This window comes from Pedobacter planticolens (assembly GCF_014172375.1).
Lineage (GTDB): Bacteria > Bacteroidota > Bacteroidia > Sphingobacteriales > Sphingobacteriaceae > Pedobacter > Pedobacter planticolens.
Map to the genome: position 1 here is coordinate 346,029 of NZ_WNXD01000001.1, position 57,671 is coordinate 403,699.

45 protein-coding genes (2 of these 45 cut by a window edge) are annotated in these 57,671 nt (G+C 34.3%); 26 read left to right on the forward strand and 19 right to left on the reverse strand.

Going from position 1 to position 57,671, the window contains the following annotated elements:
• A protein-coding gene (tyrS, locus tag GM921_RS01480) for a tyrosine--tRNA ligase (protein ID WP_182920841.1) crosses the window boundary here: on the forward strand, positions 1-247 show its end. It extends 1,040 nt beyond the left edge of the window; the window shows 247 of its 1,287 coding nt (coding positions 1,041-1,287); its start codon lies off the left edge, out of view; its stop codon occupies positions 245-247.
• A 54-nt stretch (positions 248-301) separates the two neighbouring features.
• Here tyrS and GM921_RS01485 read toward each other — a convergent pair whose 3' ends face one another.
• The 3 genes from GM921_RS01485 to GM921_RS01495 are packed head-to-tail and all read right to left on the reverse strand — an operon-like array spanning position 302 to position 4,099.
• Positions 302-1,285, reverse strand: a complete 984-nt coding sequence (locus tag GM921_RS01485; RefSeq protein WP_317170953.1) for a LuxE/PaaK family acyltransferase — start codon at positions 1,283-1,285, stop codon at positions 302-304.
• A gap of 27 nt (positions 1,286-1,312) precedes the next feature.
• Positions 1,313-1,663 (reverse strand): hypothetical protein, encoded by a 351-nt coding sequence (locus GM921_RS01490; protein ID WP_182920842.1) that lies wholly within the window; start codon positions 1,661-1,663, stop codon positions 1,313-1,315.
• Positions 1,664-1,666: 3 nt separating this feature from the next.
• On the reverse strand, positions 1,667-4,099 hold the full coding sequence (locus tag GM921_RS01495; protein ID WP_182920843.1) for a penicillin acylase family protein: 2,433 nt from the start codon (positions 4,097-4,099) through the stop codon (positions 1,667-1,669).
• Positions 4,100-4,289: 190 nt separating this feature from the next.
• Here GM921_RS01495 and GM921_RS01500 point away from each other — a divergent pair, with 190 nt between their 5' ends.
• From GM921_RS01500 to GM921_RS01540, 9 genes are all read left to right on the forward strand, one after another.
• The gene (locus GM921_RS01500; protein WP_182920844.1) at positions 4,290-7,217 is read left to right on the forward strand and encodes a TonB-dependent receptor; all 2,928 of its coding nucleotides are present in this window, start codon (positions 4,290-4,292) and stop codon (positions 7,215-7,217) included.
• 131 nt (positions 7,218-7,348) lie between these two features.
• The gene (locus GM921_RS01505; RefSeq protein WP_182920845.1) at positions 7,349-9,190 is read left to right on the forward strand and encodes a glycoside hydrolase family 13 protein; all 1,842 of its coding nucleotides are present in this window, start codon (positions 7,349-7,351) and stop codon (positions 9,188-9,190) included.
• A 1-nt stretch (position 9,191) separates the two neighbouring features.
• A complete protein-coding gene (gene pgmB, locus GM921_RS01510; protein ID WP_182920846.1) occupies positions 9,192-9,842 on the forward strand; it encodes a beta-phosphoglucomutase in 651 nt (216 codons plus the stop codon).
• 2 nt (positions 9,843-9,844) lie between these two features.
• A complete protein-coding gene (locus GM921_RS01515; protein WP_182920847.1) occupies positions 9,845-12,169 on the forward strand; it encodes a glycoside hydrolase family 65 protein in 2,325 nt (774 codons plus the stop codon).
• A complete protein-coding gene (locus GM921_RS01520) occupies positions 12,166-13,989 on the forward strand; it encodes an alpha-amylase family glycosyl hydrolase (protein ID WP_235969758.1) in 1,824 nt (607 codons plus the stop codon). Before GM921_RS01515 ends, GM921_RS01520 begins: the two co-directional genes overlap by 4 nt.
• A gap of 22 nt (positions 13,990-14,011) precedes the next feature.
• Positions 14,012-15,424, forward strand: a complete 1,413-nt coding sequence (locus GM921_RS01525) for an MFS transporter (protein ID WP_182920848.1) — start codon at positions 14,012-14,014, stop codon at positions 15,422-15,424.
• A gap of 26 nt (positions 15,425-15,450) precedes the next feature.
• Complete coding sequence (locus tag GM921_RS01530) at positions 15,451-17,928, forward strand: glycoside hydrolase family 31 protein (RefSeq protein WP_182920849.1); 2,478 nt, start codon at positions 15,451-15,453, stop codon at positions 17,926-17,928.
• 71 nt (positions 17,929-17,999) lie between these two features.
• The gene (gene glgB, locus GM921_RS01535) at positions 18,000-19,985 is read left to right on the forward strand and encodes a 1,4-alpha-glucan branching protein GlgB (RefSeq protein WP_182920850.1); all 1,986 of its coding nucleotides are present in this window, start codon (positions 18,000-18,002) and stop codon (positions 19,983-19,985) included.
• Positions 19,986-19,990: 5 nt separating this feature from the next.
• On the forward strand, positions 19,991-20,344 hold the full coding sequence (locus tag GM921_RS01540) for a DUF6717 family protein (protein WP_182920851.1): 354 nt from the start codon (positions 19,991-19,993) through the stop codon (positions 20,342-20,344).
• A gap of 1 nt (position 20,345) precedes the next feature.
• On the opposite strand, the gene GM921_RS01545 is transcribed toward GM921_RS01540, so the two are convergent.
• The 3 genes from GM921_RS01545 to GM921_RS01555 form a co-directional block, all read right to left on the reverse strand.
• On the reverse strand, positions 20,346-23,039 hold the full coding sequence (locus tag GM921_RS01545) for a CHAT domain-containing protein (protein WP_182920852.1): 2,694 nt from the start codon (positions 23,037-23,039) through the stop codon (positions 20,346-20,348).
• Between the two features lie 194 nt (positions 23,040-23,233).
• On the reverse strand, positions 23,234-25,210 hold the full coding sequence (locus tag GM921_RS01550; RefSeq protein ID WP_449415946.1) for a PKD domain-containing protein: 1,977 nt from the start codon (positions 25,208-25,210) through the stop codon (positions 23,234-23,236).
• A 104-nt stretch (positions 25,211-25,314) separates the two neighbouring features.
• Complete coding sequence (locus tag GM921_RS01555) at positions 25,315-26,280, reverse strand: hypothetical protein (protein ID WP_182920854.1); 966 nt, start codon at positions 26,278-26,280, stop codon at positions 25,315-25,317.
• A 179-nt stretch (positions 26,281-26,459) separates the two neighbouring features.
• Between GM921_RS01555 and GM921_RS01560 the strand changes: the two genes are divergently transcribed.
• From GM921_RS01560 to GM921_RS01585, 6 genes are all read left to right on the forward strand, one after another.
• A complete protein-coding gene (locus GM921_RS01560) occupies positions 26,460-27,020 on the forward strand; it encodes an RNA polymerase sigma factor (RefSeq protein ID WP_182920855.1) in 561 nt (186 codons plus the stop codon).
• Between the two features lie 5 nt (positions 27,021-27,025).
• On the forward strand, positions 27,026-27,754 hold the full coding sequence (locus GM921_RS01565; RefSeq protein ID WP_182920856.1) for a hypothetical protein: 729 nt from the start codon (positions 27,026-27,028) through the stop codon (positions 27,752-27,754).
• A gap of 257 nt (positions 27,755-28,011) precedes the next feature.
• Complete coding sequence (locus tag GM921_RS01570; protein WP_182920857.1) at positions 28,012-30,366, forward strand: PAS domain S-box protein; 2,355 nt, start codon at positions 28,012-28,014, stop codon at positions 30,364-30,366.
• 83 nt (positions 30,367-30,449) lie between these two features.
• The gene (locus GM921_RS01575; RefSeq protein ID WP_182920858.1) at positions 30,450-31,562 is read left to right on the forward strand and encodes a PAS domain-containing sensor histidine kinase; all 1,113 of its coding nucleotides are present in this window, start codon (positions 30,450-30,452) and stop codon (positions 31,560-31,562) included.
• A 352-nt stretch (positions 31,563-31,914) separates the two neighbouring features.
• Positions 31,915-32,277, forward strand: coding sequence for a response regulator (locus GM921_RS01580; protein ID WP_182920859.1), 363 nt, complete (start codon positions 31,915-31,917; stop codon positions 32,275-32,277).
• Between the two features lie 136 nt (positions 32,278-32,413).
• The gene (locus GM921_RS01585; protein WP_182920860.1) at positions 32,414-32,851 is read left to right on the forward strand and encodes a VOC family protein; all 438 of its coding nucleotides are present in this window, start codon (positions 32,414-32,416) and stop codon (positions 32,849-32,851) included.
• 61 nt (positions 32,852-32,912) lie between these two features.
• On the opposite strand, the gene GM921_RS01590 is transcribed toward GM921_RS01585, so the two are convergent.
• The gene (locus GM921_RS01590) at positions 32,913-33,746 is read right to left on the reverse strand and encodes an alpha/beta fold hydrolase (RefSeq protein WP_182920861.1); all 834 of its coding nucleotides are present in this window, start codon (positions 33,744-33,746) and stop codon (positions 32,913-32,915) included.
• Positions 33,747-33,919: 173 nt separating this feature from the next.
• On the opposite strand from GM921_RS01590, the gene GM921_RS01595 reads away from it, so the two are divergent.
• On the forward strand, positions 33,920-34,540 hold the full coding sequence (locus GM921_RS01595; RefSeq protein WP_182920862.1) for a HEPN domain-containing protein: 621 nt from the start codon (positions 33,920-33,922) through the stop codon (positions 34,538-34,540).
• A gap of 1,212 nt (positions 34,541-35,752) precedes the next feature.
• Here the strand turns inward: GM921_RS01595 and gap are convergent.
• From gap to pfkA, 3 genes are read right to left on the reverse strand one after another with little or no spacing between them, the layout of a single operon-like run.
• Positions 35,753-36,754 (reverse strand): type I glyceraldehyde-3-phosphate dehydrogenase, encoded by a 1,002-nt coding sequence (gene gap, locus GM921_RS01600; protein ID WP_182920863.1) that lies wholly within the window; start codon positions 36,752-36,754, stop codon positions 35,753-35,755.
• A gap of 5 nt (positions 36,755-36,759) precedes the next feature.
• Entirely contained in the window at positions 36,760-37,602 is an 843-nt protein-coding gene (locus GM921_RS01605; protein ID WP_182920864.1) for a hypothetical protein, read from the reverse strand.
• A 9-nt stretch (positions 37,603-37,611) separates the two neighbouring features.
• Positions 37,612-38,598: a 6-phosphofructokinase gene (gene pfkA / locus GM921_RS01610; protein ID WP_182920865.1), complete on the reverse strand. Its 987-nt coding sequence runs from the start codon at positions 38,596-38,598 to the stop codon at positions 37,612-37,614.
• A gap of 124 nt (positions 38,599-38,722) precedes the next feature.
• Between pfkA and GM921_RS01615 the strand changes: the two genes are divergently transcribed.
• Both GM921_RS01615 and GM921_RS01620 read left to right on the forward strand, forming a co-directional pair.
• The gene (locus GM921_RS01615; RefSeq protein ID WP_182920866.1) at positions 38,723-39,412 is read left to right on the forward strand and encodes an NUDIX hydrolase; all 690 of its coding nucleotides are present in this window, start codon (positions 38,723-38,725) and stop codon (positions 39,410-39,412) included.
• 139 nt (positions 39,413-39,551) lie between these two features.
• Positions 39,552-40,016 (forward strand): T9SS type A sorting domain-containing protein, encoded by a 465-nt coding sequence (locus GM921_RS01620; RefSeq protein ID WP_182920867.1) that lies wholly within the window; start codon positions 39,552-39,554, stop codon positions 40,014-40,016.
• Positions 40,017-40,182: 166 nt separating this feature from the next.
• On the opposite strand, the gene GM921_RS01625 is transcribed toward GM921_RS01620, so the two are convergent.
• The 7 genes from GM921_RS01625 to GM921_RS01655 all read right to left on the reverse strand — a co-directional run bounded on the left by GM921_RS01625 (position 40,183) and on the right by GM921_RS01655 (position 50,323).
• Complete coding sequence (locus GM921_RS01625; protein ID WP_182920868.1) at positions 40,183-41,034, reverse strand: N-acetylglucosamine kinase; 852 nt, start codon at positions 41,032-41,034, stop codon at positions 40,183-40,185.
• Between the two features lie 273 nt (positions 41,035-41,307).
• Positions 41,308-43,089, reverse strand: coding sequence for a SusF/SusE family outer membrane protein (locus tag GM921_RS01630; protein WP_182920869.1), 1,782 nt, complete (start codon positions 43,087-43,089; stop codon positions 41,308-41,310).
• A gap of 8 nt (positions 43,090-43,097) precedes the next feature.
• On the reverse strand, positions 43,098-43,868 hold the full coding sequence (locus GM921_RS01635) for a hypothetical protein (RefSeq protein WP_182920870.1): 771 nt from the start codon (positions 43,866-43,868) through the stop codon (positions 43,098-43,100).
• Between the two features lie 19 nt (positions 43,869-43,887).
• Entirely contained in the window at positions 43,888-44,385 is a 498-nt protein-coding gene (locus GM921_RS01640) for a DUF5004 domain-containing protein (RefSeq protein ID WP_182920871.1), read from the reverse strand.
• 14 nt (positions 44,386-44,399) lie between these two features.
• Entirely contained in the window at positions 44,400-45,773 is a 1,374-nt protein-coding gene (locus tag GM921_RS01645; protein ID WP_182920872.1) for a RagB/SusD family nutrient uptake outer membrane protein, read from the reverse strand.
• A 22-nt stretch (positions 45,774-45,795) separates the two neighbouring features.
• On the reverse strand, positions 45,796-48,864 hold the full coding sequence (locus tag GM921_RS01650) for a SusC/RagA family TonB-linked outer membrane protein (RefSeq protein ID WP_182920873.1): 3,069 nt from the start codon (positions 48,862-48,864) through the stop codon (positions 45,796-45,798).
• 445 nt (positions 48,865-49,309) lie between these two features.
• Complete coding sequence (locus GM921_RS01655; RefSeq protein WP_182920874.1) at positions 49,310-50,323, reverse strand: LacI family DNA-binding transcriptional regulator; 1,014 nt, start codon at positions 50,321-50,323, stop codon at positions 49,310-49,312.
• Between the two features lie 152 nt (positions 50,324-50,475).
• On the opposite strand from GM921_RS01655, the gene GM921_RS01660 reads away from it, so the two are divergent.
• The 6 genes from GM921_RS01660 to GM921_RS01685 all read left to right on the forward strand — a co-directional run bounded on the left by GM921_RS01660 (position 50,476) and on the right by GM921_RS01685 (position 55,889).
• Entirely contained in the window at positions 50,476-51,612 is a 1,137-nt protein-coding gene (locus GM921_RS01660) for an alpha/beta hydrolase-fold protein (protein WP_182920875.1), read from the forward strand.
• A 70-nt stretch (positions 51,613-51,682) separates the two neighbouring features.
• Positions 51,683-52,087 (forward strand): GxxExxY protein, encoded by a 405-nt coding sequence (locus GM921_RS01665; RefSeq protein ID WP_182920876.1) that lies wholly within the window; start codon positions 51,683-51,685, stop codon positions 52,085-52,087.
• A 46-nt stretch (positions 52,088-52,133) separates the two neighbouring features.
• Positions 52,134-53,159 carry a threonine aldolase family protein gene (locus GM921_RS01670; RefSeq protein ID WP_182920877.1) on the forward strand — a complete coding sequence of 342 codons (1,026 nt, stop codon included), beginning with the start codon at positions 52,134-52,136 and terminating at the stop codon, positions 53,157-53,159.
• A gap of 5 nt (positions 53,160-53,164) precedes the next feature.
• Positions 53,165-54,658 (forward strand): acetyl-CoA carboxylase biotin carboxylase subunit, encoded by a 1,494-nt coding sequence (gene accC, locus GM921_RS01675; protein ID WP_182920878.1) that lies wholly within the window; start codon positions 53,165-53,167, stop codon positions 54,656-54,658.
• Positions 54,659-55,246 carry a riboflavin synthase gene (locus tag GM921_RS01680; RefSeq protein WP_182920879.1) on the forward strand — a complete coding sequence of 196 codons (588 nt, stop codon included), beginning with the start codon at positions 54,659-54,661 and terminating at the stop codon, positions 55,244-55,246.
• A gap of 181 nt (positions 55,247-55,427) precedes the next feature.
• On the forward strand, positions 55,428-55,889 hold the full coding sequence (locus GM921_RS01685; protein WP_182920880.1) for a DUF4268 domain-containing protein: 462 nt from the start codon (positions 55,428-55,430) through the stop codon (positions 55,887-55,889).
• Here the strand turns inward: GM921_RS01685 and GM921_RS01690 are convergent.
• On the reverse strand, positions 55,879-57,027 hold the full coding sequence (locus tag GM921_RS01690; RefSeq protein ID WP_182920881.1) for a tetratricopeptide repeat protein: 1,149 nt from the start codon (positions 57,025-57,027) through the stop codon (positions 55,879-55,881). The genes GM921_RS01685 and GM921_RS01690 overlap by 11 nt on opposite strands.
• A gap of 134 nt (positions 57,028-57,161) precedes the next feature.
• On the opposite strand from GM921_RS01690, the gene GM921_RS01695 reads away from it, so the two are divergent.
• Positions 57,162-57,461: a hypothetical protein gene (locus tag GM921_RS01695; protein WP_182920882.1), complete on the forward strand. Its 300-nt coding sequence runs from the start codon at positions 57,162-57,164 to the stop codon at positions 57,459-57,461.
• Between the two features lie 39 nt (positions 57,462-57,500).
• Here the strand turns inward: GM921_RS01695 and GM921_RS01700 are convergent, their stop codons facing one another.
• On the reverse strand, positions 57,501-57,671 hold the 3' portion of the coding sequence (locus GM921_RS01700) for a sensor histidine kinase (protein WP_182920883.1). Its footprint extends 1,590 nt past the window's final position; the window shows 171 of its 1,761 coding nt (coding positions 1,591-1,761); its start codon lies off the right edge, out of view; it ends in the stop codon at positions 57,501-57,503.

The window sequence follows — 57,671 nt, forward strand, 5'->3', positions numbered from 1 at the left end:
ACAATTTACGATTTCAAAAACAGAACTTGCAAATGGAATTGATATTGCTACACTTTTAGCAGAGAAAACTACAGTTTTTCCATCAAAAGGAGAGGTTAAAAAAACTATTCAAGGTGGTGGATTAAGTGTAAATAAAACTAAAGTTACTGATGTTACAGCAACTTATTCAACAACAGATTTAATTAACGATCAATTTATTATTGTTCAAAAAGGAAAGAAGAATTATTTCTTGTTAATCGCAGGATAATTTAATTATAAGATACTAAAGCCCATGCTTAAAAGTATGGGCTTTTTTGTGGATTTACTGCACTAAAAGATTACAACCTCTAATATCTGCATTATCAAATCTGCCCAACACTTCAAAACTTCCATCTGAATGAAACTTTCCTAAATCTTGCGTAGCAATAAAGGAACAAGAATTGATATTTGCTAAATCGATTACATTAATACCTCCACTTTGTTTGTTTTGAACTAAACTTAACGGATCTGAGGTATCTCTCAATAAAATTTTCATCCAAGGCGGACAATTGAAAATTCCTTGACCATAAGAATAAGCTTGAGAAAGTAATTCTGTCATTCCGTATTCGCTATGAATGTGATTTACACCAAAACCTGCATATAAAACTTCATGCAATTCTTCACGAACCATTTCTTTACGTTTACCTTTCATTCCACCAGTTTCCATTACAATTAACTCAGGAAAATCAATTTTAAACTGTTCTACAAAATCTAATAATGCATAAGTTACGCCAATTAAAATAGTTTTTTGACCAGTTTTTTTTAAATCTAGTAGGGTGGTATAAAGTTGATCAAGGTTATGAAGGAAATATCCACTTTGTGGATGCTTGCTTTGTTTTAATAAATCGTCAACCATGTAAATTAAAGAAGAACCTTCTCGCTCTAAATAGGATGGAAGCAATGCTAAAATGCAAATCTCTTTTGGGCTACCGTAAAATTGTTCGAAAGCTTTGTTAAAACTTTGCTCGTAAATAGTTACATCGCTAACTAAATGTTTACTAGTAATTTGACCAGTAGTGCCAGAGCTACTAAAAACAATTTCGGGTTTTAATTTTGAGCTTAAAACTTCGTGAGTTTTAAAAAAACTAATAGGCAGGAAAGGAATTTTTCTATAATTATTTACGGAAGCTAAATCAATTTTTAGGTGATGAATGTAATCATGGTATACTTCGCAATTTTTTTCTTGATGCTGAAATATAGCTAAAGCCACTTCATTAAAAGCGATTTCATTATCAATAGAAAAAATTTGTTCAGGAGCTATATTCACTGCACAAAAATACGAAGAAATATAGATTTAGGCAGGCGTTTTTAAGCTAATTACTGCCTTTCTAAAATGGTGACCACAATAACCACTAATACCAGCCACTAAACCACCCAATAGAATGGTAATTAATAAAACTAAAGGCCAAAGTTTAACGCTTAACATTTCGGCAACTCGAGTGGCTAAAATATTATGATTTGGCAAACTTTTAAATAAAGCCATTCCTAACCAAAGTACAAAAATTGCTAAAAAAGGTTGCCAAAAAGAGATTTTTCCAGTTTTACCAATTAGACCACAGGTGGCGAAAGAGATGATGATAATTACCCACCAAGGCAAAACTAGTTGTAGTAAAAAAGAAGCTATAATGATGACTAAAAAAACCATATTTTATTTTTTTGAAATTTTGTAATGAGAAATTATTTTGCCCGATTTATCATCTGGAGATTGCATAAAGAATAAGTCGTACAATTTACCTTCAGCCCAAGTATCAATCATATTATCATAAAATGGACTACCTGGATTACCAGATTGACCGCCGGGATAAACGCCATGTCCTTTAGGTGTTTTACCCAATTCAATTACCATTCGCCACGATGGTCCGTTGCTTTCGCTTAGTGCATTAACAGTACTTTTTCCTCCACCAATTAACAGCTTTTTAGAACCAAAACCTGGTATTTTAGCTAAATGTGGCACATTGGTGTTTTTAACTTTTCCCCAATTCCAGTTTTTGCCGATAGCACCATATTTTCTTTCTAAACTATCACATGTAAATTTAAATGATTCATTCACTAAATCTTTTAAAGTTTCTTTTTGACTTGTTTTTACATTATCAAACCATTTAGAGTTTGGATCTTTTTGAATTAATTCTATCGTACGATCTCTTGATGGATAACGCATTGGAATGTTTGCAATAGTAAACTCATCATCCCAAATATCATAGTTTAAACGCTTGTTCCATAAATCGAAAATACTGGCAGCAACTTCTTTGGCTTCGAAAAATTTATTCCACTTTGTGGTGAGATGTAATGCTTCTTTTTGCGTTGCATTTAACTGTGTAGAATCAACCAATGGTAAAATATAAGGCAATAAATTTTCTGCAATTATGCTATACGAATCGCTCTGCAAATTTCGCATGCTATCAACATTTGCTTTAGTCATTGTAGTAAGCCTATCGTTAATTCTCTTTCCGCGTTCATAAGGCGAAAATTCCCAATTAATGTAATAAGGATAAGTTGTATCTGTAGAAGATTGATTAGCAGAGCTCACAAAATTACGAGGTGGGTTTTTAACTGTCGGATTTTGCGATGCAGGAATCCATCCATGCCAATCATTTCCAGGATCAGAACCATCCAATATAAATTTACCTTGATCTTTCCATTTCAATGGGAATTTACCATTTGGCGTAATTGCGATATCATTATCAGCACTGGCAAAAACAAAATTTTGTGCTGGCGCTGTATAAAAAGTTAGTGCTTTTCTATAATCAGTATAATTTTTACCTCTATTTAAATAATAGAAAGTCATTAATTCGTTCGATTTATCATGCGCAATCCATCGTAAAGCATTTCCTACAGGAACATTACTTGCCTTGCTATAATTAGGTTTTTGAAAATAGACTACAGGACCTTGATGCGTATAATAAACGGTATCGATTTCGTCTGCTGAACCTCTAATTTTAATTTTTTCTAATCGCTGACTGGTATTTTTCCATTCGTTATTGTACCAATAATTTTTATGCGTGTTGTCTTTAAATTTAATTTGATAAAAATCCAGCACATCTGCAGCAACATTGGTTACACCCCAAGCTATATTTTGGTTAAATCCAATAATAATTCCGGGAGCACCAGGTAAAGAAACCCCATAAGAATTTAAACCAGGTGCATGTAATTGAATTTGATACCAAATAGAGGGTAATGTTAAATCTAAGTGTGGATCATTTGCTAATATCGGATATCCTGAAGCTGTTTTTGCGCCAGAAACTGCCCAATTGTTACTACCAATTCCTTCAATTTTTTGCTTTGTTTGTACATTGCCAGTCAACATTTCTGTATATCCTTTTGGTATTGGCGGAATTGGAAGTGGTGTAAAATCCCATTTTGTGCCTACCGGGATAATAGGGTCTTCTTTAAAAGGATAATCTGGAAAAAGATCTTTAGTAATTTCTGGCCCAAACTTTTTAAGGATGTTGGTCATGTAAAATTCATCAGAACCCATAGCCAAAACCGCAGACATTTGTTTAAGTAATAAAGCACATTTGATTGGTGTCCAATCTTCTGGTTTAAAATCCAATAACTTATACTCTAACGGTAAATTTGCCCTAGATAATGAATGGATATAATCATTAATTCCGGCTGTATAAGCCAAAATCATTTCTTTTGCTTTTGGATCTTCCATCATTCCTTTTAGCGAATTTTCGGCGCCATATACCATACCCATTCTACGCTGATATCGATCTACCTCAATGGCCTTTTTTCCAACAACTTCAGAAATTCTACCTGCAGCAAATCTAGTTTGAAAATCCATTTGCCAAAGGCGATGCATGGCTGTTACATAGCCTTGTGCATAATACACATCATGATCGTTTTGTGCAAAAACATGGGGTATCATTCTATCATCAAAAAGAATATCAATCTTATCATACGCACCTTTAAGAGCGATTTTCTTGTTAGCAGTAATCATATTACTCTCGGCATTTTGCCAAAAACCGGTAAACGGATTTAAAAATTTAAGTATTGGCGGGGTATCTCCAAACTTAGTATTTAACATATAAGCTAATAAAATAGGTGTTATAATGCAGATGAGGGCTTTTGCTCTATTCATTAGGGTAATTTAAGTTATTTGGTTGATTCTGTTTTAATTGCCGAAACATACTTCTGCAATTTACTATAAAATTAAATTCAATTATAATCAAATTAGATTTTGCTATATAAATTTTATGCAGAATAGAATTTGTTAGTAACAAAATTTGTATTAAGTTTATAGTAAATAAACAAATATAAACTACTTAAGTATGAAGAAAATTTTTACAAAAGTCATTTTTATGCTTTTGATGTTGCTCACAACTGGAGTTGTAGCACATGCTCAAAGCATTGTGGTTAGCGGTACCGTTACCGATAAGCTAACTAAAGAGCCTATTCCTGGCGTAAGCGTAACCGTAAAAGGGAAAACCATTGGGTCATCTACAGATTTAAAAGGTCAATTCTCTTTTAGCACAACAGAAAAGGCACCTTTTACGTTAATGGTTTCTTATATAGGCTTTACAACTGTAGAAAGAGAAGTTAGTGGTAACACAGCTAATTTAACATTCGAACTAGAAAGTGGTACTATCTTAGGACAAGAAGTAGTTGTTTCTGCATCAAGAACACCGGAGCGTATTTTAGAATCTCCTGTTTCTATAGAGCGTATTAGTTCTGCTGCTTTAAAAGAACTTCCTGCGCCATCATTTTATGATGCTTTAAACAACCTAAAAGGTGTAGAAATGAGCACTCAAAGTATGACTTTTAGATCAGTTAATACACGTGGTTTTAATGCTAATGGTAACGTTCGTTTTAATCAATATATTGATGGAATGGATAATCAAGCTCCAGGTTTAAATTTTTCAGTAGGTAATATTGTAGGTTTAACAGAGTTAGATGTTGATAATGTAGAGTTGTTGCCAGGTGCGGCATCTGCGTTATATGGTGCTGGTGGTATTAATGGTACGTTATTAATGACATCAAAAAATCCTTACCAATACCAAGGAGCTAGTTTCCAATACAAAACTGGTATTAACCATGTTAGTGACGACAAAACAAGTCAAGGCGTACAAGAATTTAAAGAATTAAATGTTCGTTTAGCAAAATCATGGAATAATAAATTTGGATTTAAAACCTCATTTGGCTTTTTACAAGCTAAAGATTGGGCTGCTACAGATACAAGAAACTTTGATAGAACTGCTCGTCAGTTGAAAAGTGGAGATAGAAACAGTGACCCAAACTATGATGGTATAAATGTGTATGGCGATGAGATTAGTCAGAATATGGTAAATGTTGCTCAAAGTGTAAATGCAGCTAATATTGCAGGTATTAATACAGCAACAGCTGGAGCAATACCTAACATCCAAACACAATTGAATGGTATTTTTAACTTATTAAGTGTTCCAGCAAATGGGCTTCCTACCGCAGCACAGCAAGCCACAGCTTTAGGTTTTTTACCAGCAGCTTTAAGACCTACTGTTCAAGCCTACTTACCATTTTATATAGGATTAAGAAGTATGCAGCCAGGTCAACCTGTACAGTTACTAAGTAATCAATTTGTATCAAGAACTGGTTATAATGAAACTGATTTGGTAGATTATGATACTAAATCTTTAAAAACATCAACTTCATTACACTATAAATTTAATAATACTGTTGAGGCAATTGCTCAAGCTAATTGGGGTACTGGTACATCAGTTTATACTGGTACAGACCGTTATTCATTAAGAAACTTTAAAATTGGCCAGTATAAATTAGAACTAAAAGGACAAGATTTCTTTTTAAGAGGATATACAACTCAAGAACGTTCTGGGGAAGCTTATAATGCTACTATCTTAGGTACATTTATCAATGAAGCTTGGAAACCATCTACTACTTGGTTCCCTCAATATATTGGAAATTATATTGGTGCAAGAGGTGCTGGTCAGTCTGATGCAGCTGCACAAGCATTTGCAAGATCACAAGCAGATATTGGTCGTTTAATACCTGGTTCAGCTGGTTATGAAACTGCTAAAAGCACAATCGCATCTAAAACTATTGGTCCAGCAAATGGAGCTAAGTTTAACGATAAAACCAATTTATATCATTACGAAGGTATGTACAACTTCTCTAACGCATTTAATAATGTAGTAGAGTTAATCGTTGGCGCATCTTATCGTGATTACTTCTTACATTCTGATGGTACAATATTCGATGATGCTAATCGTGATATTGTAATTAATGAATATGGAGCTTACGCACAGTTAGGTAAGAAATTTGGTGACAAATTTAAAATGACTGTTGCTGGTCGTTATGATAAAAGCAAAAACTTTGAAGGTAGACTTACTCCTCGTATAACGGGTGTATGGACAGTTGCTCCTAACAATAATATTAGAGCATCATTCCAAACAGGTTACCGTAACCCAACTACGCAAGATCAGTATATTGATTTAGCTGTAGGTGGTGGTTCTACTCGCTTAATTGGTGGTTTACCAGAGTCAATTAATAAATACAATTTAAACACAAATAAAGGTGTTACTTCTGCAAGCTATAAAGCATTCTTAGCTTCAGCTGCTGCTGGTGCTCCAAACCCTGCATTATTACAACAATATACTTTTGATGCTGGCGGACTTCGTCCAGAAAGTGTTAAATCTTTTGAGGTAGGTTACAAAGGCTTAGCTACTAGAAGTTTATTAATTGATGCTTATGCTTATTATAATATCTATGAAGACTTTATTGGTGGTGTAGAATTGTATCAAAACCCTACTACAGCTGCTGTTAAATTTAGTGTTCCTGTAAATATTGCAACAAAAGTTAAATCTTATGGTGCTGCTTTTGGCTTAGATTATCAAGTTGGCAAGTTTAATTTTAATGGAAATACTTCTTATAATAAATTGAGTGATATTCCTGCAGGTTTCGATAACAACTTTAACACTCCAGAATGGAGATTTAACGCTGGTGTTGGTAGCAAAGAAATCGTTAAAAACTTTGGTTTCAATGTTCAATATCGTTGGCAAGATGAGTTCTATTGGAATTCTACTTTTGCTACTGGAACAGTTCCAGCATACTCAACATTTGATGCACAGGTTAACCTAAAAATACCTTCGGTTAAATCTGTAGTTAAATTAGGAGGTTCAAATGTTTTAAATAAATACTATAGCACTTCATTTGGTAACCCAGAAGTTGGTGCACTTTATTATTTATCATTCACATTTAATCCATAATAGATTTTATATTTGATTAAAAAGCTTCCCGATTTTCGGGGAGCTTTTTTGTTTATGATTATATTTTAAAAAATCTTTGCGTTTTAACTTAAAAATTAACACTTTCGTTAGTTATATCAACCAAATATAAAATGATCAAGAAATTAATTTTCTTAACGGTGCTCTTATCGACCCAATTTCAGCTACTAAAAGCTCAAATGCCTAAGCTCGAAAGAATTGAACCTATGAATTGGTGGGTGGGCTTTAAAGATCAGTCACTTCAATTATTGGTACGAGGAAATCGCATTGCTGATAAAACAGTTACGCTCTATTATCCTGGAGTGAAGCTCGTAAGTGTTCAAAAAGTAGAAAACCCTAATTATCTATTTGTAAACTTAAAAATTTCTTCAGCTACAAAATCGGGAACGTTCCCAATTTCATTTACTAAAAAAGGAGAAAAGGTAATTAAGTATACTTATGAGTTAAAATCTAGAACAAACCATACTGAAGGTGTAACCAATAAAGACCTTATTTATTTAATTATGCCAGATCGTTTTTCAAATGGCGATATAAGTAATGACAAAATAAGCGGGATGAAAGATATGACATTGAATCGCGATTCGATGTATTATAGGCATGGTGGAGATATTCAAGGAATTATTAACAATTTACCATATCTGCAAGAACTCGGTGTAACTACACTTTGGCTAAATCCAGTATTAGAAAACGATGAGTACAAAACATCCTACCATGGTTATGCCAACACAGAAAATTACCAAATAGATCGTCGTTTTGGGACGAATGCACTGTATAAAAAACTAGTAGATGAATGCCACAAACGTGGGATGAAAATGATTAAAGACTTGGTGCATAATCATATTGGCGATCAGCATTTTTTGTTTCTAGATCCGCCAGCAAAAGATTGGTTTCATCAATGGCCAAAATATACGGGCACAACCTATAAAGACCAGGTTTTATTTGATCCGTATGCTGCCAATTCTGATAAAAAATTGATGTCTGATGGCTGGTTTGATCATCACATGCCCGATGTAAATCAACAAAATCCGTTAGTAAAAAAATACATTATGCAAAGCCATATTTGGTGGATAGAATATGCCGGATTGGATGGATTTAGATTAGATACATATGCCTATAATGATTTGAAATTTATGGCAGAATGGGCAAAAGCAATTACTAGAGAATTTCCAAAGTTTACTTATTTTGGAGAAACTTGGGTTCATGGAACTGCAAATCAAGTTTTTTTTACTGAAGGAAGTACGGTTAATCAACACTTTGATACTGGACTACAAGGCGTAACAGATTTTCAAACTTATTTCGCTATAAATGAAACATTAAACGGAAAATTTGGTTGGACAGAAGGTGTAAATAAATTATATACCGTTTTGGCAAGCGATTATCAATATAAAGACCCAACCAGAAATGTATTGTTTTTGGATAATCATGATACAGATCGGTTTTTATCTAAAGTTGGCGAAGATTTCGATAAATATAAATCGGGTATTATCTTATTGCTTTCACTCCGTGGAATTCCAGAAATGTATTATGGCACAGAGATTTTGATGAAAAATCTTGCAAATCCAGATGGTAAAGTACGTGATGATTTCCCGGGAGGATGGACAGGAGATAAAACAAATAAATTTATCACCTCTGGTAGGAATGAAAAGGAGAATGAAGCATTTAATTTTGTTAAAAAACTAGCCAATTACCGTAAAAATAATTCTGTTTTACAAACAGGTAAGTTAATGCAATATGTGCCAGAAAATGGTATTTATGTGTACTTCAGGTATACTAATGAAAAAACAGTAATGGTGGTAATGAATACAAATGAGCAAGCTGAAGTATTAGAAACAAGTCGTTTTTCAGAAAGAATTGGTAAATATCAAACCTTGTTGAATATCATAACGGACCAGAAAATACCAATTGATAACATAAAATTGCCAGCTAAAACATCATATATCTTTGAATTACAATAATATGTCTAACCTAAAAGCGTGTATTTTTGATCTTGACGGCGTTATAGTTGATACGGCAGTGTATCATTATAAAGCATGGAGAAGATTAGCCAATCAAATCGGATTTGATTTTACCGAAGAACAAAATGAAGAACTGAAGGGCATTAGCAGAATAGAGTCGTTGAAAATTATATTAAATTGGGGTGGAGTAAGCAAATCGGAAGAAGAAATGCAGGAATTGGCGACCTTAAAAAATACATGGTACGTTGATATGATTACTAAAATGACACCTAATGAAATTTTGCCAGGTGCAAAAGAATTTTTGGAGTCGGTAAGGGAAAATAACTATTTAACGGCATTGGGTTCGGCTAGTAAAAATTCGGAAACTATACTAAATCAAATTGGCTTAATGTATCTATTTGATGCCTTGGTAGATGGAAATAAAGTAACCAAATCAAAACCAAATCCTGAGGTTTTTTTAGTTGGGGCGCAAGAATTAGGCGTTAAGCCAGAAGAATGCGTTGTTTTTGAAGATGCGATTGCAGGCGTTGAAGCTGCGAAAAGAGGAAATATGAAAACGGTAGGTATTGGTAAAGCCGATGTATTAACCGAAGCAGATATAGTGGTAGCGGGATTATTTGAAATGACTATTGAAAAATTGGAGAGTTTATAAGAATGAAGAATTATATCAAATATAACGAGTGGCAGATTATTGAAGAGGGATTTGATCCGCATTTGAACAAAATCTCTGAAAGTATATTTAGCCTAGGTAATGGCAGAATGGGCCAACGAGCCAATTTTGAAGAGCAATATACTGGAGAAACTTTGCAAGGCAATTATGTGGCTGGTGTTTATTATCCTGATAAAACTCGCGTAGGATGGTGGAAAAATGGGTATCCTGAATATTTTGCCAAAGTATTAAATGCAACTAATTGGATTGGAATTAATATTGTTGTTAACGATGAAGTTCTCGATTTAAATACCTGTAAAGTTTTAGATTTTAGTCGTGTGCTAGATATGCAATTGGGTACATTAACTAGAAGATTTAGTGTGGAACTAAAAAACGGGAACGTTCTCGATGTAGAAACAATTCGTTTTTGTAGTTTAGTTGATGATGAAGCTGGAGCAATTAAATACACGATTACTCCGCATAATTTTGATGGAAAAATTTCGATTGAATCTAGTTTAGATGGAGATGTAAAAAACCAAGATTCAAACTATGATGAGAAATTTTGGACTGAAATAAGCGCTAAGCAACAAGATGATTTTGCATTGCTAACTATGGAAACCAAAAAAACAGCTTTTTGGGTAAGTTCTGGTATATACACGGCAATTCATCAAGATGGTATAGCGTTAAATGTAAAACCTAAATTTTCTACTAAAGAAAAGTATGTAGCACAGCAATTTACGGTTGATGTTAAAAAAGATCAAGCAACTACAATTTATAAATATGCAGTTAATCTTTCATCAGAAAATCACGATAAAACTGAACTAGAAAATGCTGCTGTTGAAGTTTTAAAAACAGTTGTTGCCAAAGGATTTGATCAAATGCTTAAGGAACAAGCAGCTGCTTGGACTACTAAATGGCAAAATGGCGATGTAATAATTGAAGGCGATGTTGCAGCACAACAAGCAATTCGTTTTAATATTTTTCAACTGCACCAAACCTATACAGGTGAAGATGCTCGCTTAAATATTGGTCCAAAAGGATTTACTGGTGAAAAATACGGAGGTTCAACTTATTGGGATACAGAAGCGTATTGTTTGCCTTTTTACTTGGCAACTGCACCTCAACAAGTCTCAGAAAACCTATTAATTTATCGTTACAATCATTTAGAAAAAGCAATTGAAAATGCAGAAAAATTAGGTTTTAAAGATGGGGCTGCATTATATCCAATGGTTACTATAAATGGCGAAGAATGCCATAATGAATGGGAAATTACCTTTGAAGAAATTCATAGAAATGGCGCCATTGCTTTTGCAATTTTTAATTATATCCGTTACACGGGAGAGCAAAAATATTTAGCAGAATACGGTTTAGAAGTATTAATTGGTATTGCTCGTTTTTGGGCACAACGCATTAATTGGAGCATCGAAAAAGAGAAATATGTAATGCTCGGCATAACTGGCCCGAATGAGTATGAAAATAACGTGAATAACAATTGGTATACGAGCACAATTGCAACATGGTGTTTAAAATATACAATCGAAGCAATTGATTTAGTAAAAGCCGATAATCCTCAAGAACTAAATCAAATTTTAGCCAAAACAAAGTTTGATACAGTTAAAGAAATCACCCATTGGCAAGATATTATTACTAAAATGTTTTATCCTGAAGATGAAAAACTAGGAATTTTCTTGCAACAAGATGGATATTTAGATAAAGAACAAGTTTTAGTTAAGGATTTACCAGCAGTTGATCGGCCATTAAACCAAAAATGGAGTTGGGATAGAATTTTAAGATCATGCTTTATTAAACAAGCTGATGTTTTACAAGGAATTTACTTTTTTGAGGAAGATTACGATATAGAAACCATTCGCAGAAATTATGATTTTTATGAGCCACGAACTGTTCATGAAAGTTCATTATCGCCCTGCGTACACGCAATTATTGCCGCAAAACTTGGCGATTTAGATAGGGCTTATGAATTTTATTTGCGTACATCTCGTTTAGATTTAGACGATTACAATAACGATACAGAAGATGGCTTGCACATTACTTCAATGGCTGGAACGTGGTTAAGCGTGGTTGAGGGTTTTGGCGGAATGCGCATTAAAAATAATCAATTACATCTTCATCCAGTATTACCAAAAAAATGGAAATCTTATGCGTTTAAAATTGGTTTCAGACAAGCGATAATTACAGTTAAAGTAGATGAGCAAAAAGTGAGTTTAAAAAATGAAAGCGAGAAAGCTTTAACTTTAAACATTTTTGGCGAAGATCACACTTTGCAAGCTAATGGAGTTTTAGAATTGAACTCACAAATCATAGCTCATTGAAAAACGGTATCAAAATAGCGGTATTAATGGTCATTATTTGTGGCTTATCTGCTTGCGGACGAAAAAATAATTTGCAAATGTTAGATCCAAATCAAACAACCAAAGAGAAAATCGAAAATAAAAAGTTGGTGATTTATCAAGCACTTGTCCGTTATTTCGGCAATAAAAATACCACCAACAAATATTACGGTTCACTAGAAGAAAACGGGAGCGGAAAGTTCAATGATATTAATGAGAAGGCATTATCTGAGTTAAAAAAGTTGGGTGTAAATTATGTTTGGTACACGGGTGTAATTGAACATGCAACGATGACAGATTATACGTCGGCTGGAATTAAGGTTGATGATCCAGATATTGTGAAAGGAAGGGCGGGTTCACCGTATGCGATTAAAGATTATTACGATGTTGATCCTGATTTAGCGATTGATGTTAAAAATCGCATGGTCGAATATGAAGACTTGATAAAACGTACGCACAATCAGGGATTAAAAGTACTAATGGATTTTATTCCAAATCACGTGGCCAGAACTTATCATTCTGATGCTAAACCAGCAAACGTAATTGATTTAGGTGCTAATGATGATGTAAGCAAAAGCTTCGATCCCAACAATGATTTCTATTATATTCCAAACGAAAAATTTGTTGTTCCATCGGGTTATAATCCAGGGGGAAATGAATATCATAGTCCTTTAAAAGATGGAAAATTCGAAGAAAATCCTGCTGAGGCAACAGGAAATAATGTGTTTAGCAATGCTCCAAAATTAGATGATTGGTTCGAAACCATTAAATTAAACTATGGTTTTGATGTTCAAAATAACAATACAAAACATTTTGTGCCACAACCTCCTGTATGGGGAAAGATGCGAGATATTTTGGCTTTTTGGGCATCAAAAGGAGTGGATGGCTTTAGATGTGATGTAGCAGAAATGGTGCCTGTAGAATTTTGGCATTGGGTAATTACAGATTTGAAAAAGAAATATCCAAACTTAATTTTCATTGGCGAAGCATACGATAGAAATCAATACAAAGACTTTTTAGTGAACGGAAAATTCGATTTCCTATACGATAAAGTTGGGTTATACGATGGATTAAAACGTTTAATAACCGATGACAATAAAGCGACGGTAAAAGACATCAGTTTTGTTTGGCAAAAAGAAAGTAATGGGTTTTCTCAGCACATGTTACGGTTTTTAGAAAACCACGATGAAGCTCGAATTGCTTCGAATGCATTTGCTGGAAATGCATGGTATGGCGTACCAGGAATGGTAATTACTGCAACATTATCTTCAGGCCCAGTTATGATTTACAATGGACAAGAAGTTGGCGAACCTGCACATGGTATAGAAGGTTTTGGCGGAGAGGATGGTAGAACTTCCATTTTTGATTATTGGGGAACACCGCAACACCAAAAATGGATGAATAATGGCGCATTTGATGGTGGTAAATTAAATAATGACGAGAAAAAGCTTCGCCTGTTTTATAGCAAATTACTTAATCTAGCTATCACAAACGAAGCAATTTCTAGTGGTAATTTTTATGAGCTTTTGCAAGCAAATAAAACTTCAACGGGTTTTAACAATAAAATCTACGCATATTTAAGGTATACTGAAAACAAACGAGTTTTAGTAGTAGCAAATTTCAATAGAAATGAAGTTAAGTTAACTATGAATTTGCCAAAAGATGTAATAGAAGCATTTAATTTAAAAGACAAAACTACTTTTACAGATTTACTATCAGGTACTAAATTTAAAACTGAAAATATAACTAACGGATTGAATATTACAATGGCTGCTACGAGTGCTGTCATTTTAGAGTTTTAAGCCGACTAAACCAACCATAACCATGACCGATTTTTCACGTAAACCAAAACTTTCATTTTGGAGCATTTTTAACATGAGCTTCGGCTTTTTGGGTATTCAATTCGGCTTTGCCTTACAAGGCGGTTTTATGTCTCGAATTTTTCAAACCTTAGGCGCAAGCCAAGATAGTATACCTGCTTTGTGGGTTGCAGCACCATTAACGGGTTTATTAGTACAACCGATAATTGGTTATTTAAGTGATAGAACGTGGAATCCAAGATGGGGAAGAAGAAAACCATTCTTTTTAATTGGAGCAGTATTGAGTACTGTTGTCTTGTTTTTCTTGCCAAATTCTCCAGTTTTATGGATGGCTGCAGGATGTTTATGGGTTTTAGATGCGTCTATCAACATTACAATGGAACCTTTTAGGGCTTTGGTTGCCGATAAATTACCCGATTCCCAACGTTCGTATGGTTTCGTAATGCAAACCTTAATTATTGGTGTAGGTACATGGATTGCCAGTAATTTACCGTGGTTGGTTAATAAATTAGGAGTTTCTAATGAAGCCTTGCCAGGAATTGTTCCATTATCGGTAAAAATTGCGTTTGCTATTGGTGGAGTTGTTTTTTTAGGTTCAGTTTTATACACCATTTTCACCACTTCAGAATATCCGCCAGATGATTTAGAAGAATTTAAAAAAGAAAATGAGCAGAGCAAAGGCTTTTTAAACGGATTTAAAGAAATATTTTCTAGCATCGGCCAAATGCCTAAAACAATGAAATTGCTGGGTGTAATACAATTTTTTAGCTGGTTTGCATTCTTTGCCATGTGGAGTTTAGCTACGCCAGCATTAACTACACATGTTTTTCATGCGCCAGCACCCATAGAAAGTGCTTTTAATATGGCCGATGAAAGCTCAAAAGCATTATTTATGTCGGCAAGTAAAGCATATAATGATGCGGCCGATTTAGTGGGTTCTTACATGGGTATGTACGGATTATCATCCATGGCATTTGCGCTTTTACTTACTTTTTATGCCGCTAAAAAAAGTATCAACAGAAAATATATTCATATGTTTAGTTTAATTGCTGGCGGATTAGGTTTCATTTCTATGTACTTTATTCAAGAGCCACAGCAGTTAATTTATTCATTTATTCTAATAGGAATTTCATGGGGAAGTATACTCTCTATGCCTTACGCTATGTTGTCGAGTGCTATAAATCCTAAAAAAATGGGGATTTATATGGGGATTTTTAATATGTTTATTGTAATTCCGCAAATTATCGCTGCAACGGGTGGTTTAAACTATTTATACCATCTAATTTTTGGTTCGGCGGTAATTAATGCAATGCTATTAGCAGGCACTTCTTTGATTATTGGAGGCTTAGCTAATTTCTTAATTACCGATAAAAAGGTAATTACGCATCAAGCGGAAGATACAGAAGTATTAAGTTAAGCATATTGACAGAGAGTTAAATTTTTATGGAAGAAGGAAAAAACCAAGACGAAAAGGAAGAAATTATAGCTGCAGCAGCATCAGATCATATAGAAGACGATATAATTCAACATCTTAACAATCCTGTAACTAGTTTAAAACCAATAGTTAAACAGTATTTAACAGAAGTAAAAGGAGTTAAAAAAGAAAAGAACAAGTTTTATTTTTCTGATGGAAATGCTCGGGTAGAAGTAAGAGTTGTTAGTGATGAAATTATTAGAGTACGGTTAGCGCCACATGGCGTTTTCTTAGATGATTTTTCATATGCGGTTCCACTAGTAGATCAAAAAGTAACCACTTTTAAGTTAGAAGAAAGTGACGAATATTATTCGATTTCTACCAATACTGTAACGTGTAAAGTTAAAAAAGAAAACTTCTTAATCTCTTTTGTCGACAATACAAGTGGCACGATTATGAGCCAAGATACTTCTCCAATGCATTGGGAAGAAAATGTAGAATTTGGTGGTTATTATGTTTACGCAACAAAAGAATGCTTGCCAGAAGAAAACTTCTTCGGTTTAGGAGATAAATCGGGTAACATGAATTTGCGGGGCAGAAAATTCCAAAATTGGAATACAGATGCCTATTCATTTGGTTGGGATCAAGATCCTTTGTACCGCACAATTCCGTTTTATATAGGTATACATCAAGGTGCCGGATATGGAATTTTCTTCGATAATACATTCCGTTCTTATTTTGATTTCGCTAACGAAAACGGTACTAAAACAAGTTTTTGGGCAGATGGAGGCGAGTTACAATATTATTACATTCATGGGCCACACATGATGGATGTGGTTAAGCGTTACCAAACCTTAACAGGAACACATCAATTGCCACCAAAATGGGCTTTAGGTTTTCATCAATGTCGTTGGAGTTATTATCCAGAAAAGAAAGTTAGAGAAATTGCTGAAAGTTTTAGGTCACATCAAATTCCTTGCGATGCGATTTACCTCGATATCGATTACATGGATGGCTATCGTTGTTTTACTTGGAACAAGAAATACTTTCCAGATCCTAAAAAGATGATCAAAGATTTATTGAACATCGGTATGAAAACCGTTGTAATGATAGATCCAGGAATTAAAGTAGACGATAATTATTGGGTATTTAAAGAAGGAAAAGAATACAATTACTTCTGTCGCCGAAGCGATGATTACTTTATGGAAGGGCATGTTTGGCCGGGTAGATGCCAATTTCCAGATTTTACCAATCCAACCGTAAGAGAATGGTTTGGCGGATTATATAAAGAACTAGTAGATTTAGGTGTTGCAGGTTTCTGGAACGACATGAACGAACCAGCAGTTTTTGGCGCAGGTACTTTCCCTAATGATGTAAGGCATAATTACGATGGTTATCGTGGTTCGCACCGTAAAGCACATAATGTGTATGGTATGCAAATGGTACGTTCTACTTATGATGGTTTGAAGAAATTAATGCGTAATAAACGTCCTTTTACTATAACCAGAGCAGGCTATTCTGGTGTGCAACGTTACGCCTGCGTATGGACGGGAGATAACGTAGCCACTTGGGAACATTTAAAAATCGGCAATATACAATGTCAACGAATGTCTATTTCTGGTGTTCCATTTGTAGGAACAGATATTGGTGGTTTTAGTGGTGAGCCAGATGGCGAATTATTTACCCGCTGGATACAATTAGGTACTTTTTCTCCATTTATGAGAGCACATTCTGCTGGTGATACTGCTGAACGCGAACCTTGGAGTTTTGGAGAACCTTTTACGAGCATTAACCGTAAGTTTATAGAATTAAGATATCGGTTAATGCCGTATATATATTCGGTTTTTTGGGAACATCACCGTTATGGTTTCCCAATTTTAAGACCGTTGGTAATGTTGGAACAAGATAAAGTGAGCAATCATTACCGTCAGGATGAATTTACATTTGGAGATAAAATTTTAGTTTGCCCTGTGTTAGAACAAGGTGCAGTTTCTAGAATTGTGTATTTACCAAAAGGACAATGGTACAACTTCTGGACGCACGAATTGTTAAACGGAGAAAATGAATACACCATTGCTGCTCCGTTAGAGGATATGCCTTTGTTTGTACGAGCAGGATCGGTAATTCCAGAATATCCAGTAATGCAATATGTTGGCGAGAAACCGATAGACGAAGTTTGGTTAAACGTATATTATGCAGATTACGAAGTAAATTCATTCTTATTTGAAGATCATGGAGATACATTTGCTTATGAACAAGACATTTATTTAGAGAAGAAATTTAACGTAAAAGGTGATGGTAAAAACTTATTTATCAGACAAGATACGGAAGGTTTGTATACACCAAACTATGAATTGTACGACTATAACGTAATTGGTTTGCCATTTAAAGTAAGCAAGATTTTTGTCGATGATAAAGAAGTAACAGATTTTAACATCGATGAACGCAGTAGATTAAGATTTAAATCGAATAAAAACTTTATACACATTAAGATTATAGGGGCGTAATATTGGGTTAATTGTTTAAATAGTAGAGTTGCTTTATTGTTAAAAATATAACTGATTAATCGAAAACGAAAATGACCAACACAAAAAAAAGTACTCCTGCTAAAGAAGCAAAAGCAATAACAAAGGAAAATCCATTTACAGATTTTGCTAAAAGTGTTTGGGTTCACAGTTTATTTACCGATTTCGATGTTTCTTTATTCGTATCAGGAAAGCATTTCCGTTTGTACGAAAAAATGGGTGCGCACCTTTGTACAGTCAATAAAATTAACGGAACTTATTTTGCCGTTTGGGCGCCCAATGCACAACAAGTAGCGGTTATAGCCAACTTTAACGGATGGAACAGAGAAAGTCATCCACTAAATAAACGTTGGGATGCATCAGGTATTTGGGAAGGATTTATTCCACATGTTGGCAAAGGCGAGGTGTACAAATATTATATCAAAGGGTTTGATGGGAGTGATATAGAAAAAGGAGATCCATATGCGTTGCGTTGGGAACATCCCCCACAAAAGGCTTCTATAGTTTGGGATACAGATTATACATGGAAAGATAAATCGTGGTTAACTAAACGCCCAAAACTCAATGCACTAGACCAGCCAATGTCTGTTTACGAACTACATTTAGGTTCATGGCAACGCGATCCTAGCGATCCAGAAAGAGTGTTAAGCTATGGCGAAATTGCTAAAAGCTTAGTTCCTTACATTTTGGAAATGGGTTTTACGCATGTAGAACTGATGCCGATTATGGAGTATCCGTATTACCCATCTTGGGGATATCAGATTACTGGATATTTCGCCGCAAGTTCCAGACATGGCGCTCCGCAAGATCTAATGCACTTAATAGAAGAACTGCACAAAAATAATATCGCAGTAATATTAGATTGGGTTCCATCACATTTTCCAGGCGATGCGAATGGCTTATTTAATTTTGATGGTACCCATTTATTTGAACATGCCGATATGCGCAAGGGTTTTCATCCCGATTGGAAATCTTACATCTTTAATTACGATAGAAATGAAGTTCGCTCATTCTTAATCAGCAATGCGATGTTTTGGATAGATAAATATCATGCCGATGGTTTACGTGTAGATGCTGTTGCTTCTATGTTATATTTCGATTTCTCGAGAACTGCAGAAGAGGCGGGAACAAATGAATACGGAGGGAGTGAAAATTTAGGTGCTATCCAGTTTCTGAAAGATTTAAACGAAGCAATTTACGGACAGTATAAAGGTGTACAAACTATAGCAGAAGAAAGTAGCACTTTTGATGGTGTTACGCGACCAGTTTATGCAGGCGGTTTAGGTTTTGGTATGAAATGGATGATGGGATGGATGAACGATACCTTGAAATATTTCAAAAACGATCCTATCAATAGAAAGTTCCATCATCATCAGTTAACCTTTAGCATGACGTATGCCTTTACAGAAAACTTTATGTTGCCTTTTTCGCATGATGAAGTAGTGCATGGCAAATCATCTATGATTTATAAAATGCCAGGAGATGAATGGCAAAAATTCGCTAACCTGCGTACACTTTATGCATATATGTTTACGCATCCCGGCACGAAATTGTTATTTATGGGCAATGAATTTGCGCAAACAAACGAATGGAATTTTACTGAATCGTTAAGTTGGGATTTATTGCAACATGCACCACACGCAGGTATGCAACAATTCGTGAAGGCTTTAAATCTGTTATATAGAAAAGAACCAGCCTTATACAAATACAATTTTTCTTACGAAGGCTTTGAATGGATTAACGCAGACGATGCAGATAATTCGGTGTTTATTTATGCAAGAAAATCTGATAAAGCAAAAGATACGTTAGTTATCGTACTTAATTTGACGCCAGTTTACCGAGAAAATTTCAGAATTGGTATCCCGATGAAGGGTAAATGGAAAGAAATTTTTAATACCGATGCGGAAGCGTTTTATGGTAGCGGAAAATTAAATACTGAAACATTGCCGGCAGAAAATATTTCTTTCAATAATCAGAAACAATCCATTGCAATTAATATTCCACCATTGGGTGTTGTTATTTTTAAAAAAGGAGTTTAATATAAATGGTAAAAAGAGACTTCGAATTTTATAAGAATGAAAAGAACGAATGGTATCTGAACTTGCCAGAATGGAATGGAGATCCGGAAGATTTACAAATGGTAGAAGGAGCCGATAAATGGTTAGATTTAGTCAGCAACAATGCCTCAACTGTAAAACTCACATTATCCGACGAACAATTTGACGGTGCCGAAGTCCTTACGCTTTTGCGTATACGTGAAGATAATTTAGGCGGTGGTGGTATTTATTTTTTAGAAAGCTATCAGGATAAAAAAGTAGCACTTAAGCTTTGGCTATGTGAAGTAACCAAATTTGTTTTTAAAGCAATTCCGCAGAAAATTTATTTTATTGTTTTCTAACCTAGTCGTCATTGCGAGGAGCATAGCGACGTGGAAATCTCTTCTTTCTCCAGAAAACCACTAGCGCTAAACATAAGCAAATCCCAACACCAATTCCCATCCATAATCTCCAACTTATAGCTGGCTGCATAGCTATTTGCTGATCTGTGCCCATATAAATTAAACTATCCCAATAATAAGGCAAATAAAGTGCATCAGTAGTTTGATTAGCATTTAGCCAATCTAATTTTGCCGAATGTAATGCCTCTCCATTACTTTTATGCGCTAACAAATGCTTGTAAAAATTACCAGTAATTACTGAAGCAGTAACATCATTCACATTCCATAAACCAGCAATTGTGGCTGGCGTACCAATGGCATTAAATCCTCTAGATAAACTGATAATGCCTTCGCCGTTGGCTAATAAACCATCCGCTGTGCGACAAGCACTTAACACAGCTAAAGATGGTGCACTTTTCTTTGCGGCAAGTTCAAATAGAAAGATTTTCTCTTTCCCAAAATCTAACGTAGGTTCTTGGCTTTTGCCAGATAAATAAGCATGCGTGCCAATATGTAAAATTTTACTTTCTTCAAAGGCGTTGATGAACGTTTTGGAGTTTACTTCATCGTTAAATAGAAACTTTCCACGTATTAATTTTTTGATGCCATCTGCCTCATCTTGCACCGCTTTTAGTGGTTTATTGCTGTTTTTTTGATGCGTAATAAACAATCCTGCAAAATCTTTATGGTTAACTTCAGTTTTATTAGCGGTTAATGTTTTAAGCGAAAATGCATAGGTAATGGTATTGTTTTTTATGAGAAATGGCCAGCTCGAAATGTTGGGTGTGTATTGATTAGTGGTGATTAATCCATCAAAAGAAATGTAACCTAAAACTTCATCAGGTACTATAATGACAGGTTCATTTTTAGTTAATTTAATATCTTTTAAAATGGATTGATAGATTTTATTGGATGCTAAAAAGAATTCTTTAGGCGCATTTAACATCGCATTTGGCCCATGCTGAAAATAAGTATTTGAATATGTTTTTATTAATGATTCTATGTTAGAAGCATTCTCTATTTTTATTACATCATCTATTTTTCTATCCTTAATATCGATTAGATAAATAGCATTTCTACCTACAAAATACTCCAATATTTTTTTGTTTGGCAAGGCAGATAATAGACTGGAAACCTTAACTTCATTATCAAAATTGAATTGTTTATATTTTTGTTTAATCTGTTTGTTAATTAACGCGAGATCATATTTTAAAGAAGCTATAGTTTTTGCATTTTCATTCTCTTTTGCCTCTAAGGCTTGTTTCTCATTATAAATAACTGCTCGCTCTAAAGCTTGTTTCTTTATAAAAAGAGAATCCTTTTTGTTGGCTGCATTTAATAACTGATTTCTATTAATCTGATCTAAAAGTGTTCTTGCTTTATTTTGTTCAGCCAAATCTAAAATGCCAGTTAATAGACTTTTATCTTTTGTTTGTTGATACAGATTAAAACTAATTTCTATTCCTCTTTCAGCTATAATTTTAAGATCAGCTTGTAAACGTTCTTTTGTTTCATCATCTGCAAACTCGCTTCTAATTTTATCAGCAGAAAGCAACCCCAGTTTTATATGTTGAAAAGCTTCGGTAGGTTTTTTAAGTAGGAGATAAGCATTTGCCATTTGCTCAAAAACTTCTACCAATTTATTATCGCCATATATTTTGCTGATAATAAGCGAATTATTTTTGTCAACGATTTTTAAAGTAGTAAGCGTTTTATTAAAGAACTGTAATGCTACTAATGGTTGATTTTGCAGCAATTTTATTCGGCCAAGTTGAGTTAAAATGTTAGCTTTTTCTCGAAATCGACTATTCGCATTATAGGTGTTAAGTACGTTTAAGGCTTTATTAAAATATTCATCGGCTTTTTGAGTTTTGCTTAATGCTAAATAAATATTACCAGCTGTTGTGTAAGTGCTCATTAACCAATAGGCATTCTCTGATTTTATATTTTTTTGCTTATTGATATTTGTTTCAATCAGTTTTGCCGCTTTTATATATTCTTTTTGGTCGAAAAATATATCGGCCAAAATATTGTTTAAAATGATATCGACTTGTGTACCTGGCTTTACCAATGCTAATCCAGCTTTTATGCTTTTTTCAGCATCGCTAAAGTTTCCCATAGAACGATAAGAAATAGCCATGTTACTATAAACCGCAGCTATGTTTTCGGGTTTATCTTTTGTTTGGATAAGAAAGTTAACCGCTTTTTGCTGTAAGAATAAAGCTCTTTCATAATCACCTAAACGTGTATAATTGTTGCTTAATGGTTTTAAAGTATACTCGACAATATCATAGCTGGCAACTTTGTTTTTTTTGTAATAGACAAATGCCGCTTCATAACTATCAATAGCTGATAATATATTTCCAGCTAACAATTGATAATATCCTTGTGTATTTAAAAGATCGAGATAAGCGTAATATTCATCTTGAGTTTTTGGTTGACGCCAAAGCTTTTTCTGAGTTTCGAGTAAAAACAACAATCGCTGCTGCGGATTTAAGCTCACGTAATCTAACCTTTCATACAGCCATTCATTCAAATTGTTTTTTGTTTGAAGAGAGTCTAGTTTACGTTTTACGGCATCACCCTGTGCAAAAACATAGCTATTTACGCAAAGAAATATGAAAATAAGAGTGTAACGTAAAAGGGCTGAACGCATAAATAGGATTGCATTTCAGCTAATTTATTAAATAGATTTCTATAAACGGTCGTCACCCTGAATTTTTCAATAGCTTTCATTGATTTTTGTCTTCAAGAAAGCTTCGCTGTTTATTTCAGGGCCTTTATAACAGGAAAGATGCTTCGACTACGCTCAGCATGACGGGTATGACGAGCATGACGGGATATCTATTCTTATAACTTCCAAGTTAGATACGTACCCATGCGGCTATTGTTAGTTTTTGGATCGTATAAATACCTGAAGCCAATAGATGGGCCTACATGAACTAAACCCAATTGTACATCTGCAAAAAAGGAAGCATTGATATCTGAAAAACGCTTGGTCAAATCATTTGCAATTACATTTAAGTTTACTTGTGTGCCTTGCGCCGGAATTAATCTATATCGCAATTCATCTGTAGATTTATCGTATAAATTAACAGAAACCAATGTGCCTGCACCTGCACCAATATATTTATTCAGGTTGTACCTAAATTGTAAGGGCACAGCATTAATGGTCATAATTTTAGTAGTTCTGTAATTATCTTTTCTATCAATCCGATACGGAATTTTATTAACTATGGTATCTCTAGATATCCCAACATCTGTATTCACCAAGAAAGTGTTTTCCTTAAACGTGTTTAAATAAACTTCTACTTGCCAATATGAACGATGCGGTGCATAAGGTGCTAAACTTGCACCAATTACAAAGTTTTTATCGTTCAAATAGTTCTTGTTATCTGTTTGGAAAGGGAAACCATAGCCTATGATTAACGCAGGAGATAAACCCATTTTAAATCGGCCAACAGCTCTGTTGGTGTAAATAGGTTCGTTTTTGTCAAATACAATTGCCGCTCCACTTTTTATGGGTAGCTTTTTAGGTTTCTCTTTAAATCTGATTTTATATTCTACAAAACCCATAGTAGAGTCTGCATCGTTTACACCTTTTTGCTGTAATCCCGGTAGGTAAATATTACTAAACACAAAGTGAACACTATCTGTTCCTTTAATGGTTTTAATACAGCTTTGTCCGGTATAAGCCGAATCGCAATTCACTACCTCGGGTTTTGTTTTGGTAACTCTTAGTGTAGTCATGCTAAATACTTCAGAAATGTTTGCGGCAACATCAATCTTTTTTGCTGGACCTTCTCCTGTATTCTGAAAACGAATTTTATAAGTTAACTCTCTGTTTTTTCCTGTAAAACGATAATTCATTCTGCTTTTTCTGAGCACCATTTTATTTGGATCGTGAGAAGCAACAATTTGCAATTCCATGTTAAAGAACTCAGTTTCTAGTAAAGGATTATCAGGAATAAAAACAGCGGAAATTCTCACCACTGCATTCGTATCCTTCACCATTTCTGGTGTAGTTTTAAAATGCATGAAAAGAAAACGTTCTTCACCTTGTTGTAAGTTTTCAAATCTCCAGCTTTCACTGCTTTTAAAATCCTTTGCTTTATCTTTTAACAACACTTTCTCATCAAATGCGGTTGTACTTGGCATTTCATTGGTTAAAGAAGCATAATAAACAGGAGCATTTTTTTTGCTGGGTACGTATGCAGTGGTTAACATCGATTTTAAATCACCTTTTTTCTCGTTGTTGTACGTTCTAGTTTCAGCCAATACAAAATTGTTATTCGCAAATTCTCTATCATTATATAAAATAGCAACAGTACCATTCACATTTTGTTGACCATTTGTTGCTTTGTTTCTATAACCAAAAACCAACATCATATCGTCGCCAGGTTTGGGCATACAATTACTTTTTAGTTCTATGTTTCCGCCCATTTTAAATAATCCAGAAGGATCATTAGACGCTAGCATTGGTTTAGGGGTAAGTGGTTTTATTGGTCGTGGTTTAGTAGGTGGGCGTTTGCCGTCATCGTAATTATTAGTCGCAAAAAGCCTCACTTTTACCGAGTCTGTTTTTTTATACTGATGAATAGGATCTTTCTCAAAGCTAAATCCACCGTCGCCAAACTCCCAAAAATAAGTATAGAATGGGGCAGGAGCTCCCGCTATTTGACGCAATGGTCTAAGTTCCGAATCGAATTTAGTAGCGCCATTTTCCGTGGTGTATTTAATAATGGCAGGTACCGTATCGGTTGGTAAAACCTGAGCATGTAGTATAGTTATACTCATGCAGCATAAAATTAAGAGTAGCGTTTTCATCACTAATAAATTTATATAATTTTATTTGTAATAAAGAAATGACTAAAAAAGATGAAACCCATAACGGGCTCCATCTTTCAGTTAAAAATTAGGGAATTTTTATCTTAGTAACCATCTAAACTATTAATGGCGAGTTGAACTTGTGCTTCGGTAGTTTCAACCAATGTTAATGTAATGCTTTGACTAGCAACAATGGTTGTTTCCTGCTCAGCATAATAATATTTTCCATCTTTTATACAGAACGATAAATATTTACCTTGTACACCAATTGGCATCATATCATCGTAACTTTTTACTTTGTTAGCACCATCTGGAGTGTATAATTGAGCAGCTACATTACTTCCTTTTGCACAGAAGAACACAAAAGTTTCTCCGCTAAATGCTCTAAATGAAGCCATGGTACCTGGGTTGTTTACCAACGTTACTCTAGTGGTAGTTTTCGGATTGGTATAGCTATAAAACACATCACAGTTAATCCATCCTAAATTTCCCATATCAAATGTGAAATTACCGCCAATTGCTTCCGAATCTCTTTTAATACCTACACCATTTGCTGCTTGTGCAGGTGCTTGCCATGCCATCTGATTATCTGCACCTACTTTTTCTACACCTTCCCAAATTTGCGTAACGCCAGCTCTTTTTGCAGGGATTGAAATTTTAATAGCAGCACTTAACGCTTGATCTACTTTTACACCGTTTACACTTGCATTTAAGTAAATAAAACCATCAGATGCTAAAGGAGCGCCACTAATATGGTTAGTGTTTGTGCCGCTAAATAAAACTGAACTTCTATTTAATACTTCAATTGCACTATAGGTTACATCGCCAGTTATGGCAACGCCACCAATTTTCAACGCACCAGCTGGAATAGTGATTTTTGTTCCGCCTTTTAAGGTAAAGGTATGTTCTACGGTGTTGTTCATTTTTAAGGTTTGAACTTCTGGTCCGTATAGTTCTGCAAATTCTTTAGCCGATTTTGCAACACCTTTAGTGTTTGAATCTTTTTTACATGCTGCCGAACATAAAATGATAAGGGCAACGATTACATAGGTTAAGTTAAATTTTTTCATGATTTCTAGTTTTTACAGTTTTGCTTACTCTTTAAAGGCTTTTCAGCAGCCGCCATTTTATAGGGTTTGATGTTATATAAGTCGTATCCAAAATTTGTTACCCCTTATTTTTAATTTTTTTTTCGCAATGCGGAAGAAACATTAAATTAGAGCACAAAATCCCTCAAAATCACTTGTCAATGGCTAAAGCAGTACATCCCGATCAGCGTTATTTAACAGCGTTGATAACTAATGATACCGGGGTAGTTAACGAGATTTATAAAAAGTGCGCAGGCAAAGTGAAATCTTTTATCGTTTTTAATAACGGAACAACTAGCGATGCCGAGGATATTTTTCAGGAAGCTTTAGTAGATATCTATAATCAGGCTAAATACAAAAATTTACAACTCACTTGTCCGTTTGAACCTTTTCTTTTATTGGTGTGTAAACGTAAATGGTTAAATGAATTGAAAAAAAGATCCATTTTACCGGTAACAAAAAACGAGGACGACTTATTACATATCGGCGAGGATACATTTGAACAAGCTGAACTATTGGAACAACAACAAGAACAGTCTACTTTGTTTTTAAAAGCTTTTGAGAAATTGGGCGAGCGTTGCAAAGAAATCATTAGATGGAGTATGCAGGGCGATGCACAAGAAAAAGTAGCAGAAGCATTGGGCGTTACGTATGGCTATTTAAGAAAAAAGAAATCGGAATGTATGGCGAGCCTTATTAAATTGGTTCAGGTAAATAAATAGAAAAGATGACTGAGGATAAAATTTTACTAACTGCCCGTTATGCTGAGGGAGATTTGAATGAGGATGAAAGTGCTGCATTTGAAACGCGTATGCAAAGCGATGAAGAGTTGCAGCAACACTTAAAAGATTACCAGCACATTCATCAAAGTTTAAAAATGCAATTGGCAAATGATGCAAACGATGAACGATTTAAGAATACTTTAAAAGGATTAAACAAGCAATACTTTAGAGATGAACCGAAAGTTATTTCCTTTAAACCTGCGCTTAAATGGTTAACTGGAGTTGCTGCGGTTTTAATTGTTGGACTTTTAGTTTGGGCACCTTGGAGAAGTAATTTATATGAAAAATATGCTAACAACGGACAAATGTTAGTTACAGAAAGGGGAGCAGAAGCTACAACAGATTTAGACAAAGCTGCAGCATTGTACAATGAGAAAAATTATTCGGCAGCTAAAACTATACTCGAAAAGTTATATGTTAAGGAGCCAGCAAATGCAATGCTTGGTTATTATTACGGTTTAACTTTATTAGAAACAACACAATTAGATAGCGGTAGAAAAGTGTTAACTCAAATTTATACTGGTGAATCTGTATTTAAATATGATTCTGCTTATGGCATTGCATTAAGCTATTTAAAAGAAGATAAAAAAGCGGAGTGTAAAACATGGTTGCAAAAAATCCCTAAAGGCACTACGCATTATCAGCAAGCAATAGAGTTGATAGAGAAGTTGTAAGTTTTTTACCATCCTTCTCGTCTTTGCCTCACTGCTCGTCATTCCCGTGAAAACGGGAATCCTAAAGCGATAAAAAGGTTTGCTATAGCATTACGATTCCCAATCGAGTTGGGAATGACGAGTAGGTACTTATGTGGTTTACTATAATTTTTATTTGTTGCCACACCATTTAACCAATTTTAGTATATTAGCGTAGTTAACACGCCCTCATCAAATTGGTTCATGCTAGTACTAACCTCAAGCTTCTTTAAATAGCCATGGAGAAGAAACCACGTAAGCTATCGGCTTGGTTTTTATCAAGACCTAGAACATCAGGGTTTATATTCTTTCTATTTCTACTTAGTCTTATCGGTTTAATTGTTAGTCAGCGTTACCAACTTTTTCAAGAAAATAAAGAACGAGAAATTTCTAATATTCTAGATGGCGTAGAGCAGAACATAGAGCAAACGTTAAAAAACCATTATACCGTTGCACTCACGTTAGCACTTACGGTAGATAATAATGGCGTTCCACAAAATTTCGATGAAGTTGCTAAACAACTAATTGCCTCAAACCCAGATTTACAAGCAGTGCAACTCGTACCAAATGGTGTAGTAAAATATATCTATCCCCTAAAAGGAAATGAAGCCGTACTTAATTTAAACCTTTATAAAAGTCCTCCGCGAACTATACTCGAAGCCGAAAAAGCAATTAAGAGTAGAAAAATGTATTACCAAGGCCCGGTTAAACTTACCCAAGGTGGGGTAGGTGTAATAGGCAGATTACCGTTGTTTATCAATAATAAATTTTGGGGTTTTTCGGCTGTAGTCATTAAACTCGAAAAACTATTCGAAGCAGCAGGAATTGATAATAAAAAGTACGAAGATTACCAATTTCAATTCTCTAAAGTAAACGACATAACCCATAAAGAAGAGTTCTTTCTTCCTTCTACACAGGATTTTACCGGGCAACAAGCTAAAGCCATCAATTTCCCCGATGGCGATTGGAAACTATACGTAGTTAACGTAAACCCTTACAGTAGCTGGCTTCAATTAATAAGTGCCGTATTATTTGGTATAGGTTTAACAGGCTTATCTAGTTATTTATTAACCAGATTACTTAAAAAACAAGCGCTATTGCAAGGAACAGTTTCTCATCAAGCATCGCAATTAATAGATACCGAAAGCAAGTTTAAAAACATTTTTGATCATGCTGCCATCGGCATTGCCAGAATAAGTTCACTAACAGGTCAAATTTTAGAAGTTAACCAACATCTGTGTAATTTTTTAGGTTATACCGAAGAAGAGTTAATGAGTAAAAAAATTAAATCGGTTATTTACCCCGATGATTTAGCAGAAGATAGAGACCTCTTTAAACAGATTTTAAGTGGAAACATTAGGCAGTATAACAACGAGAAAAGATATTTAACAAAGGAGGGTAAGGTAATTTGGGGCAATGTAATTATAACTCCCCTGTGGAATGTAGGCGAAGAACCCACCAACCATATTGTAATTGTAGAAGATGTAACCAAACGTAAACGAGAAGAACAAATTTTAATCGCCTCTCAACAACGTATCGAATCGCTTATTAACACAGTAGATGGTATTGTGTGGGAAGGAAATCCGGAAGATAGTACCTACACATTTACCAGTAAAAAAGTGCAGGATATTTTAGGGTATACACCTAAACAGTTTATGAATATCCCAAGGTTTTGGTTTGATCATTTACACCCAGAAGACAAAGAGAGAGTAGAAACCTATATCTCTAAAAGTACCAAAGAAGAAAAACAGCGTGATTTTGAATACCGGATGATTGCAAAAGATAAATCCATAGTTTGGATTAGAGATATTGTAACCATTATTAAAGAAGTTGGACAACCTGTAAAATTAAGAGGGATTATGATTGATATTACCAATCAGAAACATGCAGAAGCCACTTTAAATAAATCATATCAGTTGGTAACCGAGCAAAATAAACGCTTACTTAATTTCTCTTACATCGTTTCGCACAATTTACGTTCGCATTCTAGCAATATACAAGGCATTTCTGCCTTAATAGAAAGTGCAAAAACAGAAGACGATAGAAACGAAATGATACAGCTATTAAAAACGGTAGCCAATAATTTAAACGAAACCTTGTTTAACCTAAACAATGTTATCAATATTCAAACCAGCATAGATATTATTGTAGAACCATTAAATCTGTACGATTACATTATAAAAACATTAACCACACAAAATGCTCAGATTTTAAGTAGACAAGCAACAATTTTAAACAAAGTTGATCCACATATAGAGATTACGTACAACAGATCGTATCTAGAAAGTATTTTGCTCAACCTAATTTCTAATGCATTGCGTTACAGTCATCCCGATAGGAAACCAGTTATTTCTATAACCTGTTTTGAAGAAAACGGACAATTAGTGTTAAGAATGTCTGATAATGGCATTGGTATAGACTTAAAAAAATACGGCGATAAAATGTTTGGGATCTATCAAACGTTTAATGGCAACGCCGATGCCAGAGGATTTGGTTTATTTATTTCTAAAAACCAAGTAGAAGCCATGGGTGGCAAAATAGAAGTAGAAAGCGATTTAAACAAAGGCACCACATTTAAAATTTATTTTAAATAAAGGCAGGTTTAAATCAAATGATTCTTTAATATTGAAATCATTAATAGCAGCTAAATCTACGTACAGCTCACCACTCACTACCTATGGAGCAAATAGACAATTCAGACTTTTTAAATATCTCGAAAGATAAATACGATGAATATCTGCTGCTAAGCAATTTCTTTATGATTTCTGCAGATTTATTGTGCATTGCAGGTTTCGATGGGTATTTTAAAAGAATAAATCCTGCAGTAGTTAAATTGTTAGGCTATACAGAAGAAGAATTGATGGCCAAGCCTATTAATGATTTCGTGTATAGCGATGATAAAAATATAACTAATAATTCTCGTAAAACGGTGTATGATGGAATCCTGTTAAGCAATTTCGAAAACCGTTACGTGACCAAAAGTGGCGAAATTGTTTGGCTCGCTTGGACATCTATGCCTTCGGTAGAAAAGAAATTAGTATTTGCTATTGCTAAAGATGTAACACTTAAAAAACGACAAGAAGAAGAACGTAATTTGCTGATTGCCAACTTGAGTAAAATTAACAAAGACCTACAAAGTTTTACTCAAATGACTTCTCATGATATGAGATCTCCGGTAAATAATATCTTAGCCATTTCTAGGTTATTAGATCATGCTAAAATAGAAGATCCAAAGACCGCAGAATTAGTAGAAATATTAAAATCTACCAGCGAACGCCTACATCATACCATTAATAACTTTGTTGATGTGATGATTAAAAACGACAAAGTGAATGTGCAATTGGAAGAATTAAATCTCAACGCTGTTGTAAACACGGTTACTAAATCTATTGGCTCACTTATCATCAATGCGAATGCGCAACTAGTGAGCGATTTTTCTGCTTATGATACCATTCAGTTTAATAAAGTGTATTTAGAAAGTATTTTTCTGAATTTATTTACAAATGCAATTAAATACGCTAAACCCAATACAGCACCACTAATTAAAGTTACCGCTGTCATAACAAATGGGGTACATCAATTAATCATTTCAGATAATGGTTTGGGCTTTGATATAGCTAAAGTAAAAGATAAAATCTTCGGACTATATCAAGTCTTTCATCAACATGAAGATAGTAAAGGGCTGGGCTTACATTTAGTGCATCAACATATTACTTCTTTAGGTGGTAAAATAGAAGTAGAAAGTCGCTTAAATGAAGGGACAACGTTTACCATTTCTTTTAAATCTTAACTTTTACCTTTTACCTCCCTGCTTCGTCTTTGCGAGGAGCGCAGCGAACCACGATTGCTCAGCGAAGCTAAATTTTAAGTTTCAAAGATTTCTCCATTCCGCTACACTCCAGTCCAAAGGACGATGCTTAACCATATTCCTCATTCCCTTCCTACTCCGTCATTCCCGTGAAAACGGGAATCGTAAAGCGGAAAAAAAGGTCTACTATAGCATTACGGTTCCCAATCGAGTTGGGAATGACGGGACTACCGAACTAAAAAACTCAATTAAATAAAACTTAAAACAATTCACATCAAAAAACTATTGTCTTAGTAATACGTTGATGATCAATGTGTATAAAAGATAAGTGGAAATGAAAAAAATATTGATTGTGGATGACAGTACAGATATACTGGAAGCACTTGCCCTGTTATTAAATTTAGAAGGTTACAACGTTAAAACTGTTGATAATGGTTACTTTTTAACCAATGCCGTTAAACTATTTAAACCAGATGTTATTTTGCTAGATGTGATGCTGGGCTTATTAGATGGAAGAAAACTATGTGATGAATTAAAACATATGTCGGAAACAGCTCATATCCCTATTATTATGATTTCTGCAACACATGATCTTAGCTCACTAACTACCGGAAGTTGTGGTGCAAATGATTTTTTACCAAAACCATTTAACATAGACCAGCTGTTAGAAAAGGTAAGTTTTCAATTGGCTAGTTAGTTTACAGTCTTCCTATTTGCCTTTTCTTATTCACAAAGCTGAATAAATATTTACTCGAAATTCATTTTTAAGTAGCGGTATTTATAATAACTTTATAATTGAAAACAAAACAATAAACAACTAAAACAGAAGAACAATGGCACAAGTAAATCCTTATTTAACCTTTGGCGGTAATTGCGAAGAGGCTTTTAATTTTTATAAATCAGTATTTGGTGGAGAATTCCCTTATATAGGCAGATTTAATGAGATGCCACCTATGGAAGGCTGCCCTGAAATGCCAGCATCTGAAGGCGAAAAAATAATGCACGTTTCTTTACCAATTAGCAAAGAAACTACCTTAATGGGTAGCGACAGTTCTGAAGCATTTGGACAAGCGAACGTAGTAGGCAATAATTTTTCTATTTCTATTAATGCTGATAGTCATGAAGAAGCGGATAAATTATTTAATGGCTTATCTGCTGGCGGAACAGTAACCATGCCGATGGATAAAACCTTTTGGGGTGCTTACTTTGGTATGTTTACAGATAAGTTTGGCATCAATTGGATGGTTAACCACGATGAAGTTCAGAAATAAAAAGTATTAAATAATAAAAGAAGCAGGGCTGATGATTTTCAGTTCTGCTTTTTTGTTTGATTTATTTTCCTGCCAAAAATTCATTTAACACCGCAACAAAGTATTGTAAGGTTTCAAGGTTTGGATTGCTCGTCATAATCTCTCCCATATAACTTCCATGCGAACCAGGTAAAATTGCTAAACGACCATTTTCGAAAAGACGATACATTTCAACAGCATGTTCTGGCGTTGGTAAATCACGATCGCCAATTAACACCAATACCGGCACTTTAATTTTTTGTAAATCTTCTGCTTTCCAATCTTTAAACGTTTGCATCCGTTGCGAATCTTTAGTAAACATATTCATCAGCGCTGCGGGATTATTATTTATTTTAAGAAACTTATCTTTGTACACCTGTGGCATATCGCTAAACTTTGCATGAGCCATGCCTTCCCAAAAGCCAGCAGGGGCACCAGCTTTTGTATAAAATGCAGAAGCAACAATTAATTTATTCACACTATTTGGATGACGCATGCCAATTTCCATAGCAGTTTGGCCGCCATTACTAAACCCAAAAATAGCAGCTTTGCTAATGTTTAAGTATTTTAATAAGGCTGCCACATCATCTGCATCTTGCTGAAAAGTTTCTGGTGCATCTCTATCTCCCGAATGACCATGTGCTTGTAATTCTACCGCAATAACTTGATGTGTTTTTGCTAAGTAAGGGATGATCCTGCCAAAGGTAGTTTGAAGTGTTGAACCTCCGCCATGGATTAAAACCAATGGGCTACCTGTACCATGAATTTCATAATACATTTTTAAACCGTTTACGGTTGCATATTTTCCTGTAGTTTGTGCTTGTGATACATTCATGGTGATGATAGTGATTAGGAAGAGTAATTTAATGATTTTCATGGTATTTGGTTTATACAAATTTGAAAAGGATATTTTGAAAATCAAAATGTGTTTGGGGTGGTTACAGAGATGAGTTTAAAGATTATGTAATGAGTAATTGGGGATGTCTCTATTGGTTATGTTTAATTCTTATTATATTTAATTGCTGAATATTAAGACACAAACAGATAATAATGCTAGATGACATAATGTTTATTTACGATAAGAATTATGGGCGAACTATTAGCCTAATAAACTTATATACAAGTCAAACTTCAGTAAGAAGAGGTAGACGAACTACCGAACAACTGGATTTACTAAGAGTAACTGTAGTATTGCTCCATGCCACAATGGAGGATTTTCTTAGAAACTTAATGAACTGGAAACTTCCATTATCGAGCAAAGAGAAAATTAATAAAGTACCTTTATTTACAAATTCTTACGAGCCAAGAAGGACAAAATTTGAACTTGGAGAATTACTAGAACATTCCGACAAAACTGTTGAGGAAATTATTGAACTTTCCGTGAGAGAATATCTAAACTCGATCAGTTTTAATAATACATCAGATATCGTTAAAAATCTTGGCGATATTCAATATATTATGAATAGCAATATGAGATTGCATTTTGCTAAGTTAGATGAAATGATTAAACGCCGGCATAATATTGTACATCAGGCAGATAGGGATTTCGTAGTAGGAGAGGGGATACACAAGATAAAATCAATAAACCTTGAGCTTGTTCAAGGTTGGCAAAATGCAGTTGATAGATTTGTGTTAGAAATCGTTAGATTTACATACAATAATGAAGGATAGTAAATATTATGATAAATCTTAATGATTTTCAATTGAAAACCTCTTTAAAAAAGAAAGGAGATTATCCATCCAGACTAATCTCCTTTTCTAACCAAATATAAACCTGTATGAACGGGTTATCTTTTAATTTCCTTCTAACCAAGAGAGGAAATGTTTTATCTCTTTTTTTATCAACCGTTGTTTGTCAACGAATGATGATGCAAATATAGAAATAATTTCCAATAGTGTAAAAAGTACACTAAGAAAAGCTTCAATTTTATTACTTTTCTGTTATTAAAATGACAAAAGCCCCTTGGCATTGTCAATTCATACTTTCTATAACGCAAAAATAGGTCCAATCTTTTGTGTAATTGCGCAAAAGATGTTAAACTTATGTTAAATAATTTGGTGGGAAGAGAGAGAGGGTTGTAAAAAAGAAGGGTAGTAACACAATCGTCATTGCGACCCCGATTTTCTCTCTGCTCGTCATTCCCGTGAAAACTGGAACCACGATTGCTCAGCGCAGCTAATCCTAAAGCGGTTAAAAGGATTGTTATAGCATAGATTATTAAGTATTTGCTAGTTTTTACTATTCAATTTGCAGTCTACACAGCACAATTTTTAATGAACAATGCAACGTTTTTAACCTACAATGAACTTTTGCAGTCTGCATAGAACAATTTTTAATGAACAATGGAGCGTTTTTAACGGACAATGAACCTTTGCAGTCTGCATAGCTCAATTTTTAATGAACAATGGAGCGTTTTTAACGGACAATGAACCTTTGCAGTCTGCATAGAACAATTTTTAATGAACAATGAAGCATTTTTAACGGACATTGCACTTTTGTTCATGAACATTTTGCTTTTGTTACCGTTAAATTGGCAGCATTAAAAAGACTAGCGTTGTATGTTATCTTAAAACTAAGGGGGTAAACCAGCTTTTTTCTTCTGGTAATAAAACAACTAGAAATTGTTGATGCTTTTAAGACGAAACAGGTTATTACTTGTTTAGCTCATTAAGCTAAAGCGAATTAAAACTATGTTTTCTATGTGCCTATATGGTAAAAACTATAGCATTACGATACCCAGTCAAGCTGGGTATGACGAATGTGTTATAAAAAATCTGTGTTATCTGTGGCAAAAACTCTTTGCGTTAAAACCATCAACCAAAAAACAAAAAAAATGGCAATACTAATTAAAGTATCGCCATTTTAAATTAATAGAAGGAAAATTATTTTAAACTTCCATAGTATTCTACAAACTTAGCAAGGGCAGAAGAATAACCCCACTCGTTATCATACCATGAAACAACTTTAACAAAATTATCATTTAATGAAATTCCAGCTCCAGCATCAAAAATAGAAGCGTGGTCATTTCCAATAAAGTCAGATGAAACAACTTCATCTTCTGTGTACGCTAATACACCTTTTAAGTAACCTTCAGATGCAGCTTTCATTGCATCTTTAATTTGCTGATAAGTAGCAGGTTTTTCTAAACGAGCAGTTAAATCTACCACAGAAACATCGGCAACAGGAACTCTAAACGACATACCTGTTAATTTACCTTTTAATTCTGGTAACACTTTACCTACTGCTTTTGCTGCACCAGTTGATGAAGGAATGATGTTAGAGAAACCTCCACGACCACCTCTCCAATCTTTTGCGCTTGGACCATCTACTGTTTTTTGAGTTGCAGTTACTGCGTGAATGGTACTCATTAAACCTTCAACAATACCGAAGTTATCGTTTAATACTTTAGCAATTGGCGCTAAACAGTTAGTAGTACATGATGCATTAGAAACAACAGTTTGATCTGCCGTTAATTTATCGTGGTTAACACCCATTACATACGTTGGGATATCTTCATCTTTAGCAGGAGCAGAGAATACTACTTTTTTAGCACCAGCAGCGATATGCTTGTTTGCATCTGCACGAGTTAAGAATAAACCAGTAGATTCAATTACGATTTCTACACCAACTTCATCCCATTTTAAGTTTGCAGGGTCTCTTTCTGCAGTAATGCGGATCGTTTTTCCGTTTACTACTAAGTGTCCGTCTTTTACTTCCACAGTTCCGTCAAAACGGCCATGCGTAGTATCATATTTTAACATATAAGCCATGTAATCTGGCTCAATTAAGTCATTGATGGCAACAATATCCAATCCTCTTTTCAGCGCAGCTCTAAAAACTAGTCTGCCTATGCGGCCAAATCCATTTATTCCTACTTTAGTCATTGTATTTAATTTGTGTAATAATTAAGTAAATTATATATTGGTTCTTTAGTAATCGTTATTATTTTAATAGCCTGCTTTTCTGCAACTAAACGCAACCTATCCTGAAACGTTCCGGCAACTGTACCCACAAAATGAACTTCTTCATTAGGGTGTTCTGCTGCGGTTGGTACTAGGTAAGTGTTAATGTATTTTTCAAAAGCCTGATCTATTAACTGTTCAATGTACTTATGGTTTCTATTTTCGATGTAAAAATCTAAAAAGGAACTGAGGTAGTTTTGTACATTGGGTTTTTTGTATATCCGTTCTAAAATGGACGGTCTATCTAAACTATATTTTGCTTCAAGCAGCTTAGTTAAGTCTGCAGGTAATTTTTCTTCTAAGTAATGCTTTAATATCATTCTGCCCAAATAGTTAGCAGAACCTTCATCGCCAAGTATGTAGCCTAAACCAAAGTTATTTTGTTCGGGTTGCTTACCATCAAAATAAGCACAGTTTGCGCCGCTACCTAATATACTTACAATGCCACTTTGGTTATAACAAGCTGCAATAGATGCGCCGTATAAATCATCTTTAACTTTTATTTTGGCATTTTTAAAAAACAGACTTAAGGTTTCTGCTAAAGAGTTTTGCATGGCAACAGATGACGCACCAGCAGCAAAAACGTACAGTTTTTTAACTTTTTCTGCGTGATTAATCAGTACTACGTTTTTATTTAATAAATAAAGGATATGCTTTTGGTCGTTAAAGCAAGGATTAATGCCCGGAATAGTACATTCGGCAACTGTTTTGCCTTCGTTTGCAATTTTCCAGAAAGCACTTTTAGATCCGCTATAAACTACTGCTATCATTTTATGTATTTAAATGGATAAAACGTGAGTCATTTCTAATAAATCAGCTTCTAACTTGTAGCTGTGTATATTTAAGGCTTCTTCTAAACTGGTCAACTTAATTTCGTTGCCACGAAGACCAACCATTTGCATGGTTTCGCCTTTTATCATTTCATTTACAGCAGCATAGCCTAATCTACTTCCTAAAATACGATCGAAACCGCTAGGGCTACCGCCACGTTGCAAGTGACCTAATATAGTTACTTTGGTATCATAATGTGTAAACTTTCTTTTTACACTTTTAGCGATATCGTAAGCGCCACCATATTTATTTCCTTCAGAAACAATTACAATACTCGATGATTTCTTGGTATTCACTCCATCTTTTAATTTGGAGATTAACTCTTTTAAGGAAGTTTCTTTTTCTGGCAATAATACTGCTTCTGCACCGCTGGCTATGGCTGTTCTTAGTGCAATGCATCCCGAATCTCTGCCCATTACTTCTATAAAGAATAAACGGTCGTGAGAATCGGCAGTATCTCTAATTTTATCAATCGCTTCTATAATCGTGTTAACGGCAGTATCATAGCCTAAAGTAAAATCAGAACCATACAAATCGTTATCTATAGTACCCGGAATACCAATTACGTTAACGCCGTATTTTTCGCCAAAACGTTTAGCGCCTGTAAATGTTCCATCGCCGCCAATAACAATTAATCCGTCTATATCTTTTGCCTTTAAATTTTTATAAGCGAGTTCCATACCCTCTTCTTCTTTAAAAGCTAAACATCTGGCTGTTTTTAATATGGTACCACCCATATGTAAAATGTTGCTTACAGAACGGGCATCCATTGGCTTAATGTTGTTATCAATTAAACCTTGATAACCTTGCATTACGCCAAACATATTTAAGCCATTGTATATTCCAGTGCGAATAACGGCTCTTATGCATGCATTCATACCTGGGGCATCTCCTCCCGAGGTTAATACTGCTATATTTTTTAGATTAGATTTCATTTTAATATACGAATATACTGTGTATTTATTACACTAAGTAATTTTTTTTCATTATTATTGTGAATAAACGAAGTAAGTATATTTATTTTGTTCTAATATTATAAAATATAAAAACGGATTTGTCTTGAAAGAAGTATTACCTGTATTTAATTCGGCGGTCTCAATTGACTGCGTTTTATTTGGTTTTGATGGCGGAGAGCTCAAAATTTTATTAATAGAGCGAAATGAAGAACCTTTTAAAGATTGGTGGGCTTTGCCCGGTAATTTGGTAGGGGAGAATGAAAGTGTAGATCAATCGGCCTCGCGTATTTTACATGAGTTGACTGGCTTGAGCGATATTTACATGGAACAGTATTATACTTTTGGCGAGGTAGATAGGCATCCCCAAGGTAGGGTAATTACGGTTGCTTATTATGCAATGTTACGCTTAGGCGGAGATAAAGCTTTAAAACCGCTAACTACCTATGCTAAAAAAGCGCAATGGATAAATGTTAAAGAGTTACCTAAGTTAGGTTTCGACCATCAGCATATATTTGATAAGGGTTTAGAAAAGATTAAGCGAAGAATTAAACATTTGCCAATTGCTTTTGAGTTGTTGCCAGAGAAATTTACATTAACTCAAGTACAAAACGTATACGAACTTATTTTAGGTAAGAAACTGGATAAACGTAATTTTAGAAAAAAGATATTGAGCTTTAAGGTGTTAAAAGAATTAGATGAAAAACAGAAAGGGGTTTCATTTAGAGCTGCAACTTTATATAAGTTTGATAAAAGAAAGTACGCGAAATTATTTGGTAAGGAGATTTCTTTTTAAAAAAATAGGTTTTAAAACGATACCCATTGGACGGTAGGGCTATAAATTGAGGCTATAGACTCCCTATCGTAAAAAAAATACATATTTCATTGCAAAAATTAGCCTTGATGTGTTATATTTACACTATCAACCTAAATGTATGGAGAAACTCTACAAATTATTTGTAATTTTTGTTGGGCTAATTGCGATAAGCGCATCTGTTTATGGGCAATCAGAAGTGTATACTCCATATTTAGCAACAGACTCTACTACTTCGACAACAAACTACACATTTATAGATTTAACATCTACCGCTACTGCCAATATTGATTGGAATGATGAGTCGGCATTAGTAGTTAAACAAAACCCTTCTTTTACCAATTACCCAAATCCTGCAACCGACCGAACTACGATTGCGTACACGTTGGCTACTAAAGCAAAAGTTACGTTACGTGTAATAGACCTAACGGGAAAACAATTAGCAGTTTTAATTAAACAAGAAATTGCTGCGGGTAAGCATGAATACGATTGGGAATTGTCTAAAAACAACATTACATCTGGTATGTATATTTTAGTTTTACAGGTTGATAATAAGATTTTTAGTAGAAAGATTATTGTTCAGTAATCTTCTTAAAACGAATAGATAACAAGAAAGCCTCGATTAATTAATCGAGGCTTTCCTTTTTATATTTAATTTGAAACCATACATGTCATGCTGAGCTTGTCGAAGCATTAAACTAAAAGAAGTCTTCGACAAGCTCAGACTGACAGCAAGATCAATTAATAGCTTATTATTTCTTGCTTAAGTGATAATCAACTAAATCATCTATAGGTGAACGGATAATTTTACCTACACCCATTTCATATCTATCTGCAACCACACTTAAACTATCTCTGAAGCTATAGCCCACAGAACCTACACAGTTTAACTCGTAGTTTTTATAGTTAGGGTAATGGATCACTAAGTTTTCGAAGAAAGCAGTAAATGCGTAATCTACGACCGAGTTGGTATAATCTTCGTAGTTTTCCTTAAAATCGTAAATGAACTTGCTAAAGCTTGCACAAAAACGATTTGGTAGAGGTTTGTTGTAAATGTGTTCGAAGATATCTTCGTTAGTTAAAGCATAGTTGTCGTAAAAGCTTTCTCTTAAGCCTTTAGGCATGTAGCCTTTCATGTAATCGGCTAAAATACGTTTGCCAATGTAGCTTCCACTACCTTCATCACCTAAAAAATAACCTAAAGAGTCTATATTTAAAGAGATGTCTTTACCATCGTATAAACAACTATTAGTACCAGTGCCTAATATGGCAGCAAAACCTTCGTTGTCTCCTAATAAAGCACGACATGAAGCTAGTAAATCATGACCAATATTAATTTTTGCATTGATAAAGATCTTTTGCATGGCATCTGCAACAATCTTTCTTTTTGCATCAGTAGAGCAGCCAGCACCATAGTAATAAACTTCAGCAAGTTTTTCTGGTTCAAGGTGATCTGGTAAAGAATTTTTTAGGGAATTCTCAATGTAATCTGTGTCTACAAAATAAGGGTTATACCCCTCGGTGTTAAAATGGATTTTCCTTCCTGCTTCGTTAATCAAACACCAATTGGTTTTTGTTGATCCACCATCTGCAATAACTATCATTTTTTTGGTTTGGTTAAGTTTTGTTATACGTAAAAAGTCTACCAATATATGTGGCTTTTTTTGAAATAAAAAATTAAAATTTAGTTTTTATTTTCTTAACGATAAGTTTATATCAAACGATTGACGAGGCTTAAATGAAAGTTTTTGCTTAAAGTGTACATTGTACACTAATAGCCTTGGTTTTAGACCGATTGTTTTATTGGTATCTGGTTTCTGAAAAAACAAAAAGCCCTTAAAATTAATTAAGGGCTTTTTTATTAAAATTAGTTAAGATTAATTTTTTGTAATAGAATACGTTCTATTGTACTCATCTAATTTAATAGTGTAATTTCCAGCAGCTGCTATTACTAAGTTATCACCACCATCTGCAATGACGCCAGCAGAACCTCCGTAGTTATAATCCCAACTTCCTTTGGTTGCAATGAATTTAAATTGACCAGCACTTAAGTTAGTAGTTACTGTCCATTTTCCGCTTCCGCTATAAGTCATTGCTGGAAGTAAAGCATTACCAGCAGAGTTATCCCAACCGCCAGCAGTTGCATCACCCACTAAAAATACTGTTCCATCTGTTATTGAGTATTTTAGGTTTTTAATATCAGTTCCATCCCAAATTATACGATATGGTCCTGTTGCACCAGGAACGGTCATGTTGTCTGCATCTCCTTGCGTAATGGAACCATCTGTTTTGGTTTTTACTTTTCCAAAATCTTTGGATCCAGCAACTGAGCCATCGCCCCAAGCATTACCATCAATAAATTTCCATGAGTTACCAGCACTTAGATTTACAAAGCCAATAAATTTATTAGTTGATATCAATGTAAGACCTTGCGATGGGAAAACATTAGGTGGATTCCAACCTGCAGTTGTAGCATCACCTACAGCACCCATTCTACCATCTTGAACATAGTATTTAAGATTTTTTTGATCAAATGATACACGATATACACCGCTTGCACCATAATTTTCAATGTTAGCTTCGTTGTCAACAGCAGCATCACCTGGAGTTCCAGGTTTCATACCCCAATCTGAAGAGTTTAAACTACCACCCGGCCATTGTTGTTGATTTAAGAATTTTAAACCACCATTGCCTGCGTTTAATTTTACATAAATATAAAAAGTACCTGGATTATTTTTATCAGCAATCATTGGTAATGCATTCTCAGCTGTCCAACTTGCAGGTGTATCACCACCAACTAAGAACATTTTAACTTCTCTAGTAATCACTAAATCATTTACGTAATCTGCTGTTTTTTTGAATGAACCAGAAGTAGCTTCTACTGTCCATTGTAAAGCTACTGGTGTAGCTTGATCTGTATAACCAGCAGCTGTTAATTTATCGCTGATGTCCTTATAGCTTATTGCTAATGCAGAGTCTAAACCAGTATTGTTTGAGGTATAAGTAAATAAAGGAGTTGAAAAATTACCACCTTTAGCTACAAACTTAATTTGATACTTAACTAGATTTGTTGCTACGCCTGGAAAAGATTTCTGCCATTTAAAATTCATGAAATCCGTTGTAGCATTTGGATTAATAACTACAGGAGTATTTGATGAAACAGGACCATATAAAAGGAAGTTACTTACTCCATCGCCCATACGAGTGATCGCTATATTTAAAGCAGGAGAGGTACTCACCGTCATATCCCCATTGGTTGCTTTGATAGCCCAAATTAAATCGGTTTTAATACCATCGGCAATAGATTTAGCTTTTAAGGCATCATCTAATTGTTTTTGAGTAAATGTTAACGTATTGTTTTTACCACTATTATCTGAAGGTATTTCTAACAAAGGAGCATCAAGGCTACCTGTTTTTAAAGCTGCCACAAATTTATAGGTTGGCATGGTACTTACACCAGGTTTTGCAGCGCTCCAGCTAAAAATTACTTTAGCAGCAGGCGTAGCAGAGTTTAACACTAGCGTTGTATTATTTACAGGTGCAGTAACAGTGAAAGCTCCAAGTGCTTCACCTTTAGACACATCGTCAAATTCTGTTTTTTTACAACCAAAAGCAATTGTTACAAAGGCTAGTAAGGTATATAATATCTTATTTTTCATAATTGAGCTTAATTAAAGATGGTATAAATTACTTCATTTACGGGACCAGCGGTTGCTACATTTGCGCCAGTTGCATCTTTAATACTACCTGTAAATTGATAGGTAAATTTGCCTAATTTGGTTCCCGCAGGTAGCGTTATTAATTTCTCTGGAATAAATGAATAAGAATATAATGTGCTTGATTCTTTAACCGCTACTAAAGCTGTTCTGGTAGCAACAAGGCCTCCCGCATCATTATAAAAAGTAAGGTTAACTTTTACATCAAACATCCGTTGTAAATTCTGATCTGTTGCTAAATCTTGATGGAAATAAACAGTACTCATGTCTGTAAAGTCTTGTTTAGCTGGAAAAATGCGGAATTGAGAAGGGGTAAACACTAAAGGGTCAAACTTGTAGGGTTTAAAATCTTGTGTTTGTTTTGTTCCGTCTTTGCTTTTACCTAAAAAACCGAAGTTGATTAGTTCTGCAGGGCTTTGACCGAATAAGGTTGTGCCTGTAAATTTGAATGTAAATTTATTGGTAGCAATTTTGGTCATTTTAGCCGATTCAGAAGAACTGCCCCATTGACCATTTGTTAAAGCATCTTTACCACCTCCAACGCCGTCGTTAGAGAATGCCCAAATATAAACATCATTTTGCCCAGCCATAGCTGTACCACTAATATCAAGTGTAATGGTAACCTCATCTTCTGAAGTAAAAGTAGCAGGGCTAAAAGTAACCTGAGCAAATGCAAATACCGCACTTAAGGTAAATATGATTGATAATATTAATTTTTTCATAATTTCTTTAATTTATCGATTACTTTTTAGTGAATTGATAGGTATAACTTACAATAGCTTTACCGTTAAATTTCTTCACCTTTTTAAGATAAAACTTCCCTGATTTCAATTCAGCATAAGAACCTAATGTTAAATCTGAAGTAACGGTTCCATTTTTTAAGGTAATTGTAGTTGGTGCTTTGGCATTATCTACCATCCAAGTACCTGTGTTAAAATCAGAGATTTTAGGAGAGTTACCAGGAGTGATCGTAAATGCTGTTGGAGTACCAGCAGCATCTCCTTGAAAAGCAATTACTAAATCTTTATACGCGTAAACACTTGTAATGTCTAGCTCTTTGTAAGGAAAACCTTTGGTTGCTGCATCTTCGTCTTTTTGGGTAACTTTTGTTAAACCCCAAGTACCTTGCAATTCCTTTAAAATATTCTCTTCGGCACCAATTGGTCCAAATTCTTCTGGCTTACATCCCCATACCGATAGGATGCATACTACCAACATCATATATTTAATGTTTTTCATTTTTATATTTTTAATTAGTTACAACCACCTTCAACATTTCTCTGGAAACTGGTATTACTTGCCATTTCTCCTTGTGGGAATTGCAAGATTAAACCTGGGCAATTCCATACTGCACCGCGTTTATCGATGTTTTCGCCTTTGGCACCAATTCTTTTAATTTCAGAAATTCTATTTCCTTCGCCAGCAAATTCAATACTACGTTCAAAACGGGCATTACTCTTAATTAAACTTGCTGAAGATGCCAAAGGGATACTTTTAGTACCAGCATAAGCTCTATTTAAAATATCGTTGATGTCTTGTGCTCCAACAGTTAAGTTTGTTCCAGTTTCTGCAGCAGATTCTGCTCTGATTAATTTCATGTCAGTTAAGTAAAGTACTGGCACTTCAATATGATCAAAATTGTATTTCTTGGTCACAATAACACCTGGATATTTTACATTATCATATAAAGCTTTACGAACATCATTTGGTGTATTTACACTTGCATAAAAATCAGTAGTAAACCTTAGCGTAGAAGCATTAAAATCAGATCTAAATTGTCCCTTTAATTCGCCCCCTGGTTCATAACCGCCATTAGTGTAAATAATTCTGAAAATACTTTCTTTTGATCCAGTTGTAGCAAATCTTGATGCATACGTATCTAAAGTGAACTTATTGCTAGCAATTACTTGATTTGAATATAAATAAGCATTTATAAAATCGTTCATCTGAAAATAAACTTTTGCCAACAATGCTTTTGCTGCCCATTTGGTTGCATAGCCACCATTATCATCAGGTAGTTTTACTTCAGCAACTTTTAAATCTGCAATAATTTGATCATAAACTTGTTTTACAGTAGCACGAACACCAGCATCAATGGTTGTACTTGTTCTAATTGGTACGCCTAAATGAGAGTTGTCTGTAGTAAAACCATAAGGTTGTGCAAATAATTGAACTACTTGAAAATGGGTTAACGCTCTTATAAATTTAGCCTGACCTTCCAAGTTATCTCTCATAGAAGTAGCTTTATCTAAATTCTCTAAAACTGTATTAGCCCTAAATATGGTTTGGTACATATCGGTGTACATTCCATTTTTATAATCGCCAAATACAGAAGTTTTACGTCCGAAAATTTCTCCAAAATCGCCATTAAGTAATGAGCCATTTAATTGATCGGCAAGCATTTCGTTGATGGCTTGTATTTTACCGCCAAACATATTGCCGCCCCCAACAATTTGATAAGCCGAATTCATTACCGACTTCAAACCTGTTTCATCTGCTATGGCCACATCTTTAGGAAGTGACTCAATAGGAGGGGTTTCTAAGAATTTTTTACATCCAGTACCTATAACTGTTACTACAGATAGTATTAAGAATGATTTTAATATATTTTTATAATTGATTTTCATTTTTTTATCTATTAATATCTATCTAAAATGAAGTTGATAATCCAAAAGTCAACGATTTTTGTTGAGGCGTAGTTAAATAAGTTACGTTAGGACTCATGTTCCTATCTTGTGGATTTTCGAAATCTCTAGCAATTTCTGGATCGCCACCTGGGTATTTACTAAAAGTTAATAAATTCATACCTGTTGCAAATAATTTTAGACTTTGTAATCTTAATCTTTTTGTGAAACTAGCAGGTACAGTATAAGATAGCGTTACTTCTCTTAAACGTACAAATGTTGCATCATACAAAAACATAGTTGAATTGTATTGCCACTCGCTTGATAAACCTGCGTAAGTACTAGGATTTAATGTTAAACGTGGAAATTCTGCATCGTCGCCAGGTTTTCTCCAACGATTAGCAATATCAGTTCTTATATTCCAATCAGTAACCACACCTAACTGACGTTTTGCAGAAGCATCATAAAGGTTTCCGCCAATGGCGAAAGTGAATAAAGTATTTAATTCAAAACCTTTATAAGAGAAGGTATTGGTTAAACCACCAACGTAATCAGGTAGAATTTTTCCTACTGGAACACGATTGTCTAATGAGAATGTTTTAGTCTCGTAGCCAGCTTTATCTAGCCAAATTGGTAAGCCATCAGCTGGATCTACACCTTTATATCTTACTAAATAGTTAGTCCCGATAGGATAACCAACAGCAATACGTGTATCATTTGTACCACCACCAACGGCATCAGGAGTTAAACTACCCAAGCTTAATACTTCATTATGATTTTGAGATACATTTAAACGTGTAACCCATTTAAAATTATCAGATTGAATGTTAATTGTATTCAAACTTAACTCAACACCTTCATTTAAAATTTCGCCCACATTTAAATAACCTGTAGCAAAACCCGTAGAAGGAGAAATACCACCATTAATTAAAGCACCTTTTGTGTTTTTCTTATAGTAAGAAAACTCACCAGTAATACGGCCTTTAAATAAACCAAAGTCTAATCCTAAATCAAGATTTCTTCCCTCTTCCCATTTTAAGGATGGATTAGCAACATTTGTTGGGAATAATACGGGTTGTCCATTATAACTTCCAGAAAACTGGAAATTTTGATAATACTGAGCAGAAGGGAAACTAGAACTACCCACTAAACCATAACTAGCTCTTAACTTTAAATTGCTAATTACTTTGTTGTCCTTTAAGAAATCTTCTTGACTAATATACCATGAAGCAGATGCAGCAGGGAAATAACCATATTTATTTTCAGGACCGAATTTAGATGAACCATCTCTACGAGCTAATACCTCTAAATAATATTTGCTATCATACGAGTAATTGATACGAGCAAATAAAGAAGCAAAGGTGTCTCTTTGGAAACCACTATAATAAAGCAGGCTATTACTAGTCGCCAAGTTCTGCATTGCTAAATATAAATTGGTTTTGTTTTCAGAAAATGGTTCAGTAATATTTGCCCCAGTAGCTGAAATACCATTTGGATAAGTGTTTTTATAAGATACTTGAGATTCTGTACCTACTAAAAACTTTAATTTATTCTTGCTATCTAATTGCCAATCGTATGTTGCAGTACCAGAAAAATTGCGATTAAATATTTTTGTAGGATATAATGTTGCACTACCATCTGTTGTACCTGATAAAGCTGCAGGTGTGTAGATGTTGTCTTGTACATCTAAGTTATCCATGTTAAAACTTCCTTTAATACTTAAGTTTTTAACAGGAATTAATTCCATAGTTACACCAGCTAATAAACGCTCGTTTCTAGTTTTCCAATCTAATAGACCTAAATTTCTAGCTGGGTTTGCACCACCACTAAAGAAAGTTCCATCTGCATTTTTAACAGGATAAATTGGTAAAGCTGTAGACATTGCATCTCCAAGACCACCGCCCCAAGCTGCGTTAACGCGTTGGTTAATACCTTTATCGTAACCTACATTAATACTTGTTGAGAAATATGAAGTAGGTTTGATGTCGAAATTTGTTCTAAAACCGTAACGTTCGTAAGAGTTACCTACTAAGAAACTTTCATTATTGCTATAATTAGCAGAAATGTAACTTTTAATTTTTTCAGTACCTTGACTAAAAGAAATAGCCTGATCATTTGATTTACCTGTTTGGGTTAAAATACCCCACCAATCGGTATTGTTTTGTTGAGCTTGAGCCCAAGTTAATCCTCCAGGTAAAGAAGCTAAACCAGTATTGCCATCATTTGTCCAAGCCTCTTGACGTAATTGTAGCCATTCTGCACCTGTTACAAATTCTGGTCGGTTGGCATAAGTGCTTAAACCATATTTAGAAGAGAAAGAGATTCTAGGTTTTCCAGTTTTACCTCTTTTGGTAGTAATTAAAATTACACCATTTGCACCACGGGAACCATAAATACCTGCTGCACCAGCATCTTTTAAAATCTCTACTGATTCGATATCATTAGGATTAATAGTAGCTAATGGATTTTGGTTCATTGCACCACGATTACCAGTAATAAATGGATCGGATGTTACTGGAATACCATCTACTACATATAATGGATCACCGCCAGCACTAATTGAACCAATACCTCTAATTCTAATTACAGAGCCGCTACCAGCTAAACCGCTACCTTGTGTAACTTGTACACCTGGTGCTTGACCTTGCAAACTTGCTTCAAAACTTGGTGTTGGTAGTGAAGTAAGTTTGTCTCCACTCACTTTAGAAATCGCACCCGTTACTTCGCGTTTAGTCTGCGTACCATAACCTACAACAATTACTTCGTTTAAGTTTTGAGATTCTGATTTAAGGCTAAAATTTAAAACAACATTTCCACCACCAACTGTGGTTGTTAATTTTAAAGGAGTAAAACCAATATACTTCGCTGTTAAAGTATAAGTTCCACTTGTTAAACCTGTAATTCTGAAATTTCCATCATTATCAGTAACAGCTAATTTTTGAGTGCCATCAACTTGAACTGATGCTCCAGGAATAGGGAGTTTAGTATCGTCGATAATTTTGCCAGAAATGCTTCCGGTTTGAGCGTAAGTTGTTAATGTGCAGAGTGCAAAAAGCATCAACAAACAAAGCTTAATTGGGTAAAGTTTTTTCATAGAAAAAGCCCGTTTTAATGGTTAAATATTTGGTTATAAAATGTGTTGTAACACATTAATGTAAATTTAACGTTGGATATGAAAAATCAAAATTTTATATCATATTTTTTTTAAACACCATATTTTAAGGATGTAAAAAGACTAAAAAAGCGAATATTTAGTTGATTTTATTTTTTTAAATATTTAACTTATATTTTTTAAATAACTGATATTCAGATATTTTTAATATTATTTTTGAAAATAAGGTGTAATTTATACACTATGCTGTTTTTTTTGTGTTTTTCGGGAACGTTTTCGGGAACGTTCCCGAAAAAATCAACATAAAATGAAAAGTTGCTAAGAGTGTAAGGGCAAAATTCTGCGTGTTTTGGTGAAAACCAGATTTTTTTTGATAAAAAGTGACTTGTTTTTTAGGTTAAAAAACGGTGCAAAATAGCAACGGTTTTTAGTCGTTCGAGGTGGACTTTCTTTGTATCAATTTCGACTTTAGAATCACCTCACTATCAATGTTTATATCGCCAGGACTTTCGAGCATTTTAAAGAGTAATTCGGCAGCTGTTTTACCTAAATCTGAGGCTGGTTGAGTTACTGTACTTAAAGCAGGATTTAGTAATGGTGCAATTTCTAAACTAGAGAAACCAATTACCTTTAAATCTTTTGGTATAGAAAGATTGATGTCATAACAAGCATAGTAAGTGGCAAAGGCTAAACGCTCAACCGAAGTGAAAACGCCATCAGGTTTTAATTCAGTAAATACTTGCTTTAAATGATCTATATTTTCTTTGTAATTGTTCGTGCAATCAATAATTAACTCATCCTTAAACGGGATTTTAAATTTCTTTAAGGCATCTATATAACCCTGCATACGCGTTTTACCAATAGATAAAGTTTTATTTACCGCTAAATAGGCAATGCGTTTACAGCCTTGTTGGATTAAATGTTTGGTGGCAGAAAAACTACTTTCATAATCGTTTGTAATTACACGCGGCGTGATGATATCTTCGTAAACACGATCGAAAAATACTAATGGAAGTCGTTTTTTAGAAAGTTCATTTAAATAGTTATGGTCATTAGCTTCACCAGAAACAGACATAATTATTCCATCGGCCCTGCCATTATGTAAATGTTTTATGAATGAAACTTCTTTCTCGAACTGATCGTTGGTTGCATAAACTAAAATATGGTAGCCTTTTGCACTTGCCACTCTTTCGATACCCTGAATGGCTAATGAGAAATAATTGTTGGCTAATTCGGGAACAATAACTGCGATGGTTTTACTTTTTTGCTCTCTTAAATTACTAGCATAATGGTTTGGCTGATAATTTAATTCCTTAGCCATTGCCAAAATACGTTCTTTTGTAGCAGCATTAATATCGCTATTATCTCTAAATGCTCTAGAAACGGTAGATGTAGAAAGATGAAGGGCTTTAGCTAATTTTTTGATATTGACATTATCCATTCTACTGATAGCAGTTATTTTATTGTTAATCTATTTGGCTGTAAATATAAATGATAAAAAAAGTAATTAATTCTATTTATTTGTTAAATGATTTGAAAATTAGCTTAGTTTTTGAAAATAGGGCTATAAATACATCAATTAAATAAAGAATAATGAAACGGATTTATTTTTTTCTCCTTTTAATATATAGCTCTCTTGGAGCTAATGCACAAGTTAAGGTTAAGTTCGAATTGCAAAATATCCCACAAAATAAAGATTCTATACCTGAATATTTTGTAGCTGGTAATTTTAATAATTGGAAACCAAATGATCCTGCATATCGATTTTTAAAAGTAAATGATGCAGATTATGTACTTGAAAAACAATTGCCCGCTAACTTATATGAATACAAAATCACTCGTGGTAGTTGGGCAAAAGTAGAATCTGAGAGTAAAGGGAATACTATCGGAAATCGCAGTTTGAATTTGAAAAATGATACAACAGTCAAAATTACTATTGCAAATTGGGCTGATCAATTTAAAAAAGAACCACCTAAACATACGACATCAGCTAATGTTCATATCATTGATAGTGCTTTTTTAATTCCTCAGTTAAATGCAAAAAGACGAGTTTGGATTTATTTGCCACCATCTTATGCTTCGTCGACTAAAAAATATCCAGTATTATATATGCATGATGGACAAAATCTTTTTGATCAGTTGACGAGCGGCTACGGAGAATGGGGTGTGGATGAATTATTGGATAGTTTAATCGCTAAAGGGCAAAAGGAATATATAGTTATTGGTATAGATCATGGTGGGAGCGAAAGGTTAAAGGAATATAATCCTTACAATAGTGAATATGGTATTGGAAAGGGCAAAGCTTATGTCGATTTTTTAGTGAACACCTTAAAACCGTATGTAGATGAGCATTATAGAACAGAAAAAGATATTAAAAACACAGCAATCGCAGGAAGTTCTATGGGTGGTTTAATTTCTATGTATGCAATTGCAACTTATCCAAAGGTTTTTGGCAAAGCCGGAGTTTTTTCTCCAGCATTTTGGTTGGGTAAAACGATAGAAACTGATGTTAAAAATGCCATGAGAAATTTAAATGGAAGCAAAGTTTATTTGGTAGCTGGAGATTTAGAAAGCAAAACCATGGTTAGCGATATGAAAAATATGTATCAGATTTTAAATCCTACTGGAAAAAATAAAAATATAGTAATGGTCGAAAAAGTTGATGGTAAACATAGCGAATGGTTTTGGCATAGAGAATTTGTAGATTTTTATAAATTCATTAGTAATTGATTAAAATTTAACCATTAAGGAATTAAGAATATTTAGGACCGATTTTAGTATTAATTACTAAAAATCGAATATGACAAAAACACAAATCACTCAATTATCTTATGAAATTACTGGATGCGCTATTAAAGTGCATAAGTCTTTGGACCCAGGACTATTAGAATGTGTTTATGAACAATGTTTGAAATATGAATTACAAAAAAATGGATTTGATGTAAAACAACAATTGATTATTCCTGTAATTTATGATAATTTGCAAATCGATACGGATTTACGGTTAGATTTATTAGTAAATGACTTGATTGTAGTGGAATTAAAGACGGTTGAGAATATTCTTCCAGTTCATGAAGCGCAGATTTTAACATATATGAAGTTATTAAAGGTTCCTCAAGGATTACTTATCAATTTTTTTACAGATAATATTTCGAAATCGATGAAGCCATTTGTGAATGAATATTTCAGATTTTTAAGAGATTAAAAATGGCAACCCACTTATTTATCTTAATGCCTTAATGTTAAATTAAATGGATAAAATAGATTTTAGAAGCGATACGGTAACCAAACCAACAGCTGGAATGCTTGATGCAATGATGAGCGCAAAAGTTGGCGACGATGTTTTTGGAGAAGATGAAACCGTAAATGCTTTAGAAGAAAAATTGGCAGCCTTATTTAATATGGAAGCTGCATTATTCTGCCCATCTGGTACAATGAGCAATCAAATTGCTATAAAATGCTTTACCCAACCAATGGATGAAGTAATTTGTGATCAAACTGCGCATGTGTACCGTTATGAAGGAGGTGGAATAGCTTATAATTCCATGGCATCAGTTCGATTATTAAACGGCGAAAGAGGAATTTTAACGCCAGAAATGATTGAGCCAGAAATTAATGCCGAAAATATCCATTATCCAAATTCAAGCTTAGTTGTTTTAGAAAATACAGTAAATAAAGGTGGTGGCAAATGTTATACGCTTTCTCAAATTGAACCTATCCATAATTTGTGTGCTATAAAAGGAATTAAACTCCACCTTGATGGTGCAAGAATATTTAATGCATTAGTAGCCACAGGCGATAAAGCAAAAGATTACGGCAAATATTTCGACGGAATTTCAGTTTGTCTTTCTAAAGGATTAGGCGCACCAGTTGGTTCTGTTTTGTTATCATCAAAAGCTACTATTAAAAAAGCCACAAGAATTAGAAAAGTTTTAGGCGGCGGCATGCGACAAGCGGGTTTTTTAGCAGCTGCAGGAATTTACGCATTGGATAATAATGTAAATCGCTTGGCAGAAGACTATAAACATGCAAAAGCTTTGGGAGATGCATTGAGCAAAACAAATTACGTAAACTCAGTAATGCCTGTTGAAACAAATATTGTTCTTTTCGATGTTTCGCCAGGTTTAAAAGCCGATAACGTAGTGAAAGCATTGGAAGCGAAAGGCATTTTGTGTAATAGTACGTCTAATCAAACCATCCGATTGGTTACGCACTTAGATATTTCCTCAACAATGGTCGATAAAGCCATAGACATCCTAACACATCTACATCTATAATAAGTATGGCTAACATTTCGAAAATTCTTATTGCCAATCGTGGTGAAATTGCTTTGCGTATTATGCGTTCTGCAAAAGAAATGAACATTAAAACGGTAGCTGTTTTTTCAGAAGCTGATAGAGGTGCTTTGCATGTGCGTTATGCGGATGAAGCAATTTGTATTGGGCCAGCGCCATCAAATCAGTCCTATTTAAAAAGTGATAAAATTATTGAGGCTTGTAAGTTAACAGGTGCACAAGCAATCCACCCCGGTTACGGTTTTTTATCAGAAAATGCCAATTTTGCTAAAGAAGTTGCAGCAGCAGGGCTGATTTTAATTGGTCCAACGCCAGAAGCGATGGAAATTATGGGGAATAAATTATCTGCTAAAGCTGCGGCTTTAAAATATAATATTCCTATGGTTCCAGGTACAGAAGAAGCCATTACCGATATAAATGAAGCAAAAGAAAGAGCGGTTGAAGTTGGCTTCCCGATTTTAATTAAAGCTGCGGCAGGTGGAGGTGGAAAGGGAATGCGCATTGTAGAAAAAGCAACCGATTTTGAAGAACAGATGCATTTAGCTGTGAGTGAAGCAACATCAGCTTTTGGAGATGGTTCTGTATTTATAGAGCGTTATGTGACTTCGCCAAGACACATTGAAATTCAGGTTTTAGGCGATACGCATGGAAATATTGTCCATTTATTTGAACGTGAATGTTCAGTACAACGTCGCCATCAAAAAGTAATTGAAGAAGCCCCTTCCTCTGTTTTAACTGAAGAAATTAGACAAGCAATGGGTAAATGCGCCGTTGACGTAGCTCGTTCGGTTAATTATGTTGGTGCGGGTACGGTAGAGTTTATTTTAGATGAAAATCTAGATTTTTTCTTCTTAGAGATGAATACACGTTTGCAAGTAGAACATCCTGTTACAGAAATGATTACGGGCTTAGATTTAGTTAAAGAACAGATAAAAATAGCCAGGGGCGAAGTGTTGAGTTTTAAACAAGAAGAGTTGAAAATCAGTGGTCACGCTATGGAATTAAGGGTTTATGCAGAAGATCCTTTAAATAATTTCTTGCCTGATATTGGTACTTTACAAACGTATCGCACTCCAAAAGGAAACGGAGTTAGGGTTGATGATGGTTTTGAAGAAGGAATGGAAATTCCAATTTATTACGATCCCATGATTGCAAAACTCATCACCTATGGTGCAACTCGAGAAGAGGTAATTGAGCGAATGATAAGAGCGATCGATGAATATGACATTACAGGCATACAAACCACCTTAAGCTTTGGTAAATTTGTAATGCAACATGATGCGTTTACATCAGGCAAGTTTGATACACATTTTGTAAGTAAGTATTTTAACGCCGATAGTTTAAAAAACGATAGCGAAGAAGAAGCATTATTAGCAGCCCTTACTGCAGTTTTATTGCTTAAAAAGGAAGATAAGATCAGTCTAGCGCAAAACAATGTGATTGCAAATAATTGGCGAAAAAATAGAAAGAAATACAGTTAAATGTTTACAGGAATTATAGAAACGCTAGGCGAAGTTGAAAATATTGTAAAAGAAGGAACTAATGTCCATTTTACAGTAAATTCTTCTATTTGCGCCGAGTTAAAAATAGATCAAAGCGTGGCACATAATGGGGTTTGCTTAACCGTTGTGGCACTAAATGAGAATTCACACACCGTTACTGCAATTGAAGAAACCTTAAATAAAACGAGTTTAGGTAACTTAAAAATTGGTAGTAAAGTTAATTTAGAGCGTTGCATGCAAATGAATGCTCGTTTAGATGGTCATATTGTGCAAGGCCACGTAGACCAAACGGCTATTTGTATTTTGGTAAATGAACTAAATGGTAGTTGGGAATTTCGCTTTAAATACAATGCCAATTTAGGCAACGTTACAGTAGAAAAAGGTTCAATTTGTGTAAACGGGATTAGTTTAACGGTCGTAAATTCTCAAGCTGATGAATTTTCAGTATTTATTATTCCTTACACTTTTGAACACACCAATTTGCATGAAGTAAAAGTAGGAGATACGGTTAATTTAGAATTCGATATTATTGGCAAATACGTTGCTAGGTTAATGGGAAATAAGTAATTTTTCCGAAAAGCAAAAACAGTGTTTCAAATAAAAATCAGCCCTGCTAACCGCTTTACTCGCTGCGCATCGTGTTCGCTTTTATCAGGTTTAATTTACGCGGGTTAGAGCAATAAATAAAGCTTTGACAAAATTCTTTCAAACTGCTTATAATTTTGTCAAAGCTCAACCAACGAAATAAATGTACAGTAAAGAAGAAGCATCAAAAATCCGCCAACAATTTTGGATAACTTTTGGTAAGTACATGAAACCCATTTCATCAGCCGAAGGCTTGTCGATAAATTGGATTAACTACAAAACTGGTGTAAAACATATCTATTTCAGAATGAATGCTGAGCAACATAAAGCAATCATTTCTATCGAAATCACTCATCCAAATCAAGAGATTAGAAATCTGTATTTTGAACAATTTAAAGCTTTCAAATTATTATTCGCTAATGCAGTAAATGAAGAATGGGATTGGGAAGAAAATGCTGTAAATAACTTTGGTATTCCTTTAAGTCAAATTACTAAAACCATAAATAACGTTAGCGTTTTTAATCAACAAAATTGGCCAGAATTAATCTCATTCTTAAAACCTAGGATTATTGCCTTAGACCAATTCTGGACAGATGTAAAACCTGTTTTCGAAGCTATTTCGTAGTTACCTTTAAGTCTGATACTCTGGTTTTAACGTACTCAATTTGCTCCTTTTCGCTATTCACATCAGGTTTGCTTTTCAGATATAAGTTGTAATAGGTTAAAGCGCTTTTTTGTTGTTTTAACTTTAAATCATACAATAAACCTAGTCTGTAATAAATATTGCTGTTCTCACTAAAAGTTAAGCCTCTTTTATACGAAGAAACAGATGTAGTTAAATTCCCATTGCTTTCTTGTAATCCTGCAAGTAACCCATAATAAGTTGCAGTATTTGCCGAAACTCCTTCTTCAATTGTTTTTTTGGCATAAACCATTGCCATATCTAAATTTTTCAATTCGCGATAACTTAAGGTCATCAGATATAAAGTCATTTCGTTCTGCATTGCCATTTTTTCTAGCATCTCATACAAATTAATACATTTCTGATAGTTTTTTAAAAAGTAATAGGCCTTACCAACATTCTTTACCACATTTGCATCGGTTCCATCTTTAAGCAGTTTTTCGCCAACGTAAATTACTTCTTTGTATTTTTTTAATTCGTTAGCAAAAGGTAATTGTGCTTGTAGTAAAAATAAATTGCTCGTATCTGCTGCAATTGCAACTTTTAAAACTTGGTAGCCCAATGCCCATTGCTGTAAATCTCTGTAACCTTGCGCTAGGTCAGTTGCTACATCAGCATCTGCTGAATTTAAAGAATTAGCCTTTTTTAAATAAGCAATTTTCAATTGCAAACTATCTTTTATTAAACCAGCCAACTGTTTAAATGCATTAAAATTTATGGTATCTATTTTTACAATGCTTTCTAAATAGGCTTTTGCTTTGGTATCATTTCCTCTTCGTGTATTGATATTTGCCAAATTAAACAAGACAGGAAGTGTATTTGGCTGAATTTCATTAATCGACAGATAGCTTTTTTCCGCCTCGGGTAATTTGCCAGCCATCATATTACAATACGCCATTTGACTTAGTGCTTTCACATCTTTTGTATCCGTAGGATAGATACTTTTCAAATATTGAGCAGCATCTGCATAACGTTGGGTTTGATAATATTCTAGTAATTTCTCTTTATCTAAAACTATAGATTGAGCAAATGTAACCAAGTGAAGCAATGCCAAAAAGAATACAAAAAATAGCTTTTTCATAACGATTTAATTTTAAACTAATTTATTAGTTATTTATTAGAAATCCAAAACCTATTTATATAATCCAAACATTTTTACTACTAATGCGTTTTATAAGGGATAATAGTTAAATTTTAACATTAATAAATTACCATATGGATACGCTAAAAAAGTTTGAATTAATGGAAAAGATTGTAAGAGAATTAGAAGACTTACAACACTCGCAACAGGCAATTATTCAGAAAATTGGAAAAATTGAAGTAGATAATATAGAACTAAGTGATAAAAAATTGGACAAAGATTTACCCGATATGCACCAACGTGTGGCAGATAATCTCGATTCTATTGTTGATATATTAGCTTATTTTGCAGATAAAACCCAAAACTTCGGAAATAAAAACAATGTAGATGCTTTAAAAGAACAGCAAGCCATTAATGACGCTACTGGTCAATAAGTAAATTAAAAAGGGTTCGGAAATTTCTGAACCCTTTTATTATGAAGTAGGTATGGTAACACAGAACTTGGCGCCTTTTCCTTCTTCCGTTTCCACAGTAATATTACCACTGTTTCGGTTCATGAAATCTTTACACACCATCAAACCTAATCCAGTTCCTTTTTCGTTAGAAGTGCCTCGAGTGGTTACGTTTTCATCTTTAAATAGTTT

What these genes read in the sequence shown, in the direction of transcription:
- GM921_RS01640 (WP_182920871.1), bottom strand. Translation starts at nt 44,385, where the DNA reads ATGAAAAACATTAAATATATGATGTTGGTAGTATGCATCCTATCGGTA.
- GM921_RS01580 (WP_182920859.1), top strand. Translation starts at nt 31,915, where the DNA reads ATGAAAAAAATATTGATTGTGGATGACAGTACAGATATACTGGAAGCA.
- GM921_RS01495 (WP_182920843.1), bottom strand. Translation starts at nt 4,099, where the DNA reads ATGAATAGAGCAAAAGCCCTCATCTGCATTATAACACCTATTTTATTA.
- gap (WP_182920863.1), bottom strand. Translation starts at nt 36,754, where the DNA reads ATGACTAAAGTAGGAATAAATGGATTTGGCCGCATAGGCAGACTAGTT.
- GM921_RS01525 (WP_182920848.1), top strand. Translation starts at nt 14,012, where the DNA reads ATGACCGATTTTTCACGTAAACCAAAACTTTCATTTTGGAGCATTTTT.
- GM921_RS01685 (WP_182920880.1), top strand. Translation starts at nt 55,428, where the DNA reads ATGTACAGTAAAGAAGAAGCATCAAAAATCCGCCAACAATTTTGGATA.
- GM921_RS01570 (WP_182920857.1), top strand. Translation starts at nt 28,012, where the DNA reads ATGGAGAAGAAACCACGTAAGCTATCGGCTTGGTTTTTATCAAGACCT.
- GM921_RS01695 (WP_182920882.1), top strand. Translation starts at nt 57,162, where the DNA reads ATGGATACGCTAAAAAAGTTTGAATTAATGGAAAAGATTGTAAGAGAA.
- GM921_RS01605 (WP_182920864.1), bottom strand. Translation starts at nt 37,602, where the DNA reads ATGATAGCAGTAGTTTATAGCGGATCTAAAAGTGCTTTCTGGAAAATT.
- GM921_RS01565 (WP_182920856.1), top strand. Translation starts at nt 27,026, where the DNA reads ATGACTGAGGATAAAATTTTACTAACTGCCCGTTATGCTGAGGGAGAT.
- GM921_RS01690 (WP_182920881.1), bottom strand. Translation starts at nt 57,027, where the DNA reads ATGAAAAAGCTATTTTTTGTATTCTTTTTGGCATTGCTTCACTTGGTT.
- GM921_RS01670 (WP_182920877.1), top strand. Translation starts at nt 52,134, where the DNA reads ATGGATAAAATAGATTTTAGAAGCGATACGGTAACCAAACCAACAGCT.
- GM921_RS01540 (WP_182920851.1), top strand. Translation starts at nt 19,991, where the DNA reads ATGGTAAAAAGAGACTTCGAATTTTATAAGAATGAAAAGAACGAATGG.
- GM921_RS01620 (WP_182920867.1), top strand. Translation starts at nt 39,552, where the DNA reads ATGGAGAAACTCTACAAATTATTTGTAATTTTTGTTGGGCTAATTGCG.
- GM921_RS01645 (WP_182920872.1), bottom strand. Translation starts at nt 45,773, where the DNA reads ATGAAAATCAATTATAAAAATATATTAAAATCATTCTTAATACTATCT.
- glgB (WP_182920850.1), top strand. Translation starts at nt 18,000, where the DNA reads ATGACCAACACAAAAAAAAGTACTCCTGCTAAAGAAGCAAAAGCAATA.
- GM921_RS01505 (WP_182920845.1), top strand. Translation starts at nt 7,349, where the DNA reads ATGATCAAGAAATTAATTTTCTTAACGGTGCTCTTATCGACCCAATTT.
- GM921_RS01635 (WP_182920870.1), bottom strand. Translation starts at nt 43,868, where the DNA reads ATGAAAAAATTAATATTATCAATCATATTTACCTTAAGTGCGGTATTT.
- GM921_RS01545 (WP_182920852.1), bottom strand. Translation starts at nt 23,039, where the DNA reads ATGCGTTCAGCCCTTTTACGTTACACTCTTATTTTCATATTTCTTTGC.
- GM921_RS01595 (WP_182920862.1), top strand. Translation starts at nt 33,920, where the DNA reads ATGCTAGATGACATAATGTTTATTTACGATAAGAATTATGGGCGAACT.
- pgmB (WP_182920846.1), top strand. Translation starts at nt 9,192, where the DNA reads ATGTCTAACCTAAAAGCGTGTATTTTTGATCTTGACGGCGTTATAGTT.
- GM921_RS01490 (WP_182920842.1), bottom strand. Translation starts at nt 1,663, where the DNA reads ATGGTTTTTTTAGTCATCATTATAGCTTCTTTTTTACTACAACTAGTT.
- GM921_RS01665 (WP_182920876.1), top strand. Translation starts at nt 51,683, where the DNA reads ATGACAAAAACACAAATCACTCAATTATCTTATGAAATTACTGGATGC.
- accC (WP_182920878.1), top strand. Translation starts at nt 53,165, where the DNA reads ATGGCTAACATTTCGAAAATTCTTATTGCCAATCGTGGTGAAATTGCT.
- GM921_RS01660 (WP_182920875.1), top strand. Translation starts at nt 50,476, where the DNA reads ATGAAACGGATTTATTTTTTTCTCCTTTTAATATATAGCTCTCTTGGA.
- GM921_RS01590 (WP_182920861.1), bottom strand. Translation starts at nt 33,746, where the DNA reads ATGAAAATCATTAAATTACTCTTCCTAATCACTATCATCACCATGAAT.
- GM921_RS01630 (WP_182920869.1), bottom strand. Translation starts at nt 43,089, where the DNA reads ATGAAAAATAAGATATTATATACCTTACTAGCCTTTGTAACAATTGCT.
- pfkA (WP_182920865.1), bottom strand. Translation starts at nt 38,598, where the DNA reads ATGAAATCTAATCTAAAAAATATAGCAGTATTAACCTCGGGAGGAGAT.
- GM921_RS01625 (WP_182920868.1), bottom strand. Translation starts at nt 41,034, where the DNA reads ATGATAGTTATTGCAGATGGTGGATCAACAAAAACCAATTGGTGTTTG.
- GM921_RS01560 (WP_182920855.1), top strand. Translation starts at nt 26,460, where the DNA reads ATGGCTAAAGCAGTACATCCCGATCAGCGTTATTTAACAGCGTTGATA.
- GM921_RS01650 (WP_182920873.1), bottom strand. Translation starts at nt 48,864, where the DNA reads ATGAAAAAACTTTACCCAATTAAGCTTTGTTTGTTGATGCTTTTTGCA.
- GM921_RS01500 (WP_182920844.1), top strand. Translation starts at nt 4,290, where the DNA reads ATGAAGAAAATTTTTACAAAAGTCATTTTTATGCTTTTGATGTTGCTC.
- GM921_RS01655 (WP_182920874.1), bottom strand. Translation starts at nt 50,323, where the DNA reads ATGGATAATGTCAATATCAAAAAATTAGCTAAAGCCCTTCATCTTTCT.
- GM921_RS01530 (WP_182920849.1), top strand. Translation starts at nt 15,451, where the DNA reads ATGGAAGAAGGAAAAAACCAAGACGAAAAGGAAGAAATTATAGCTGCA.
- GM921_RS01680 (WP_182920879.1), top strand. Translation starts at nt 54,659, where the DNA reads ATGTTTACAGGAATTATAGAAACGCTAGGCGAAGTTGAAAATATTGTA.
- GM921_RS01575 (WP_182920858.1), top strand. Translation starts at nt 30,450, where the DNA reads ATGGAGCAAATAGACAATTCAGACTTTTTAAATATCTCGAAAGATAAA.
- GM921_RS01585 (WP_182920860.1), top strand. Translation starts at nt 32,414, where the DNA reads ATGGCACAAGTAAATCCTTATTTAACCTTTGGCGGTAATTGCGAAGAG.
- GM921_RS01550 (WP_449415946.1), bottom strand. Translation starts at nt 25,210, where the DNA reads ATGAAAACGCTACTCTTAATTTTATGCTGCATGAGTATAACTATACTA.
- GM921_RS01555 (WP_182920854.1), bottom strand. Translation starts at nt 26,280, where the DNA reads ATGAAAAAATTTAACTTAACCTATGTAATCGTTGCCCTTATCATTTTA.
- GM921_RS01515 (WP_182920847.1), top strand. Translation starts at nt 9,845, where the DNA reads ATGAAGAATTATATCAAATATAACGAGTGGCAGATTATTGAAGAGGGA.